The organism is Lentilactobacillus parafarraginis DSM 18390 = JCM 14109, from assembly GCF_001435895.1.
GTDB lineage: Bacteria > Bacillota > Bacilli > Lactobacillales > Lactobacillaceae > Lentilactobacillus > Lentilactobacillus parafarraginis.
In genome coordinates this window covers 1-57,671 of record NZ_AZFZ01000010.1, presented here as the reverse complement: position 1 = coordinate 57,671, position 57,671 = coordinate 1, and the positions used below count along the sequence as shown (strand labels likewise).

General features: G+C 45.4%; 49 protein-coding genes and 1 pseudogene (1 of these 50 running past the window's edge). 25 read left to right on the top strand and 25 right to left on the bottom strand.

Going from position 1 to position 57,671, the window contains the following annotated elements; all coding sequences use genetic code 11:
* From araA to FD47_RS04045, 4 genes are all read left to right on the top strand, one after another.
* Positions 1-360, top strand: partial view of an L-arabinose isomerase gene (araA, locus tag FD47_RS04060; RefSeq protein WP_008212737.1) — the 3' end only. Its footprint begins 1,065 nt before the window's first position; 360 of the gene's 1,425 nt are visible here — the last part of the coding sequence; its start codon lies off the left edge, out of view; it ends in the stop codon at positions 358-360.
* A gap of 125 nt (positions 361-485) precedes the next feature.
* Positions 486-1,046, top strand: a complete 561-nt coding sequence (locus FD47_RS04055; RefSeq protein WP_054733289.1) for a sugar O-acetyltransferase — start codon at positions 486-488, stop codon at positions 1,044-1,046.
* A gap of 16 nt (positions 1,047-1,062) precedes the next feature.
* The gene (locus tag FD47_RS04050) at positions 1,063-1,920 is read left to right on the top strand and encodes an aldo/keto reductase (protein WP_056980076.1); all 858 of its coding nucleotides are present in this window, start codon (positions 1,063-1,065) and stop codon (positions 1,918-1,920) included.
* A gap of 215 nt (positions 1,921-2,135) precedes the next feature.
* Entirely contained in the window at positions 2,136-4,379 is a 2,244-nt protein-coding gene (locus FD47_RS04045; protein ID WP_056980075.1) for a lectin-like domain-containing protein, read from the top strand.
* Between the two features lie 165 nt (positions 4,380-4,544).
* On the opposite strand, the gene FD47_RS04040 is transcribed toward FD47_RS04045, so the two are convergent.
* Complete coding sequence (locus tag FD47_RS04040; RefSeq protein WP_056980074.1) at positions 4,545-5,363, bottom strand: ZIP family metal transporter; 819 nt, start codon at positions 5,361-5,363, stop codon at positions 4,545-4,547.
* Between the two features lie 214 nt (positions 5,364-5,577).
* Between FD47_RS04040 and FD47_RS04035 the strand changes: the two genes are divergently transcribed.
* Together FD47_RS04035 and FD47_RS04030 are read left to right on the top strand one after the other, a co-directional pair.
* Positions 5,578-6,258 (top strand): histidine phosphatase family protein, encoded by a 681-nt coding sequence (locus FD47_RS04035; protein WP_082402587.1) that lies wholly within the window; start codon positions 5,578-5,580, stop codon positions 6,256-6,258.
* Between the two features lie 167 nt (positions 6,259-6,425).
* Positions 6,426-8,051, top strand: coding sequence for an ABC-F family ATP-binding cassette domain-containing protein (locus FD47_RS04030; protein WP_056980073.1), 1,626 nt, complete (start codon positions 6,426-6,428; stop codon positions 8,049-8,051).
* 139 nt (positions 8,052-8,190) lie between these two features.
* Here the strand turns inward: FD47_RS04030 and FD47_RS04025 are convergent, their stop codons facing one another.
* The 3 genes from FD47_RS04025 to FD47_RS04015 all read right to left on the bottom strand — a co-directional run bounded on the left by FD47_RS04025 (position 8,191) and on the right by FD47_RS04015 (position 12,523).
* A complete protein-coding gene (locus FD47_RS04025) occupies positions 8,191-9,594 on the bottom strand; it encodes an MFS transporter (protein WP_420806359.1) in 1,404 nt (467 codons plus the stop codon).
* A 95-nt stretch (positions 9,595-9,689) separates the two neighbouring features.
* On the bottom strand, positions 9,690-10,553 hold the full coding sequence (locus tag FD47_RS04020) for a DegV family protein (protein ID WP_056980071.1): 864 nt from the start codon (positions 10,551-10,553) through the stop codon (positions 9,690-9,692).
* A 224-nt stretch (positions 10,554-10,777) separates the two neighbouring features.
* Positions 10,778-12,523 carry a phospho-sugar mutase gene (locus FD47_RS04015; RefSeq protein WP_056980070.1) on the bottom strand — a complete coding sequence of 582 codons (1,746 nt, stop codon included), beginning with the start codon at positions 12,521-12,523 and terminating at the stop codon, positions 10,778-10,780.
* Between the two features lie 192 nt (positions 12,524-12,715).
* Between FD47_RS04015 and FD47_RS04010 the strand changes: the two genes are divergently transcribed.
* Both FD47_RS04010 and FD47_RS04005 read left to right on the top strand, forming a co-directional pair.
* A complete protein-coding gene (locus FD47_RS04010) occupies positions 12,716-13,711 on the top strand; it encodes a substrate-binding domain-containing protein (RefSeq protein WP_054733271.1) in 996 nt (331 codons plus the stop codon).
* A gap of 286 nt (positions 13,712-13,997) precedes the next feature.
* Positions 13,998-16,892: an MMPL family transporter gene (locus FD47_RS04005; RefSeq protein WP_225425026.1), complete on the top strand. Its 2,895-nt coding sequence runs from the start codon at positions 13,998-14,000 to the stop codon at positions 16,890-16,892.
* Positions 16,893-16,974: 82 nt separating this feature from the next.
* Here FD47_RS04005 and FD47_RS04000 read toward each other — a convergent pair whose 3' ends face one another.
* Positions 16,975-17,817: a DegV family protein gene (locus FD47_RS04000; RefSeq protein WP_054733269.1), complete on the bottom strand. Its 843-nt coding sequence runs from the start codon at positions 17,815-17,817 to the stop codon at positions 16,975-16,977.
* A 109-nt stretch (positions 17,818-17,926) separates the two neighbouring features.
* On the opposite strand from FD47_RS04000, the gene FD47_RS03995 reads away from it, so the two are divergent.
* Positions 17,927-18,250: a DUF7671 family protein gene (locus FD47_RS03995; RefSeq protein WP_054733267.1), complete on the top strand. Its 324-nt coding sequence runs from the start codon at positions 17,927-17,929 to the stop codon at positions 18,248-18,250.
* Positions 18,251-18,294: 44 nt separating this feature from the next.
* On the opposite strand, the gene FD47_RS03990 is transcribed toward FD47_RS03995, so the two are convergent.
* Both FD47_RS03990 and FD47_RS03985 read right to left on the bottom strand, forming a co-directional pair.
* Positions 18,295-18,528 carry a P8 family protein gene (locus FD47_RS03990; RefSeq protein WP_054733265.1) on the bottom strand — a complete coding sequence of 78 codons (234 nt, stop codon included), beginning with the start codon at positions 18,526-18,528 and terminating at the stop codon, positions 18,295-18,297.
* Between the two features lie 80 nt (positions 18,529-18,608).
* A complete protein-coding gene (locus tag FD47_RS03985) occupies positions 18,609-18,986 on the bottom strand; it encodes a glycine cleavage system H family protein (protein WP_054733264.1) in 378 nt (125 codons plus the stop codon).
* A 177-nt stretch (positions 18,987-19,163) separates the two neighbouring features.
* On the opposite strand from FD47_RS03985, the gene FD47_RS03980 reads away from it, so the two are divergent.
* Complete coding sequence (locus FD47_RS03980) at positions 19,164-20,183, top strand: lipoate--protein ligase (protein ID WP_056980069.1); 1,020 nt, start codon at positions 19,164-19,166, stop codon at positions 20,181-20,183.
* A gap of 134 nt (positions 20,184-20,317) precedes the next feature.
* On the opposite strand, the gene FD47_RS03975 is transcribed toward FD47_RS03980, so the two are convergent.
* From FD47_RS03975 to FD47_RS03960, 4 genes are all read right to left on the bottom strand, one after another.
* A complete protein-coding gene (locus FD47_RS03975; protein ID WP_171035001.1) occupies positions 20,318-21,301 on the bottom strand; it encodes a bile acid:sodium symporter family protein in 984 nt (327 codons plus the stop codon).
* A 46-nt stretch (positions 21,302-21,347) separates the two neighbouring features.
* The gene (gene ilvD, locus FD47_RS03970; RefSeq protein WP_056980068.1) at positions 21,348-23,090 is read right to left on the bottom strand and encodes a dihydroxy-acid dehydratase; all 1,743 of its coding nucleotides are present in this window, start codon (positions 23,088-23,090) and stop codon (positions 21,348-21,350) included.
* Between the two features lie 475 nt (positions 23,091-23,565).
* A complete protein-coding gene (ilvA, locus tag FD47_RS03965) occupies positions 23,566-24,834 on the bottom strand; it encodes a threonine ammonia-lyase IlvA (protein WP_054733262.1) in 1,269 nt (422 codons plus the stop codon).
* A 95-nt stretch (positions 24,835-24,929) separates the two neighbouring features.
* On the bottom strand, positions 24,930-25,649 hold the full coding sequence (locus FD47_RS03960) for a beta/alpha barrel domain-containing protein (RefSeq protein ID WP_225352754.1): 720 nt from the start codon (positions 25,647-25,649) through the stop codon (positions 24,930-24,932).
* 757 nt (positions 25,650-26,406) lie between these two features.
* On the opposite strand from FD47_RS03960, the gene ilvB reads away from it, so the two are divergent.
* From ilvB to FD47_RS03945, 3 genes are all read left to right on the top strand, one after another.
* A complete protein-coding gene (gene ilvB, locus FD47_RS03955) occupies positions 26,407-28,110 on the top strand; it encodes a biosynthetic-type acetolactate synthase large subunit (RefSeq protein ID WP_056980067.1) in 1,704 nt (567 codons plus the stop codon).
* Positions 28,111-28,230: 120 nt separating this feature from the next.
* Complete coding sequence (gene ilvC, locus FD47_RS03950; protein WP_054733253.1) at positions 28,231-29,259, top strand: ketol-acid reductoisomerase; 1,029 nt, start codon at positions 28,231-28,233, stop codon at positions 29,257-29,259.
* A 203-nt stretch (positions 29,260-29,462) separates the two neighbouring features.
* Positions 29,463-30,245, top strand: coding sequence for an ABC transporter ATP-binding protein (locus tag FD47_RS03945; protein WP_056980066.1), 783 nt, complete (start codon positions 29,463-29,465; stop codon positions 30,243-30,245).
* A gap of 94 nt (positions 30,246-30,339) precedes the next feature.
* Here FD47_RS03945 and FD47_RS03940 read toward each other — a convergent pair whose 3' ends face one another.
* Positions 30,340-33,774 carry a fibro-slime domain-containing protein gene (locus FD47_RS03940; protein WP_054733250.1) on the bottom strand — a complete coding sequence of 1,145 codons (3,435 nt, stop codon included), beginning with the start codon at positions 33,772-33,774 and terminating at the stop codon, positions 30,340-30,342.
* A gap of 687 nt (positions 33,775-34,461) precedes the next feature.
* On the opposite strand from FD47_RS03940, the gene FD47_RS03935 reads away from it, so the two are divergent.
* A complete protein-coding gene (locus FD47_RS03935) occupies positions 34,462-35,487 on the top strand; it encodes a ketopantoate reductase family protein (protein WP_054733248.1) in 1,026 nt (341 codons plus the stop codon).
* A 147-nt stretch (positions 35,488-35,634) separates the two neighbouring features.
* Entirely contained in the window at positions 35,635-36,486 is an 852-nt protein-coding gene (locus tag FD47_RS03930; protein ID WP_054733245.1) for a fructosamine kinase family protein, read from the top strand.
* A gap of 71 nt (positions 36,487-36,557) precedes the next feature.
* Here FD47_RS03930 and FD47_RS03925 read toward each other — a convergent pair whose 3' ends face one another.
* From FD47_RS03925 to FD47_RS03910, 4 genes are all read right to left on the bottom strand, one after another.
* The gene (locus tag FD47_RS03925; RefSeq protein WP_056980065.1) at positions 36,558-38,348 is read right to left on the bottom strand and encodes an alpha/beta hydrolase; all 1,791 of its coding nucleotides are present in this window, start codon (positions 38,346-38,348) and stop codon (positions 36,558-36,560) included.
* A 176-nt stretch (positions 38,349-38,524) separates the two neighbouring features.
* Entirely contained in the window at positions 38,525-38,728 is a 204-nt protein-coding gene (locus FD47_RS03920; RefSeq protein ID WP_008212794.1) for a cold-shock protein, read from the bottom strand.
* A gap of 202 nt (positions 38,729-38,930) precedes the next feature.
* Positions 38,931-40,961 (bottom strand): ATP-dependent Clp protease ATP-binding subunit, encoded by a 2,031-nt coding sequence (locus FD47_RS03915; protein WP_056980064.1) that lies wholly within the window; start codon positions 40,959-40,961, stop codon positions 38,931-38,933.
* A gap of 251 nt (positions 40,962-41,212) precedes the next feature.
* Entirely contained in the window at positions 41,213-41,632 is a 420-nt protein-coding gene (locus tag FD47_RS03910) for an OsmC family protein (RefSeq protein WP_054733241.1), read from the bottom strand.
* 88 nt (positions 41,633-41,720) lie between these two features.
* On the opposite strand from FD47_RS03910, the gene FD47_RS03905 reads away from it, so the two are divergent.
* Positions 41,721-42,416, top strand: a complete 696-nt coding sequence (locus tag FD47_RS03905) for an NAD(P)H-dependent oxidoreductase (protein WP_054733239.1) — start codon at positions 41,721-41,723, stop codon at positions 42,414-42,416.
* 2 nt (positions 42,417-42,418) lie between these two features.
* The gene (locus FD47_RS03900; protein ID WP_056980063.1) at positions 42,419-42,598 is read left to right on the top strand and encodes a hypothetical protein; all 180 of its coding nucleotides are present in this window, start codon (positions 42,419-42,421) and stop codon (positions 42,596-42,598) included.
* A 112-nt stretch (positions 42,599-42,710) separates the two neighbouring features.
* On the opposite strand, the gene FD47_RS15000 is transcribed toward FD47_RS03900, so the two are convergent.
* Both FD47_RS15000 and thiD read right to left on the bottom strand, forming a co-directional pair.
* Positions 42,711-45,017: a DUF5776 domain-containing protein gene (locus FD47_RS15000; protein ID WP_162230582.1), complete on the bottom strand. Its 2,307-nt coding sequence runs from the start codon at positions 45,015-45,017 to the stop codon at positions 42,711-42,713.
* Positions 45,018-45,385: 368 nt separating this feature from the next.
* Positions 45,386-46,198: a bifunctional hydroxymethylpyrimidine kinase/phosphomethylpyrimidine kinase gene (thiD, locus tag FD47_RS03890; protein ID WP_173585504.1), complete on the bottom strand. Its 813-nt coding sequence runs from the start codon at positions 46,196-46,198 to the stop codon at positions 45,386-45,388.
* 165 nt (positions 46,199-46,363) lie between these two features.
* Here thiD and FD47_RS16065 point away from each other — a divergent pair, with 165 nt between their 5' ends.
* The 5 genes from FD47_RS16065 (at position 46,364) to FD47_RS03875 (ending at position 49,851) form a co-directional block, all read left to right on the top strand.
* Entirely contained in the window at positions 46,364-46,486 is a 123-nt protein-coding gene (locus FD47_RS16065; RefSeq protein ID WP_008212801.1) for a hypothetical protein, read from the top strand.
* Between the two features lie 212 nt (positions 46,487-46,698).
* On the top strand, positions 46,699-47,169 hold the full coding sequence (locus FD47_RS03885; protein WP_054733225.1) for a MarR family winged helix-turn-helix transcriptional regulator: 471 nt from the start codon (positions 46,699-46,701) through the stop codon (positions 47,167-47,169).
* 62 nt (positions 47,170-47,231) lie between these two features.
* On the top strand, positions 47,232-47,972 hold the full coding sequence (locus FD47_RS14995; protein ID WP_082402585.1) for an MFS transporter: 741 nt from the start codon (positions 47,232-47,234) through the stop codon (positions 47,970-47,972).
* Positions 47,973-48,142: 170 nt separating this feature from the next.
* Positions 48,143-49,015 carry an MFS transporter gene (locus FD47_RS14990; protein WP_369440970.1) on the top strand — a complete coding sequence of 291 codons (873 nt, stop codon included), beginning with the start codon at positions 48,143-48,145 and terminating at the stop codon, positions 49,013-49,015.
* A 182-nt stretch (positions 49,016-49,197) separates the two neighbouring features.
* Positions 49,198-49,851: a YoaK family protein gene (locus FD47_RS03875; protein WP_054733222.1), complete on the top strand. Its 654-nt coding sequence runs from the start codon at positions 49,198-49,200 to the stop codon at positions 49,849-49,851.
* A gap of 78 nt (positions 49,852-49,929) precedes the next feature.
* Here the strand turns inward: FD47_RS03875 and FD47_RS03870 are convergent, their stop codons facing one another.
* Positions 49,930-51,126 carry a CynX/NimT family MFS transporter gene (locus tag FD47_RS03870; protein WP_225425025.1) on the bottom strand — a complete coding sequence of 399 codons (1,197 nt, stop codon included), beginning with the start codon at positions 51,124-51,126 and terminating at the stop codon, positions 49,930-49,932.
* A 27-nt stretch (positions 51,127-51,153) separates the two neighbouring features.
* Positions 51,154-51,552, bottom strand: coding sequence for a MarR family winged helix-turn-helix transcriptional regulator (locus tag FD47_RS03865; protein WP_054733309.1), 399 nt, complete (start codon positions 51,550-51,552; stop codon positions 51,154-51,156).
* A gap of 471 nt (positions 51,553-52,023) precedes the next feature.
* On the opposite strand from FD47_RS03865, the gene FD47_RS03860 reads away from it, so the two are divergent.
* Both FD47_RS03860 and FD47_RS15335 read left to right on the top strand, forming a co-directional pair.
* Positions 52,024-52,653, top strand: coding sequence for a type IV toxin-antitoxin system AbiEi family antitoxin domain-containing protein (locus tag FD47_RS03860; protein ID WP_054733219.1), 630 nt, complete (start codon positions 52,024-52,026; stop codon positions 52,651-52,653).
* The gene (locus tag FD47_RS15335) at positions 52,650-52,805 is read left to right on the top strand and encodes a hypothetical protein (RefSeq protein WP_156319441.1); all 156 of its coding nucleotides are present in this window, start codon (positions 52,650-52,652) and stop codon (positions 52,803-52,805) included. Before FD47_RS03860 ends, FD47_RS15335 begins: the two co-directional genes overlap by 4 nt.
* Before the next feature lie 14 nt (positions 52,806-52,819).
* On the opposite strand, the pseudogene FD47_RS16160 reads toward FD47_RS15335, so the two are convergent.
* The 3 genes and pseudogenes from FD47_RS16160 to FD47_RS03845 form a co-directional block, all read right to left on the bottom strand.
* Positions 52,820-53,231: pseudogene (locus FD47_RS16160) on the bottom strand (IS982 family transposase); the annotation flags it as partial.
* A 530-nt stretch (positions 53,232-53,761) separates the two neighbouring features.
* Complete coding sequence (locus FD47_RS03850; RefSeq protein WP_054733213.1) at positions 53,762-54,121, bottom strand: type II toxin-antitoxin system YafQ family toxin; 360 nt, start codon at positions 54,119-54,121, stop codon at positions 53,762-53,764.
* Positions 54,118-54,399, bottom strand: a complete 282-nt coding sequence (locus FD47_RS03845; RefSeq protein WP_054733210.1) for a type II toxin-antitoxin system Phd/YefM family antitoxin — start codon at positions 54,397-54,399, stop codon at positions 54,118-54,120. The genes FD47_RS03850 and FD47_RS03845 overlap by 4 nt, the downstream gene beginning before the upstream one ends.
* Positions 54,400-54,953: 554 nt before the next feature.
* On the opposite strand from FD47_RS03845, the gene FD47_RS03840 reads away from it, so the two are divergent.
* Positions 54,954-55,802 carry a D-alanyl-D-alanine carboxypeptidase gene (locus FD47_RS03840; protein WP_225352751.1) on the top strand — a complete coding sequence of 283 codons (849 nt, stop codon included), beginning with the start codon at positions 54,954-54,956 and terminating at the stop codon, positions 55,800-55,802.
* A 162-nt stretch (positions 55,803-55,964) separates the two neighbouring features.
* Here the strand turns inward: FD47_RS03840 and FD47_RS03835 are convergent, their stop codons facing one another.
* Positions 55,965-56,915 (bottom strand): zinc-binding dehydrogenase, encoded by a 951-nt coding sequence (locus tag FD47_RS03835; protein ID WP_054733299.1) that lies wholly within the window; start codon positions 56,913-56,915, stop codon positions 55,965-55,967.
* A gap of 110 nt (positions 56,916-57,025) precedes the next feature.
* On the bottom strand, positions 57,026-57,520 hold the full coding sequence (locus FD47_RS03830) for a cysteine hydrolase family protein (protein WP_054733196.1): 495 nt from the start codon (positions 57,518-57,520) through the stop codon (positions 57,026-57,028).
* Positions 57,521-57,671 lie beyond the last annotated feature (151 nt).

Sequence of the window (57,671 nt, the reverse complement as noted above, 5' to 3'; positions counted from 1 at the left end):
ATCGCTTCAGACAAGCCACGGGTTGAAGTTCACCCATTGGATATTGGTGGCAAAGCTGATCCTGCCCGTTTGGTATTTACCGGCCGTGAAGGTGACGCATTCGATGTTACCATGTCAGACTTTGGTAACGAATACCGTCTGATCGGTTACGCCGTTGAAGGCCACAAGGCTCCAAAGCCAACACCACATTTGCCAGTTGCAAAACAGATGTGGACACCAAAGGTTGGCTTGAAGGCTGGCGCTACTCAATGGATTCACGATGGTGGCGGTCACCATACCGTTCTGACATTCACTGCCAGCGAACAACAAATTGCTGATCTTGCAACTATGTTTGATCTCCCATTTGATGATATTAAATAGAAATTTCAACTTAAATTGAACCATCGAAGAACGAGGATGCCGTTGAATGGGCAACCCCGTTTTTTTGTATCGGTGGTCGTTGAATGAAGTAATGACACCGTCAATGAGAGAGGAATTTTGAACATATGGTAATGACTGAAAAGCAAAAAATGTTAGCTGGAATGAAATATTACAACACCGATGAGGAACTATCAGCCGACCGGTGGCGGACTCGCAAACAAATTAACCGCTTTAATGACTTATTTAAGGAAGACCCTAAGGCTGCCAATACGTTATTGAGCAGCGTATTCAAGCAAACCGGGAAAAAGTTTGACGTGATGGCGCCGTTTCAGTGTGACTACGGTTACAGCGTGACGGTTGGCGACAATTTCTTCGCCAATTATGGCTGCACGTTCATCGATGTTGCCCCGATTACCTTTGGCGATAACTGCCTGTTGGGCCCGAACTGCCAAATCTATACGGTGGATCACGCCTTTGATGTTGAAGAGCGGAATAACGGCGTTGAAATCCCGGGCCCCGTCACGATTGGTGACAATTTGTGGGCTGGCGGCAGTGCGGTGATTACCCCAAACGTGACCCTTGGCAATAATGTTATAATTGCTGCAGGCGCTGTTGTGACAAAATCATTTGGTGACAACGTGTTAATTGGCGGCAATCCCGCTCGGATCCTTAAAAAATTAGAGTAATTAATGGAGGAATTTGATGTCCAAGCAAACAATTGGTTCCAGAATTGAGTTGGCCGACGGCAATAAGATGCCGATTGAAGGCCTCGGTGTTTATAAGATGACAAAGCCCGATGAACTGATCAAGTCAGTGAAGTCCGCTTACGAAGACGGTTATCGGCTCTTTGATACTGCCCAAATGTATGGTAACGAAGCGGCAGTGGGTGAAGCGATTAAGGATTTAAACGTTGACCGTGAGAGCTTGTTTATTACCACAAAGATCGCCGAAGAAAATCAGGGCTACGACCAGGTGATGGCCTCGTTTGAGGAATCATTAAAGAAACTTCAGATGGATTACGTCGACCTGTTATTGGTGCACTGGCCGATTCACACCCACTTCTTTGAAACCTGGCGGGCGTTTGAAGACTTGAAAAAGCAGGGGCTTGTCAAGTCAATTGGAACAAGCAATTACGGCATGCTGCACCTGCAGTATTTGGCTACTAAGGCCAATGAGATGCCGGTTGTCAACCAGTTGGAAGTTCATCCGTACCTGTCACAGCAGGCAATGGTCGACTTTGATCGTGAAAACCACATCGTGACCCAGGCATGGGCGCCACTTGGCCGCGGGCGGATTTTTGATGATCCAGTGATTGTTAAGATCGCAAAGGCTCATGATAAATCCGCTGCTCAGGTGATTCTCCGGTGGCACCTCCAACGCGGCGACGCCTTTATTCCAAAGTCGGTTCATCCGCAAAGAATCAGCCAAAACGCTGATATCTACGATTTTGAATTGAGCGTTGACGAAATGAAGCTGGTTGATAGCATCAACCACAACACCCGAATTAGCCAGGAACCAGAAATGGTTTACGAAATTGGGCATCAATATCCGCATCATTAATTTCACAGATTTTTCAAAAACCGTCACTCATCCCAATTGAGCGCCGGTTTTTTGTGTCTTCCTCTGATTTTATATTAAATTTTCATTGCCAACCTTACATGGCCTTGACAATTAACCTGACCGCGTATTTTCGCGCATTAATCTGATAAACTAGATTTCGAATTAATGTCCATGGGATGTTACTTTTGACTTAAATCAGTTTAGGGGTGGATTAATTGAATAAAGCAGTCGCAATATTTGGGCTTGGTGTTGGGTTATTAAGTTTTTCAGTTTGGGGTGACAATGGGCATTCACAAGATTTTGAACTGGGAGTCGTTTCCGCTCAAGCAGATGCTGCAAATAGCGGGACGACCATTGCGATTAACAAGGATAATTTTTCGACTTACTTTCAGGAGTCGGGGGATGCCAGTTACGACCAACAAAATGGCGTTGTTAACCTAATTCCGGATAAGTCGCCAAATGGTGTTCCAGTTGCCGGAATGACCTATCTAAGCGGCAATATGGACATGAACAAGAGCTTCCATCTTGCTGGGGAAATCGAAATTCAACCCGGCTTTTCGGGCTCGACCTATAGTGATGGGATTGTGTTTGCCTTTCGGCCGGGGGATCCAACCCAAGTGGGTAATCCGGGAGCCGGAATCGGGGTTGGCGGCATTAAGGGGGCGTTTGGGGTTGTGATCGATACGTATTATAACGGTGTGGGCGAAATTGGCAGGAGCCAGTCAGATCCGATAGTCAGCCCGTATATTTCATTTTTTAAGAATCTGAGCAGTCCAGGTCTAAGTTCCGTTAGCTCGAATATCATCCATTCTTCGTATGCAAAGGCGATGATTGATGATCGTGAAAGTCATCCTCAGGGGCTTAGGTACGGTGATTTTAAAAAGGGGAACTTACTGCCGTTCACAATTTCCTATGATGGCGCCACGAAACAAATGTCCTATTCACTGACAACTGTTGATGGCCGCCACTACCAAGGAACTCACGATTTTTCGCAGGAGGTGAGTGGCAATACTGGCATGAATTTGGCGATTTCTTCAGGTGGCGAAGCATCGCAGGCAAGGGTTAACCTGTTAGTCAATTCGATTCAATTTTCAGCGATGGGGGTTGTTAACGTTGACTACATCGATGAGCAGACCGGAACCAAGCTCCCTGAGTCATCGACGCTGAAGGGGGGATTGAACGAAATGGCCTACATAAAGAGTGCTTCGGTTATCGATACGTTACGAAAACAGGGCTACCGGCTGGATCAGGTCGCGGCTCCCAAAAGTTACGATTACGATAACGCAACATTGCCGTTCGGTGGCACGGAGGACTTATCCAAGCTGCCATATAAAGATGTCCTCCAAGAGGTTAAATTCTACTTTAAGAAAGACATCGCGGATAAGATTGCCGTTAAGATTAATTACGTCGACGCCGATACTCACCAATCAATTGCGCCAAGTCAACAGGTTTCGGGAACCTTTGGGACTTCAATTCCTAATCTGAATCAGGCAATTACCGGCTATACCGCAGATCCGGCCAATCCAACTCATCTTAAATTTGGGGCGCTGGATGAGAGTGGCAAGACTTTGACAGAGGTGACACTCAAGTATCATCAAAATCACTCAACTAGTTCGGGGACACCGAAAATGCCAGGCTCACCGGCTGCTTTCCAACCCATTGCGCCGTCTCAGCCAACGGCAATTCCGTCTCCAGATCCGACCAGTGATTCAAGGGCGTCTTCAAGCAGTCAGCCGGATGAGTCACGGCCATCGCTGATTGCTAAAAGGGGAGCGGCTGTCTACACGGTTAAGCCAATTTACCTATACCGGCACGCAGACTTTAACAAATCTGAGAGAAAGGCCTTTTACGCGAAAAAGCCGCGGGTTAACCGGCCCATGTTTGTTGTCACCGACTATGCCCGTTCCAAGGATGGCCAATTGCGTTATCAGGTTAGAGACGTTAACCACAAAAGCCGGACGGCTGGCAAGACCGGCTACATCACAGCTGATAGTCGATTCACGTTACCAGTTTATTATCAAGGAGCTCACCCAATCGTGACCGTTATTAATCCTGAAGGGGTTAATCGTTATGCCAAGAAGAATTTGCGCCACCGGACCGGTCACTACCGGCAGGGACAAGTTATTCCGGTTCAAGGAATTACCCGGCATAATCTGACGACCCGCTTTATTTTGGCGGACGGCCAATACATGACCGCGAATCGAAAGCTCGTCATTTCGGGCAAGCACCCCTTTTCGAAGGCCGTGCGGGTTAAAAAGGCGCTTAACTTGTATGCAGATCCGGAATTTACCCATGTGCAAAAGCAGATTGGAAGTGGGCAAACGTTAGCCGTTAACAAAACTGGCTATTCTCAAGCGGCCACGATGCAGGCGCGGGGGCACAAGCGATACGCCGTGAAGGGCGGTTACATCACGGCAAATCCTGATGATGTTCAGATTGAAAAGATGACGCGTTCGTAGCAGTTGCGTTTGTTTAAAATCGTTGATCGGGATAACCATAACCCGCTTAATAATGCGTGGGGACAACCATCGACAGCGTGTTTTTCATAGAGAAAGCCGGCCAATCGTGATTGTGAATGGCCGGCGTTCTCTGTAACAAGAAGCAGTGTGGCAGAATGTTACTTCTTACCCCAACGCCACATCCAGTACCATCATCAGCATAAAGCCGCTCATGATACCAAATATCGCCCAGTGGGACTCTGCCCTGGTCCTGGCGTGGGCTTCGGGAATTAATTCTTTACAAGCGACGTAGATCATGGCGCCGGCGGCAAATGAGAGGGCATAGGGTAAAATAGTGTTCACCGAGGAGACTAAGAGGGCGCCCAGAACACCCGCAAATGGTTCGACGATTCCGCTTGCCTGACCATACATGAAGGCTCGCAAGCGACTCATCCCATTTTGCCGAAGCGGAATTGAGACGGCCGCGCCTTCCGGAAAGTTTTGGAGGCCAATTCCAATTGCGACCGTCATCGCTGCCAGGACCATTGCGGCATGTTCCGTATTTCCAGCGGCCCCGATCGCACCAAAGGCGACCCCAACGGCTAATCCTTCGGGAATGTTATGCAAAGTGATTGAAAAGACCAGCAGAATTGCTTGTTTGACTTGGCGGGGCGGCTGCTGGTCCTGGCTGCGATTGAGAACAAGTACGGCAATGAGCTTGTCGGCAGCGTAGAGGAAGAGACCGCCTAATCCAAACCCAATCGCAACCACTAACCAGGGGGTCTTATCGAGCTTGGCGGCTAAACTGATGGCCGGATCCAGCAGGGACCAGAAGGATGCGGCGATCATGACACCAGCGGCAAATCCGTACATCATGGCCAAAGCGTGACTGCGGATGGTTTTGAAACCGAATACCAGCGCCGACCCGAGGGCCGTGACGCCCCAGGTGAAAAGTGTGGCAAGGAGGGCCTGCTGCCATGAGGGCAGGCTCAGAAGAAAGGTCATGGCGGGCCACCAACTTTCTGTTTGTAGTTTGAAAGAGCAATGACACTTTATGGTATAATTATAACAAATTCAGTTAATTAATTGGCTGATTTTAGTTGTATGTATTAATGGTTTGGCCCTTAAAGCGGCTAACTCGAGTGAAAATTAGTGGCTTTAAGTGAATGTTAGTCACTAATTCGCTATACTAAGGGTAGAAATTGTTCAATAAACATGAATGGAGCTGGTTTTTGTGAAAAAAGTCACTGCATATCTTGTCCGTCACGGACAAACCTACATGAACTTATATAATAAGGTTCAGGGATGGATTGATTCACCACTTACTGAAAAGGGCATTTCGGATGCCAAAAACGCTGGTGAGCGGTTGAAAAACATTAACTTTAACGCTGCTTTTTCAAGCGATTCCGGGCGGGCAATTGATACCGCGCGAATTATTTTACGAGCCAACCCCCATAATATGAACATTGTCAGTTATCAATATCCGGAATGGCGTGAACAGTTCCACGGGTATTTCGAAGGTAATGATCTTAACCAAATGTGGCAATTTGTTGGGGCCCAGGTGCAGAAGACGTCTGAAAAGGAAGTTTTAAAAGACTTCGGCCTTGAACGTGCCAGAGACTTGATTCACCGCGCCGATCTTTATAACAACGCAGAAAACAACGCGATGTTCTGGGAACGTTTGAACATTGGGTTTGACAAGGTTCGCCAAAATACGCAGGATGGTCAGGTTGTGCTGATTGTTTCTCATGGTATGACGATTCGGTCGATTGTTGACCGGTTCGCCCCTGATTTAGATACCGGCGTGCCGATTGCCAACGGGGCGATTACAAAATTAACGATCACCGATGATGATGTGACGGTTGATTGGGCAAATGATTTGGATCGCGTGATTGAGTAATGAATCAGTCTTGAATTACCGTGGTTGTTTTTAATAGGGGCGTTATTTCGGCAGCACTATTGCTAATCACCTCGAATTATGATAAATTAAATCGAATAGACATGTTGGTCAGGACACAGTTTGCCCTGGCCATTTTTAGAGTAAAGAAACGCGAGGGACATTATTTAATGATTACAATTTCAGACATGGGATTACAAATCTCAGGGAAAAAACTTTATGACAACGTCAATCTTAAGTTCACACCGGGGAACTGTTATGGTGTGATCGGCGCAAACGGTGCCGGAAAATCAACCTTCTTAAAATTATTAGAGGGGAAGCTGACGCCGACAACTGGGGAGGTTCACGTTGATAAGAACGAACGGATTTCCAGCTTGAGCCAGGACCATTACGGCTTTGAGGATCAAACAGTGATGGAAACCGTCATTCAGGGCTACCAACACCTGTACGATGTCATGAAGGAAAAGGATGCCCTATACGCCAAAGCGGATTTTTCGGATGAAGATGGCATAAAGGCTGCAAATTTGGAAGCTGAATTCGCCGAAATGGACGGTTGGAATGCGGAAGCTGATGCCTCCCAGCTGCTTCAGTCATTGGAAATTCCAGAAGATCTTCACGAGCAGCTGATGAGTGAATTGACTGAGGGCCAGAAGGTCAAGGTACTGCTGGCTCGCGCGTTATTTGGCGATCCGGACATTCTGTTGTTGGATGAGCCCACCAACGGGCTTGACGTTTACACGATCGAATGGCTGGAAAACTTCTTAGCGGACTATTCGAAAATCACAATTATCGTTTCCCATGACCGGCATTTCCTGAACCAAACGTGTACCCAAATGTGTGACGTTGATTTTGGTGAGATTCGCATGTATGTTGGGAACTATGACTTTTGGCTGCAATCCAGTCAGTTAGCGGCCAAGATGCGCGCTGATTCTAACGCCAAGAAGGCCGACAAGATCAAGGAACTTCAAGAATTCGTTGCCCGGTTTAGCGCTAACGCGTCGAAGTCTAAACAGGCAACTTCGCGAAAGAAACAGTTGGATAAAATTTCGCTGGAAGACATCAAGCCGTCATCGCGAAAGTACCCGTTCATTAAGTTTGAAGAACAACGGTCATTAGGCAATGATTTGTTACGGGTTGATAAAGTATCCAAGGCAATTGACGGGGTTCAAATTTTGGATAACGTGACCTTTACGCTGCGCCCAGGTGATAAAACGGCCTTTGTCAGCCGCAATGACTTGGTCACAACCACGCTGATGCAGATTTTAGCGGGAGCGGTTAAACCGGATGCCGGCGAAGTGACTTGGGGACAAACCGTTGAATTATCGTCGATTCCGAAAGATTTCGCGGCCGAATTCAATAACAACGACCTGCGGATTATTGACTGGCTGCGGCAATACGCGCCAAAGGGTAGCGATGACGATGCTTTTCTTCGTCAATTTCTCGGGAGAATGTTATTCTCCGGGGATGACGTTGATAAGAAGGTTAAGGTGTTATCCGGAGGCGAGAAGGTTCGCTGCATGCTGTCCAAAATGATGCTGGAAAAGGGGAATACGTTGCTGCTGGATGATCCGACCAATCACTTGGATTTGGAGTCGATTACGTCTCTAAATGAGGGCCTGGTTGGTTTTCCCGGATCGATTTTGTTCACCTCCCACGACCATGAATTTATCCAAACAATTGCTAACCACGTGATTGAAGTTTCCAGTAACGGAATCATCGATAAGGCCGACACGACTTATGATGAGTTCATTAATCATCCGGATGTTCAGAAAAAATTGGCTGACTTATATGATTAATCTGGCTTACCGGTTATCAGAATAGCGGTGGTCGGCTGGTCAACAAGAAAAGACGCTTCATTCATGATTCCCAACTAATTGGGTTCATCGATGAGGCGTCTTTTCCTATGCAGATTGATACGTAACTGAAGATGAGGGGTTAGCGGTTCAGTGGGGTCTGGTGCTTTTGAATTCGAAAATTAATGATTGCGGCAACCAGTGCCAAAACCGCCAAGATTGTGACAAACAGATAATCATAGCGGCCGCCAGTATACGAACGGGTTACAAACGTCCCACCGGAGCGATTTTGGCTGGATGCCATAATCGCGGCCATGATGCCAACGCCGATGGATCCGGCAAACTGCTGAAGCGTGTTAAAAAATGAGTTGGCGTCGGCAGTGTTTTCGCGGGCAACGTTCAGGGTTGCATTTGAAATTGAATTTGAAAAGCCCATGTTAAAGCCAAACCGCAGGACACAGAACCCGATCGTGATGATCAAAGCGGACAACCAAGGCTGCGCCAGAACAAAGATTAGCCCACCAAGGGTGAGAGATACCAACCCAATTTTGATTGGCATCCCGTAGCCCTTGGCATCGGCGATACTCCCGGCAAATGGCGATACTAAAGCACCGAGGAGTGAACCGGGGAGCAGGGTCAATCCGGCAACCATTGCCGAGGTGTGGAGCACGTATTGGCAGTAAACCGGAATGACAAACGAGATTCCGATGTTGATAAACTGCAGGCTGAAATAGGTAAATGCTGAAAGTGAGGTGGTTGCCTGTTCCAAAATGCTGAGATCAAGCAATCCGTTGGTCCCGTGGCTGTTGGTAATGATGAAGAGGATCAACAGGACAACGCCAAGAATTAAGGGAATCAAAAATTGTGGGCTCGTCAGTTTGAATGAGGCGGCTTTACTGACGGTGTAAACGAACGCTGTCAAAGTGCCGGCCAGATATAGCAGGCTGATAAAATCAAACGATTCCTTAATTCCAAGCGGGGCAATATTGATATAGCGGGCTCCCAAAAACAACGCAATCAGAACGATCGGCAGGACTAACCAAAAGATTAGCCGCCAAGAAGCGATCGATGAAATCACGCCGCCGTAAGTCGGCCCCAGTGCCGGTGCCAAAGAAATAACCATCCCGGCGAGCCCGGTCATCGAACCAATTCGCCCTTTCGGAATTTGCGTGAAGATAATGTGAAACATGAGTGGCGTTGACAGCCCGGTCGACATCGCCTGAATAATTCGGCCGCCTAATAGTAATGAGAAGTTGGGGGCCGTGGCACAGAGCAAGTCCCCGAGCATGAATGCGGATGCCGCAAAAATAAAAAGATTACGCGATGGAAATTTTTTTAGTAAGAAGGCCGTGGTCGCCATGACAATCGTGACCATTAGCAGGTAACCGGTTGTCAGCCACTGAACGGTATCCAGCGTCACCCCAAACAGGCGCGTGAGTTCCGGAAAGGTTACGTTCATTGAAGTTTCGGTTAGAATACCGGTAAATGATAGTAGGGCCGCTGCAAGTAAGGAAAGCAGGGTGCGGCGGCTGATTTTTTCAGTCAAGTTAATCACTCCATTGGACTTATTTTATGGCAACAGTTAGGCCGGTGACAATTTGTGCTTTGTCCCGGCCTAAAAATCTTGATTTATTGGAATTGTTAAAGGGCTTCCCAGTCCTTGTCCCACACAACGCCCATTGCCTTTTCACCGGTATGGACCGTAATTGCGGGGCTGATTTCGTAAGTGCTGACGGCGACATTGGGGAACCGGGCTTTAATCGCCGCGACCCATTCGTGACTAACTTTAGGATTATCGGCGTTGACGATTGAAACCCGCATTTGCGAATCGGAATCGGTCACTGTCTGGTCGATGCGATCCAGAATCTTGGCGAGCGCCTGCTTCATAGTCCGCGCCTTTTCCAGCGGGACAATCTTGCCGGCATCATCGAAAGTCAACATTGGCTTAATTTTCAAGAGATTGCCGACAAATGCCGAGGTGCTTGAGATGCGGCCGGTTCGTAATAGGTGATCTAAACTGTCAACGACGAGACAAACGTTGATGGAATCTCTGAGTTCTACCAGGCGGGGCATAATGGTCTTGGCATTTTCACCTTCCAACGCCATGGATCCCGCCAGCAAAGCCAAGTCGGCTTCCCCAGCACTGGCGATTTTAGAATCAAACGGGTACACCTTGATGTTGGTCACCGTGCGACTATAGGCCACCAAATTTTCATAGAAGCTGGTGATTCCTGATGACAGGTTGACGCAAATGACTTCATCATAGCCGGCAGCACTGAGCTCGTCAAAGGCGGTCTGCATCTGCTGCATGGTCACTTGAGCGGTTGTTGGCAGTTGATCGGCAGCTGCCAGTTTTTCTAAAAATTCACGGGACGTGATGTCAACACCGTCGCGATACTGGGTGGTCCCAAATATAATGGTAATGGGTAATACCTTAATCTTGTATTGAGCGGCTACCTTTGGATCCAAGTAGCTGGCACTATCGGTGATGACTGCGGTTTTCATTTTAAGCCCCCATTGTGTTATTCTGTGTTGTTCGATTGATTAGGTTTCCCTACCAGTCTACCCTGAAAATAAATGGATGTCATGGATTTAATGTGATAATTACTGGAATTCATGATTCAAGGATGTTCACTGAGAAAGTCAATTTGGGGACTAAAAAAGCGTGCCCAAACACGACGATCGTGTTGAACACACCTCAATTTGATTAATGACGTTCCTGTTTAAAACTAATTGTTGATTAATTTGGTAATCACTTGGTCTAACTGATCAACGTACTGCTTGAGTTTGGCATCGACTGAAGCCTGGTCCTTGTCGACCACTTCCAAATAGAACTTTACTTTAGGCTCGGTTCCTGAAGGGCGAACGGCGACCCAGGTTTCGTCATCCAGCCAGTACTTCAACACGTTGGATTTTGGCAAATCAATTGGTTCGGTCTTGCCGTCCTTGTCAGTTAGAACGGATGTGCTGTAATCCGCGTGGCTCAAAACTTTGTGCCCATTAAGTTCGGTTAGTGGGTTGTCACGCAGTTCGCTCATGATATGGGCCATCTTGTCCTTGCCGTTAAGGCCGTCAAATTCTTTGGCAATGGTCTTCTCGGCGTAGTAGCCGTACTTCTTGAACATCTCTTGAACGCCATCGTACAGCGTCTTACCCTGACTCTTATAGTAAGCAGCCACTTCAGCCAGCAACAGAACGGTTTGAATCGCATCCTTATCCCGAACAAACGGCTTGATCAGGTAGCCGAAACTTTCCTCAAAGCCAAATAGGAAGGTGTGGTCGTGCTTGGTTTCGTAATGGTGAATGGCTTCAGCGATGAACTTGAAGCCGGTGAGCACGTTATTGGTAGCGACCCCGTAATCGGCAGCAATTTTAACGGCCAAGTCAGTCGAAACGATTGATTTGACAATTGTGCCATTATCTGGGAGGGAACCCGCCTTTTTCTTGGCAGATAGGATATAATTGAGTAATACGCTTGCGATTTGGTTACCGCTTAGGAGCTGATAATTGCCATCAGGTTGGCGAACGGCGGCCCCTAATCGATCGGCGTCCGGATCACTGGCAATCAGAACGTCAGCGGAAATCTTTTTGCCTAATTTGGTTGCCAAATCAAAGGCTTGTGGGAATTCCGGGTTTGGAAACGGCGTCGTTGGAAATTCGGGATCGGCAATGGTTTGTTCCGGCACAACAACGTAGTTATTAAAACCGGCTTCTTCCAGGGCCCGGCGCGCGATTACTTTCCCAGTCCCGTGAAGTGGCGAGTAGACAAATTTCATATCCTTGCCGACCGTATTAATTAAATCATGATCAACGTTAACCGTTTTGACGTTGGCGAGGTAATCGATATCGACGTCTTCACCAATTAATGACATCAATTTTGCTTCACGAAGTTCCTGCTCAGGAGTTACTTTAATGGCAAACAGATCACTATGCTTTCTAATATAGGAAGTAATAAGATCCGATTCCTTCGGCGGCATTTGACCCCCATCTTCACCATAAATCTTAAAGCCGTTGTACTGCTTAGGATTGTGGCTGGCGGTAATCATAATCCCGGCATAGGTGTGAAGGTGCCGAACGGCAAATGATAATTCTGGCGTTGGCCGAATGTCGTCAAAGACGAAGGTTGGAATGTGATGATATCCCAATACTTTGGCGGATTCATGGGCGAATTCCTTTGAATGATAACGGGAATCAAAACTAATGGCGACGCCTCGCTGGCGGGTCTTCTCATCCAGGGTATCCATAAATGAGGCCAGGCCCTCAGCGGCTTGGCGAACCGTATAAATGTTCATGCGGTTGGTTCCCGCACCCATAACGCCGCGCATGCCGGCAGTTCCGAATGATAAATTGGTGCCAAACGCATCGGTTTTCTGATCATCATCTTGATTCAACTTTTCAAGGTCAAGCACAATGTTTTCTGGTAGGTTGGGCTGCTTTGCCCATTCTTGGTAAGCGTGTTCAATATTGTCGTTCACGAGATGAACCTCCTTTTATTTGTCCAGCTTCATTATAGAAATTTACGTGCATTTCGTCAACGTTTTTACTACCGATAAACGTTTATATTTCGCACGGTCCTTGACTTATTAGGTAAAACAAAATATATTTATTTTAGTAAATTATATTGAACGATTCAAAACTTAATTTCAAAGAAACGAGGGGTGAATGTCTTGGCAACGATTAAAGACATTGCTAAAAAAGCGGGCGTTTCAATTACGACCGTTTCACGAGTACTTAATTACGATAAAACACTTTCGGTCAGTGACACAACCCGTAAGAAAATTTTTCGGGTTGCTGAAGATATGGCCTACACGAAGAAGAAAAAGGCCGGCAACGCCAAGGATACCATTGCGATTGTGCAATGGTATACCGAGAAGCAGGAACTCGATGACCTTTATTACCTATCCATTCGAATGGGGGCCGAAAAACGGGCTGAACGGCTGCACTATAAGGTGCACCGGTTCTTTGCCAACGATTCGCTGGCAAAAATTAAGGATGTCCGGGCGATCATTGCCATCGGTAAATTCAGTGACGCTCAGATTAAGAGCATGCTCAAGGTGACTCCAAACGTCGTGTTCGTAGATTTTGACACGCTGGCCAAGGGCTATGACTGTGTTGTGACCGACTTTGATAACGCAACTGAAACGGTGTTACAGTACTTCATTGACCAAGGCTTAACGCGGATCGGCATGCTTTCCGGGGTCGAATACTCCAGTGACCACCAATTAGAAATTAGTGATCCTCGGTTTGACATTTTTAAGGACTACCTCGAAAGCCATTCGTTGTACGATCCGTCGAACGTCTACGTTGGTGATTTCACCATGCAGTCGGCATTTGATTTGATCAATAACGCGCTAAATGCCGATCGTAAGGACTTTCCGAATGCCCTGTACGTCGCCAATGATGCCATGGCCGTTGGCGCTTTGAAGGCCCTTAATCAAAATCACGTCAGGGTGCCTGAAGACGTCAGCTTGGTCAGCTTTAACGACACCGCGGTGGCGAAATATGTGATTCCGGCGCTCAGTTCAATCAAGGTGAATACCGGGAAGATGGGCGAGGTTGCCGTTTCGATGATTGACGCCGGTGATGATGACGATGCTGATTATCACACCCCTGAAAAGGTAATTGTGGGTAATCGATTTATCAAACGCGAATCCAGCAAGTAACCGTTACGCGAATTTCGTTGATAGAACGGCGATTAAGCCACATGTTGTGTTGACTTATCAGTGATTACAATTATAATTTATGTATATGCTGTAATACGGTTAGCTGTAAAATGGCCTGCGTAAAGTGCGCGGTTTGCGAAGCTTTACGTGATGGTTCATACATATCCAGTGTTTTAAAATGAGGCATTCACCATTAACGATCCATTTCTTAAATCATACCGACAATGCCGTGGGGGAACGTTTCGGTAATCGGGGAATACTAATCATGGAAGATAGGGAGAACAACATGAATAAATTCTTCAAAAAATACATCGGGGTCGTCATTGCATGGATCGTCGTTGCGATTGCTGCAATTTTTCTGATCCCGAATTCTTTTGACTTAGTGGCAAGCCATGGCCAAACTAAACTGCCAAAGACGGCCGTCAGTCAGGTTGCCAAAACAATTAAAAATCACTGGGGCCCGCAGGAAAATAACACCCGCCAGGTCCTGGTTGTTTTTAGCAACGGGAAAACCAAATTAAATGACATTCAACGCAATCAAATCAATAACACGTTGGTGACGCTGGATGGTAAGCGGGATCAGTACGATATTAAAAATATGATTAAGCCGGCGGTTAACAGTTCAACCCCGGCGGCCAATACCCCGCAAGCATCGGCGGCCGGTCAGTCATCGGCTCAAACAACCGCTGCCAATCAATCGTCAGTTCCCGCCACTGGCCAGAGTTCTGCCGTTGGTGCCAGTTCGGGTCAGGATACGTCAATTGAAGGTAATGACCCGAATACCTCGGCCCAACTGAACTCTAAGGATGGAACGACGATGATTGCCCAGTTGAATGTGGGTAATCGTGACAGTGTCCGTTCAATGGATCAGAAATTAAAGGCTGCCGTTCGAACTGCCAGTGTTAAGACGTACATAACCAGTCCGGAAAGCCTCAACGCTGATGCGCAGTCTGCCACCAAATCGGCGGTTTTAAAAACTGCCATCATCGCAATCATTGTCATCTTCTTAGTGCTGATTGTTCTGTTCCGCTCACTGCTCATTCCAATCGTTTCCCTCCTATCTTCGGGAATTGCGTACTTGATTTCTCTAGCCATCGTGTTGAACCTGGTTGCCCGGTATGACTTTCCGTTTTCCAGTTTTACCCAGATTCTGATGCTGGTTTTGACCCTTGCTTTAGGGACCGACTTCAGTATTTTGATGATCAATGAATTTAAGCAGCAGCTTCGGCAAGATAAGGACCAGCTTGAGGCCACGCTGGCAGCTCGTAAGAATGCCGGCAAGACAATTTTAGTGGCCGGCTTAACGTTAATTGTGCTGTTTAGCTTGCTGGGATTTGCTAATTTCTCAGTTTATGAATCTCTAATTGGCGTGGCAATTAGCATGCTGGTTCTAATGCTTGTCCTGTTCACATTTATGCCGTTCTTCCTATTCTTTATGGGTGAGCAGCTGTTCTGGCCGTCATCCAATTTGGAAGCCCATAATTATAGTCGTTCATGGGGATTTCTGTCCAAACAGTCGGCTGGCCATCCATTAATTGCCCTGTTAATTGCAATTGTTGTGGCAACGCCGTTTGTTCTGTTAAATCAGAATCACGTTAACTTTAACGGGGCTGACGAGATTTACCAGAAGTACGATTCGAAGGTCGGCTACAACACGATTAATAAACACTATGCCAACGGCCAGAATGCCCCAATTTCAATTTACATTAAGGCTAAGGATGGGTTGCGTAATCAGGCCGATCTCCAGCAGCTTGAGATGGTCACCCGCCAGCTGCGGGAAGAAAAGGGCATTCACAGTGTTAACTCAGCAACCGAGCCCCATGGAGAACCTTTAAAGCAGCTTTATGTGAACCAGCAGCTGGATACGTTGACCGCTGATAATGACGCGGTTTCCAATGGTTTAAAGGATACTTCCAAGCGTCTAAAGAGCACCACGATTGATACATCGCCATTGGATACCATCACTGGGAATTCACAGTCAATTTCTGGCATGCTATCAACGATTCAAACAAACTTTAATAACAGCGGGGTCTTCGCAACTCCCGCTCAGATGGTCAATGAATTACAGGCTCAATTACGCAGTGAACATCGCCGGCGGTTGACCGCTATTCAGAGAACGGTTGTCACCGAGGCCCTTAGTCGGGCATTAAACGATCAACAGCAGCAAACCCAAATGAACAGTGCGCTGTCTGGTTTGGGGATGCAAACCGATTCGATTAAGTCGACCGTTGATTCCTATAAGAGTGAACTGCAATCGGTTCAAAATCAGGTTCGGGGTTACGCGTCATCAGTTGACAGCTTAAATAACTCGCTCAATTCCTCCAATGATTTCTTGAAGGCGTTGGCCAAGTCGTCAGTCGGTGATACGATTTATGTTCCGGATAATATCATTAACGCGCCGTACTTCAAGACGATGATTGATGCTTATATGTCGACTAATGAAAAATCAACGAGAATTGATGTCGTCTTAGATGCTACGCCGGGCTCCAAAAAGTCGCTCGCCATGGTTCAAAGTCTCCAAAATCAGGTCAGTTACGATTTGAAAGGGACCGTCCTAGATTCGGCAACGGTTGCCGTCGGTGGCTATAATGCCGAACAAGCCGATACCCAGCAGGTCGCCCGCGCCAGCTTTAAGAAGGTTGCGATTCTGTTAGGCGTTGTCGCTGCGGTAATTCTTATGATTGTTTCCGAATCGATTTTACAGCCAATCTATTTGATGGGGATGTTGGGCGTTACTTACCTGATGTCACTTGGCTTTACGAAGTGGTTCAGCGGCCAGTTCATGGGTGAAAAGTGGTTGACGTGGCAAACGCCATTCCTGACGTTTATGATGTTGCTGGCGTTAGGCGTCGATTACAGTATTTATCTGCTCATGAAGTACAAACAGACGACTGGCAAAACCAAGTCGGCAGAGCGGATGATTAACGCGTCAATTTTGATTGGGACGGTCATCATCTTCGCGGTTGTCGTGATTGGTATTTCGTTTGCCTCACTTATTCCATCGGGGGTTCTGACGTTAATTCAAGTCGCAATTGCTGTTATCTTTGGCCTGATCATTTTTGGAATTGTGGTGCCAGCGTTGATGCCGGGACTCATGCGGCTAACCTATGAAGGTTTCCACTTTAAAGAGTTAAGGTTTAAGCACCGTCAAAATGCTTCTCAAGAGAATCAACAGAAATAGTGAATGATAAAACAGGGATCTGAAATAACCAAATTGGTTGATTTCAGACCCCTGTTGCTTTCAATCGATATTCTTAGTGGCGTTAACCTAACAGGTACGTGACGCCGGTTGCATCCGACCCGATAAAGCAGGCCATTTCTGGGTTAGTAGCGACCTTTTCGATAGGGACAAAGGGAAATTCCGTGCGGAGCATCTCATAGAGATAATCTGCCCGTTCCGGATCACCCGTGTGCAGGATGGACAATTGAACGATGCTCTGGTCGTGCATGGTTGCGAGTTGCCGGTCCCAAAACGTCGTCGCTAAATCCTCTTTGCGACTGCGGGTAATGAAGGAAAAGTCGTTATTAATGAACTGAATGATGTACGAAATGTTAAGCCGCTTTTCAATTTGGCCTCTAAAGCGGCCGATAATTCGTTGATTGACGAGCTGAGCATTATTTGGCGTTGAAAAATAAATCTGGGTCCGATCGCGAATTTGTGCTAACGTTGGAATAAGCGTTTCAATCGTGACGTTTCCCCGGTTAATTTGTTTGGCAGCCGTGAGTACTTGGTACGTCAATCCCGCGGCGGTGACCTGGCTATTGATAACGGTCATGTCACTGGTGGAGCGTTTAGCCGCTTGCCGAGCGTTTTGATAAGTATGGGTAATCTTATTGCTGAGGTGCACGGACAGAATTTTACTACCATCAGCGCCTAATTGATTATAAGTATCGACAAGCGCAGCCACGCTAATTTCGCCAATCCTGGGCCGACCGCTCGGGTGATCGAAGAGTTGGTGGAATTTTTGCTCGCTGATCTGATTAATATAGCCAAACACCTTATCGTTAACTAAGATTGGAGAATTCATGACCGTAATATTGTAGCGGGCAACGTCTCCTGGTGATAGGTGCGCCGCTGAATCGGTCACAATTTTAATAGATTGCATTCAATCACCCCTTTTTGTGACTAACATAATGCCTATAATGTACATTACCATTATTATAACCATTTGATAAATAATATGACTGGAATCATTAAGACAGGAGGAATTAACTATGAAAGGAAAATACGCTGTGTCCCAGTATATCGGCGTTCCGCTGGAAACCGACGATTCAGGAAATTATCAAATCAAGCGTGATGAAAACGGCGCGTTTAAGCTCCACAGTTGGCGGACTGGCAAGCACACCAAGGGGAAGTTTAAGCGCCTGGGACAGGTATTTATCACTGAAAATAATCTGATGGTCGCAATTGTCCAGGATTATCCGGTGGTCTTCAAGGATCGCCATGATTACACGCCGCTTCAGCGGTTCACTAACGAGTTTGTGGCGGATGATGTTCTTGAGGCGGCAACCAAAGAGCTTAAAAATCAGGCCAAATAAAAAAAGAATCCAACCACGGTTGAATTCCTTTTTTATGAGAAAAATTACTTCTTGAGTAACTTTTCAACATCTGCTTTAAGATCATCGGTGGACATGTCCATGTACTTTTCCATGTCTTTACCAGTTTTCATGGTATCGTGATCGTTGTTTTCCATGTAATAATCCCATAGAGCGTCTCGAACCGGAAGCTTACTATCGCTCCAGTCGAAAGCCTCATTCATATGCTTGTTAAGTAATGGGGATTCTGCACCTGGTTTTTCTTCTAAATCTTCTGCCATAGATAACTACCTCCTTTTTGTATCTAATTCTATTATAGTTCAAATTTCAGATTTGACACAAAAATTGTTTCATTAATCAGCTATTGGGCCGGCTTAACTTTAACGATCCAGTTAACTTGGGGATTTGGTTCGTTGAGCGTCTCAATATCTTTCCCAATGGCGTCGTTTTTAGCAATGACCGTTCCGGCAATGGGAGATTTTAAGGTTTCAACGGATTTGTCGCCTTCAATATCAAGTAAATCATCCTCAACCTGCAAGTTATTTAACTGGGTCGGAAAATCAGCAAAGGTAATTTTGCCCATCAGCTGGTAAACGGATTCGTCAATTCCCAATAAATAGTTGCCGTCGGGCTGCTTAGCGTACCAGATGCCGTCTTTGACCTTTGCGTCCGTTAGGGTTGGCTGCTTCTTGCCCGTGAAGAAGTTTTTAATTCGTGTCCATAATGAAACTTTTGCCATGTCTACACCGCCTCAATATTATTTACTTCAATTATAACGTATAATGAAAGGGAACGTCGGTAATGCGATGGCGGAGAAAGTTGAAACGCCTTTAAAATGAAACCGCTTCATATAATAATCGAACACAAATGGGTCAGCTCACCAAGACACGTGCTGGCCCAACAGGGAGGAATTTGAATGTACCTAATTGATATTTCCAGAAATGGGCAGCCCAGTTATGATGCCCGGGTGAACCAATCGCTGGATAATTACTTTGTCAATGATTTGAAATTACCGGGGCACGGGCTGATGTTTTATGTGAACCAGCCGTCCGTGATTATTGGTCGAAATCAAAATGTTTGGGCCGAGGTCGACATTGACTACCTGCATGAACACAATATCCAACTCGTTCGCCGAACGTCCGGTGGCGGCGCGGTTTATCATGATATGGGAAACTTTATTTTTGAAAATATTCTGACTGACGATGCCTCCGACTTTGGCGATTACGGGCACTTTGCTGAACCGGTTTTAAAGGCCCTGCAGAAGCTCGGGATCAACGTCGCGATGAAGGAAAATAGCAGCGACCTCATCTTAGATGGTAAGAAGTGGTCGGGGATGACCATGTTCAAAAGCGGCAAGGGAATCGCGGCTGGTGGCACGATCATGTACGATTTAAACATTGAAAATGCCAAGAAAGTTTTAACCGAAAACCAGGATGAAAAACGCAAGCGGTTGGGGGTTTTGTCGAAGCGCAGTCCAATCGTGAACTTGAAAGATTACTTGCCGGATGGCATGACAATGGCCGATTTCCGGGAATATTTATTGAAGGAACTCTTCAAAGTTTCGTCACTGGATGATATCGAAACCTATCATATGACTGACGATGATTGGAAAGTGGCTGATCAACGGCTGGCTGAAACCTATGGGACCGATGAATGGAACTTTGGTCACAACCCCGGTTATTATCACTATACGGACCATCAGTTTGAAGCCGGCAAGCTGGGAATTAATTGGACAGTGACCGATGGGAAGGTTGCCCACATTAAATTCAACCCGTTCTTCAAGGCCACTGGTGATTTAACCGCTGTTGAACAGCAGCTGGTCGATCGCAAGCCAAGTTCCAGAGTTATCAAAAAGGCGGTTAAGAAGGGGAATTTAGCAAACATTGACGCTGATCAGTTGACAGAATTTCTTGAATCTCAATTAACTAGCGAATGAGACGGTTAAACTGAAACCAATCGGCCCCCTGAACTGCGAGTTAAAGGCATTTTATAATGACTAACCCAAAAGAGACTGACCATTTTCTGGTCAGTCTCTACTATTATATAGGGTCAATAATAACGTTTAAAAAACTAGTTGTTCGTGGCGTGAGTCGATGCGGTTGCCCGAATCGAATCGCGGACGCTTTCGGTTGTGTGTTGACGCCACCAAGACGAAAGCACTGAACCGGAAATGTTGTGCCAGATCGAGAAGATCGTTGATGGAATGGCAGCGGCTGGCACGAAGTACTTCATGGCCAAGGTTGCCCCAAGGCTTGAGTCCTGCATCCCAACTTCGAAGGTGATCGCCTTTCGCTGCGGTTGACGCAAGCGGATCAGGTGACCAAACAAGTAACCAAGCGCATATCCGCTCAGGTTATGCAGCATAACAACCGGGATAACCAGAGCAGTCTGGGCAGTGAACAGATCATCATGGTTAGCTGCAAAGACAGCACCGATGATTGCAAGAATAGCGAGCTGGGAAATTAATGGCAATACCAAGTTAACTTTGGCAGCCTGCTTTGAGAATAACGTGTGAACAACAACCCCAAGGATGATGGGGATAACAACAATTTTCAGGGTACTCATGAATAGCTGGGTCGTTGGAATGGCAACGTACCGGCCAGCGTAAAACTGGAGCATAACTGGCAGCATAATCGGTGCTAATAATGTCGAAAGGGCTTCGATTGAGACATCGAGGGCAACATCCCCCTTTGCCAAGTAGGCCATCACGCTTGAAGAAGTTCCGCTTGGGCATGATCCCACGAGAATAACCCCAACGGCAGTGGCGCCAGTTAAATGGAAGATCTGGCAAAGCGCAAAGGCGATGAACGGCATGATAACGTAGTGGGCAACCGTTCCTAAAATAACCGGGACCGGACGCTTTAAGATTCGGGCAAAATCATCTTTACTTAATGTCAACCCCATTCCAAACAAGATAATTCCCAATAGATAGGAAGTGTTTGGTGCGATCCATAAACTTGCTTGTGGTAAGAAGTAGTTAACGGCAGCCCATAAGATAACGAGGAGCGTAAACCACTTACTCATCCAATTACCAACTTTTGAGACAGTTTTCATATGCATTTCCTCCAAATAATTCAATTCTCTTTTAACTGCTAAGTATTTAGAATAATTCGTCGTAACCTTTCATAACACCACCCGTGTTGGCTGAAGTAACCAGTGCTTGATAACGGGCAAGGTAACCTGAACGAACTTTTGGTTCAAATCTAGGTAAGTGCTTGCGCCGTTCCGCAAGTTCTTCATCGGACACATCAACGGAAATGTCATGGTTCTTCAAATCAATCGTGATTTGATCGCCGTTCTTAACCAGGGCGATGGTGCCGCCTTCAGCAGCTTCTGGTGAAATATGGCCAACGGCAATTCCCCGGGTGGCACCTGAGAAACGCCCATCGGTAATCAAACCAACGTCACGACCTAAGCCCCGACCAACGATACTTGAGGTTGGGTTCAGCATTTCTGGCATGCCGGGACCACCTTTAGGACCTTCATAGCGAATGACGACAACGTGGCCTGGTTTAACTTCGCCGGAATCGATGCCGTGAACGGCTTCATCATGGGAATCGTAGCAGATTGCGGTTCCAGTAAACTTACCTTGCTTGCGAATGTCTGGGTCAACGCCACCGACTTTGATAACCGCACCGTCTTTGGCAAGGTTACCGTGAAGGACTGACAAGCCGCCAACCGTTGAGTAGGCGTTGTCAACGGTGTGAATGACTTCTGGATTCTTGGTGTGGGCGCCAGCAACGTTCTCGCGAAGGGTCTTGCCGGTAACCGTCATTCGATCAGGATGAAGAATGTCACCCTTTTCGATTAATTCATTTAAGATTGCGGGAATGCCACCGGCAGCGTGAACATCTTGCATCGTCCAGTGAGATGATGGGGCAATCTTAGCTAAGTAAGGTACCTTGCGGCTGATCTTGTTGATATCATCCAAGTTGTACTTGATGCCGGCTTCGTGGGCAATTGCCAATCCATGAAGAATGGTGTTGGTTGAACCACCCATTGCCATATCAAGCGCATAGGCATCATCGAAGGCTTCCTTGGTCATCAGGTCACGGGGCTTAATGTTGTTCTTAACCATGTACATCACTTGTTTGGCGGCTCGGCGGACTAAATCTTTTCGTTCATCCGAATCAGCTAATGCCGTCCCGTTGTATGGAAGGGCAACTCCTAAAGCTTCCATCAGTGAGTTCATTGAGTTAGCGGTAAACATCCCGGCACATGAACCACATCCTGGACAGGCGTTCTTTTCATATTCCAAGAGGTGTTCCTTGGATAACTTGCCGCTCTTAAAGGCCCCAACGGCTTCAAACATGGTTGATAAAGTAGTGGCGCGACCCTTAGGATCAACCCCGGCTCTCATTGGACCACCAGATACGAAGACTGATGGGACGTTGGTTCGCGCGGCGGCCATTAACATGCCTGGGGTGATCTTGTCACAGTTTGGCATGAACAAAACGCCGTCAAACCAGTGCGCGTTAATTACGGTTTCGGCTGAGTCGGCGATGATTTCCCGACTTGGTAACGAGTACCGCATGCCGACATGGCCCATGGCGATTCCGTCATCAACCCCAATTGTGTTAAATTCGAACGGAATTCCGCCGGCCTCACGAATCGCGCGTTTGGCGATATCTGCTAACTTCCGTAAATGAATGTGGCCGGGAACAATTTCAATATACGAATTACAGATCGCAATAAACGGCTTCTTCATGTCGTGTTCGTTCTTTACTCGACCGGTTGCATAAAGCAAACTCTTGGAAGGGGCTTCATCAACGCCGACTTTAATCTTGTCGGACCGTTTATGGATTCCTTCCCCCTCTGCGTTAAAATCAAGTGTATTTGCCATTAACTACCATCCTCTCTGATATGTAGTGGTGTGTTCGGCACCGAAGATTCATTCCCAAGTATGTTGGTAAAAGAAAAAGGCCAAGAGCTGTGTTGAACAGCTCTTGGCCTTGAATCCACCAACGCTGCCCGCCTGATTTCGACGGGCCATTACAAAATCGCCCGTCTAGCTAATAATAATCACGACGAGGACTAAGACTAAAATTTGTAATGATGTGGCGTTAGTGTTTTTCATAGTCGGTATTTCCTTTCACTTGTATGAGAATTGCATTAAGCTTATTATAATTATCCTCACTTGTAAATAGTAACTTTCGAAATTAAGGGAAAACCCCTATAATTTGGAGCAATTAATTTTCAAAAGTCAAGAATATTGCTTGCTGGAAGCTTGATACAATACAGCCCCGGCCGCTTAACCGATTGGGGTTAGTGACCGGGACAATTGTGATAAAAAGATTAGAGGTTCTCATTTTTTGCGATTAAACTAACATCCGGTAGAGCATTTGGTTTTCCTGCAGGTTAATGTACTTCGGGTCGAAGCGCTTCACGCGGGCCAATAACGCGTCCAGGTTATCAACGTTTCCAAGCCGAACCCCGATGAGGACGGGGCCCATGGTACTGTTGACCTTTTTGGTGTACTCAAACTTCGTGATATCATCGTCGGGATTGAGGACTTCATTGACAAATTCACGGAGGGCACCGGCCCGTTGCGCGAAGTTGACGATGAAGTAGTGTTGCTGGCCGTTGTAGATGAGCGACCGTTCTTCGATTTCCTGCATCCGGTTGATGTCGTTATTCCCACCAGAGATGACACAAACCACCGTTTTGCCGGCAATCTTATCCTTGTTGGCTTCCAGGGCGGCAACACTCAGGGCACCGGCCGGTTCGGCAACGATCGCCGTTTTGCTATACAGGTCCAAAATTGTATTGCAGACCTGTCCGTCCGGCACCTGGCATAATCGATCCACGTTTGCCCGACAAGTTGCGTAGGTCAGTTCGCCGACCTTTTGAACCGCCGCGCCGTCGACAAATTTATCCAGTTGCTCGAGATCGACGGGGTGCCCAGCATCAAATGCGGCCTTCATCGAAGCGGCACCACTGGGTTCAACGCCGACAATTTCAGTTTTGGGACTCACGGACTTGGTGTATGTACTAATCCCACTTAGCAGACCACCGCCGCCGATTGCAACGAACAGGTCGTCGATTTGGAGGTTCTGTTTTTTTGCGTCGTTAAAGATTTCAACGGCGATGGTCCCCTGACCCGCCATCGTGTTGAGGTTGTCGAACGGAGCAATGAAGGTTTGGCCGTTTTCCTGACAGAAGTCCAAAGCCGCGTCCGCGGATTGGTCAAATGTGTCGCCGGTTAACTTGATGGTCACGTAGTCGCCGCCAAAGTATTTCACCTGACCGACCTTTTGGGCAGGGGTGGTGGTTGGCATGAAGATGGTGGCCGGAATTTTCATCCGTTTACAGGTCCAGGCAACCCCCTGGGCGTGATTTCCGGCACTTGCACAGACAACCCCGGCTTTTCGGGTGCCTTCCGGTGTTTGGGAAATGGCGTAGTAGGCCCCGCGAAGTTTGAAGGAGCGAACCAGCTGTTGATCCTCACGTTTCAGATACACGTTGGCGTGGTACCGATCGGATAAGTAGCGGCTGTACTGTAGATCCGTATGGGTGACAATCGGCTTTAAAACCTCGTAGGCGTTGGTCACATCAGTTGCGTTAAGTTTACTTGTTCTTGTTTGCATATAAATCTCACTTTCCTTTCTTGAACTAAAAATCCGGGACCACTGCGAAATTGACAGTGGTCCCGGATTTTGATTTAAGATACGCGATTTCTCAATTAATTGCCCATGTAAAGGCGCAGAACGACTGAAGGACCAGCTTTCTGAACCCACTGTTGGGTGGCTTTCTTGGGATGATAAGTATCCAAAACAAATGCAGGGTTAACCTGTTGCGCACTGCCAAATGTCATCTTTGGGTTATCGATCGCCAAACCAATTTCTTGGTTTGGCTTCATAATGGCCCCGATGATTGAAAGGTCCTTTGCGGCAACGTTGCTGATTGAGATCTTGGCGATGTTTTCGGAACGGGCAATCTGGATGCGCTTTTTCAAGCCGTCAATACCGTACGTTGAAAAACCACCCAAGTTAACCATTGCATCGGTGTTTGTATCGGTCAATTCAGCCTTCATCGTTCGAATCTTAGCCTCAAAGTCCTCATCAAGCAGGAGGTTGGGCTGGTGGTTAGAGGTCTTGCTTTGGTAATCGCTGATTAGGATTGTGTTGGCGCCACAACGAACCAACTGGTCGGCAGTGTCGGCCCAGTTAGCGGCATCATCGCCGCCGAATGACGTATCGGCAAGCAGGTGAGCACTGGTAGCATTTCTCATGCACTGCAGATAATGCGCATAGTCAGACAGGGCTAACACTCGGTTAGTATCTCCACCCAATAATTGGTTTTCCACCGAGTCCTTGTCGATATAAAGTTCGTTGAATCCTTGTGATTCGAAGTATTTCAGCATTGGCGCATTTGCGGCTGCTGGGATTATGCTAGTCGTCATGGTCATCATTCCTTTCTGAATTTAAGATCTAAAACTTATCAAAGCAAAAAAGTGAAAAATAAAAACGCCCTCGAAAAAAGTTTTTCAAAGGGCGTTATTAACGCGGTACCACCTTTGTTCACGGTTATGTTACTAACTGTCTCAATCGTGTGAAGTACATACACTGCTGGATATCGGGCAGCACCTGTTCGATTACAAACCGGACCTACTTTCACTTAACGATTGCTATCCTGTTCCAGCATCCCAGGACTCTCTTGCTAACAGTCAGTCAAGTTACTTCTTCCTGAATCGATTTCTCATTTTTTAACTTGACGCTAACTATAACACGAGCTGTGAAAAATGCAACAAGTTTCGATAAAAGTTTTTCCGTGAAAATCATTTAAAAGTTTTTCTTCATATAACGGGCGAAAAACCGTCACACCAGTGTGTAACAAACCTCAAAAAAGGGGTTGACTTGTTTCAAAAAGCTAGTATTGTCATTAGGCAAGAATTAAATTTCGCTAAGTTATCACATGTCAATTGCCGGAATTTAGATTCGAAAAAAAGTTTTTTCGGGCTTCAAGCACCACCGTGTCAGCGTTTTCACGCCTAAACATGAGAATCAAATTAAAAAATATCTAATTTGGGTGTTGACAAACTCGAAATAACCGTGTTAAATTTCAACCATCACCAAAACGTTATTCAGCAATTAATATTTCTGAGCAACTTAACGTGACGATGTCAGAATGATCTTGATTTGAAAGGATGTGAATCAGATATGCTAGCAGAAGAATCAAAACCAGCAACCGATACTGAGACAGGTGCCGAAATCTTAGTCGACGCCTTGAATGAGCAGAATGTTGAATTCTTATTTGGCTATCCCGGTGGTGCCGTTCTCCCCTTATATGACGCGCTTTACACGAAATCATTTAGCAATGTGTTAACCCGTCATGAACAGGGCGCGGTCCACGCAGCTGAAGGATACGCCAAAACAACCGGGAAAACCGGGGTTGTATGTGTTACAAGCGGACCGGGTGCTGGAAATGTTGTGACTGGAATTGCCGATGCGCAGATGGACTCAGTTCCATTGGTTGTATTTACAGGCCAGGTAACGCGATCAGCAATCGGAACCAATGCATTCCAAGAGTTGGATATTGTGAGTGTGACCAAACCGATCACCAAAGCGAATTTCCAGGTTCAGAATGTTGAAGACTTACATAGTGTTGTTACTAAAGCATTCAAGCTTGCTCAAAGTGGTCGTAAGGGCCCTGTATTAGTCGATTTGCCTAAGGATGTGACTGCCGACAGCGCCATTTTTGAAGAAGCTGCCAAGCGCACCAAGGCAATGAGCAAGCCGCGATTGGGAAAAACGCAAAAGGAGACGATTACCAAGGCGTTAAACGCCTTGAGTAACGCCGCTAAACCAATCGTTGTGGTTGGGGCTGGGGTTGCCGCTTCTGGCGCAACTAAAGAATTTAATCAGTTCGTTCAGAACTGGGAATTACCAGTTGTCACCACGCTGTTAGGTTTAGGAACTTTTCCAAGTGATGACCCGCTATTCCTTGGAATGGGCGGGATGCATGGCTCATACGCCGCCAACATGGCACTGGATGAAAGCGACTTTATCTTAAATATCGGCTCACGATTTGATGATCGGATGGTTCCACGGGCAGCGGATTTTGCTGACCAGAAGACCATTGTGCATATCGATATTGATACCCACGAATTAAATAAGATTCTTCACGCCGATTATGCGGTTGAAGCCGACGCGAAGGCTGCTCTCCAAGAAATGAACAGCCGGCCGGTTGATAAGCCCCAGATTCTTGCATGGCATCAGTTAACAACTGACTGGCAGGACCAACATCCCGACAGTGTTAAGCCGGGAAAGGGGGAGTTTGATCCCCATGAAGTGGTTCGGGCAGTTGGAAAGGCCACAAATGGTGACGCAATTGTCGTTACCGATGTTGGCCAACACCAAATGTGGGCGGCTCAGGCCTATCCATTTAAGCATTCGCGGCAATTGGTCACTTCTGGTGGTCTGGGAACCATGGGATATGGGCTGCCAGCCGCGATCGGTGCCAAATTTGGCAATCAAGATCGCGACGTTGTCCTCTTCGTTGGGGATGGCGGCTTTCAGATGACCAGTGAGGAGCTGGAAGTGTTAGCGGCTGAAAACTTAAACGTCAAAATCTTCTTAATGAATAATCATGCATTAGGAATGATTAGACAATGGCAGGATGCCTTCTATTCGAATCACCGTTCGAAGTCACTATTTGATCATCAACCGGATTTCAAGAAATTAGCCGCCGCCTACGACATTAATTATCAGCGGCTTGATCCTGAAATTCCATTAGAACAGCAGTTAAATGATGTCTTCGATGATCCGAAGTCAACGCTGGTTGAAGTCCAGGTTCCCGTAACCGAGCAGGTTTATCCAATGGTTGCCCCGGGACATGCCAACCGCGACATGATCGGATTCTAAAGCTTTTCACAGGTAAGGAGGTGGTGCCATAAGTGGAAAATTTGTTTAATGTTGCATAGTTACACGCCTACGACAAAATGTTTCAGAAAATACTTAACGTAAAAAATGGAGGAATCAAATATGAGTGTAGAAATGTTGTATGACAAGGACGTTACCACTAATTATCTTCAAGGAAAGAAAATTGCTTTCATCGGTTATGGTTCACAAGGACATGCCCAAGCAAATAACTTACGTGATTCGGGCTACGACGTTATCGTCGGTGTTCGCCCAGGCCAATCATTTGAAAACGCCAAAATTGACGGTTTCGATGTATACACCCCAGCTGAAGCTGCTCGTAAAGCTGACTGGATCCAAATGTTAACCACTGATGAAGTAATGGGTGACGTTTATAAAGAATCAATCGCTCCTAACCTTGAAGAAGGTAACGTATTAGGTTTCTCACATGGCTTCAACATCCATTATAAGGAAATCGTGCCACCAAAGAACGTTGATGTTGTTATGATGGCACCTAAAGGCCCAGGTAATCTTTGCCGACGTACATACGTTGAAGGTTCAGGTGTTCCAGCATTATACGGTTACTACCAAGACTTCTCTGGCCATGCCGAAGACTTATCAAAGGAATTCGCCAAGGGGAACGGTGCCGGCCGTGCCGGATTATTGAAGACCACCTTCAAAGAAGAAACTGAAGAAGATTTGTTCGGTGAACAAAACGTTCTGATGGGCGGGGTAACTTCACTGATCGAAACTGGTTATGAAGTATTAACTGAGGCTGGTTACTCACCACAGTTGGCTTACTTCGAAGTTGATCACGAAATGAAATTGATCTGTGACCTGATCTACGAAGGCGGCTTCAACAAGATGTATGCTGACTGCTCGAACACTTCTGAATACGGTTCATACGTAGTTGGTCCTAAGGTTGTTGGTAAGCCTTCAAAGGACGCTATGAAGGAAGCTTTGAAGCGGATCCAAGACGGTTCATTTGCCAAGGAATTCATGGACGATTACCGTGCCGGATTCCCAGAACTCAAGAAGTTGCGTGAGCGTTCAGCTAACTCACTTCTTTCACGAGTTGGTGAAGATCTTCGTGCCCACATGTCATTTGTTGGCGAAGCTGACAAGTACAGTACTCCCGAAGAAGCTACTAAGTAATCCAATCTTTGCTGAACCATAGAATCACTTTCTAAACAAACATGTCGATAATAAAATGATAAATTGATTCCGTAAATGCACTTGCGGATTGCGAGTGGTCATTTGACCACAAATGACCAAGCAAATTTGTCGAAAGGACTGAATAAAAACCACTCCGGTTTATTCAGTCCTTTTGAATACATATTCATTTTTGGAGGTAGATTATGGAACGAATTTTACGCTTCGATGACGTCTCAGTCACGCGGGGAAAAAAGAAAATTTTGCATCACATCGATTGGCAAGTGAATCAAAATGAAAACTGGGCGATTCTCGGATTAAATGGGGCTGGGAAAACCACCATGTTAAAAATGATCCACGGTGATTTGTGGCCAACAACCGGGCGCCTGGAAGTGCTGGGCGGTGTCTTCGGGCATACCAATATTCCGGAATTAAAGACTAAAATTGGTTGGGTCAGTAACGCGCTACAGGATATGCTGCATCAGGGCGACCTGGTTGATTTCATCGTGCTCTCCGGTAAATTTGCCAGTATCGGCATTTACCAACAGTTTTCCCAGGCAGATCTGGATGAAGCTCGGCAGATTTTAATTGACATGGGTGGCGAGAAATTGCTGGGGAAATCATACGAAGTTTTGTCCCAGGGAGAGCGGCAACTGGTTCTGATTGCCAGGGCGATGATGGCCCATCCGCAACTATTGATTCTGGACGAACCATGTAACGGGTTGGATTTATTTGCCCGTGAGGAATTATTGAAGCGGGTTGGCAAAATTGCCGAGATGCCGAACCGGCCGGCGTTGCTGCTGGTGTCCCACTATACCGAAGAATTGTTGCCGTGCTTTAACAACGTGCTGTTGTTGCGGCAGGGACATATTATCCAGAAAGGCAAGCGGGCCGACGTCTTGAACGAAGAAAGCCTGACCCACTTTTACCAGAAGCCAATCCAGACCGTGACGATTACTGGGAATCGGTTGGCGGTGTATCCGAAATGAGAATAATTTGATGAGTATGTAAAAACCAAGGACGGGGAGTGTATCCCGTCCTTGGTTTTGTTTTGGAACTGGTAATTAAACTGCTCGAATATACTTATTTAACTTTCCGACGAGCTAACTTAAGACCGCCAAGCACCGCAGAAATTGCAAGAACAACCATTCCGGCAATTGTCATTGAATGACTCGATTCATCACCGGTTTGCGGTAAGATTGATTGTTGGTCAATTTTATCTGGAGAGGTGGGTTGAGCTGGTGTTTCAGTCGGAGCAGCTGTTTGAGTTGATTGATTAGCAAGTGGTGTCGGGGATTCTGCTTTAGAACCACTTACGGATGGGGTTTGAGCGCCCAGGCCCATCGGTTGTGCAATTGCGGACTCACTGGCTGCTTTTCTGGATTGGCTACCTGTCTGGGTCCCAACTTGTTTGGTTTGTTTGCGGCCTGTTGTGGACTTACTAGGTAACCCAGGCAACCCCTCAGCATCCTCTAAATCAGCTCCCGTTTCGGCTTCTTCGTCCGGGTGTCCCGGTAATCCTTGTTCCACTTCGATTTCTGGAGTGGTTGGTTTTTCGGGAGTTGGTGTTTCCGGGCTTGGTTTTTCGGGAATCGGGTCAGGATCGGGATCTGGATTAGGATCTGGGTCAGGAGTAACTGGCGGGATGAGCTCATCAACTAATTCCACACCAAATCTATCACTGGTTGCGTATGAGTATACAGGGTTTTCTGTATACGAGAAATCTTGATTTTCCGCATAAATGTAAATCGGGTCAATAGGGACTACAACCCGATCATATTGAGTGTTTTCGGCATGGTAGTTTTCGGGGAGTTGAAGATTGAAGTCAACTTTAAGGTTCGAAAGGTTATTTCCCCGTTCTAGATAGAAGATTTTCATGGTATGCTGTTTGCCGGTTTCTTGCCAATCAGCGCCGAATATATCTTTTAGATTAGTTGGAATATTTTCCCCAGAATCGTTTGCATAGGTTGGTATCTCGATATCACCAGTTGCAAAATTGATGCTACCACTAAGCGTATCGTGGATTCCACCAATATCCAGTACTAGCTTTCCATCAATGAATAGCCAAAAATCGTCATCACCACTAAATGAGAATTTCATTGGTTTTTTTTCGCCATTGTGCTCAATTTGACCATTCGCCGGTTGAACGTAGTTTGTTTCCATTGAAACGCCAAAGTAATGATGCAGTTCTTTATTGCCGCTGGTTTCATAGCCTATTGGTGCATCGTCATCGAAAAAATTTTGTAATTCTGCTAAGGGGAAGAATTGGCCACTTTTGTCTTCTGAAGGCTTGTTTGCTTTGTTGTAGATTATGATATTCGTACCATCTTCATTTAAAATTGCATGATTTTTAGTACTGTCAAAGCTAAAGCCGCCCTCACCATCGCTAATAAACATGTCTGGATGACCGTTTTTCATTTTTGATTCTATGAATTCTGAATTAGTCGATGGATTGAAAAGATATTCAAGAGATTCTTCCTCGCCAACGGCAGTTACAGGATAGCCTTTGTCATTTAACTGGTTCTTTACAATTCCTCCCGTTGCCCCTTTAGACCAGTAATTGTTCCATGGTTCATCTAAGACATGTTCAATATTGCTTCCACCCCTTGAAAACTTAATTGTATGGCCTTTATTCGCACCAATTTCATCGGTGAATTTGTTCTCTTCATCAACGGTATAGTCAATCACTGATATAAGTCCGTTTTTGCTTGGATTGACTGTGTCAAGCGGAACTAATTTCTCGTTGGCTTCTTGACCATCTGTTTTGTCAATCTTGACTGGACTTGTAATTGTATAGGCAGCAGTGTTTTGATCAAGCTCCTGGCCTGGTGGTGTCAACACGATTTTATAAATTTGACCGTCAATTTGAACAAATGACTGGTTATCGTTAACGGCTTTTTGTAATTCTGACTCATAATCTTTAGGTAAGTAATTCGTTACGGCCTTGTTAACAGCATTCTTGTAATCAATGAGGGCTTCGTCTGAATCAGAAAGCATACTGAAGACACCGTTGTTAAAGATGTAATATTTACCATTATCTTTGTAAATTGTCTTTGTTTCAGCGCTTTCAATACCACTGTTAGGCGAGTGATAATCAATTCTTTCCCCTGTATAACGAGTAACACTTGGAATGCTGGGTTCCTCGTTCGTCGTTCGGATTAGGAACATACCGCTAAATTTCAGATTCGAGTCATAGTCTTTTTCCAACTGCTCTGTATTTGTTTGATAGCGGCTCTTCACTGGCGCATTTGGATCTTTTAGGGCGTTCGTGATCAGCACTTTTTGTTCGTCTGTGGCACTCTCGAATGTTTCGCTTTTTGGATCGTAAACGAGATATTCTTCACCATCAGGAATAAAAATCAAATCAGTGGCATTTTCAGGCCTAGATTCACTCTGCTTATCGTAAAATTCCTGAGCTTGCGTTTCGATATAATTTTTCCCAATTCCTTCGGGTAGTGTTTTGGAGTCACGGACCAAAATCCACCGATCCGCAAATTCTTTCTCTGGATCGTCAAGAGCTTCCTTTAGTTTGTCTTGATCTTCCCAGTAGTAGGTTTTAAGCTTTTTAGCGTCCTTTGCGGCCGCAATTTCTTTCATCACCTCGTTGTCTGCCAAAGTAAATTTGTTGTCTTTTTCTGAGTAGACATAATATTCCTGCCCATTGTCGGTTGTTTTACTTACAACGATACGGCGATATTGTTTGGGATTATCATCTTTAACATCATCGAAATCAATGTATTTTTTTGTTTGCGCCCGTGCTTTTTGATCGGTATTTTTTAATGAACTTTTTTCGGCAGTTTTTTCTATATTTGCAGTTTTGTTATGTGACTTTTCGGTGTTAGTACTTGTCTCATCCGCTTTCTGCTCAGAATTATCAACTTGTTTATTTTTGACTTTGTTAGAATAGTCGATTGTAACTTGGTTTGAAGAAGACTGATCAGTAGGGGCTTGAGAGGCGTTTACTGGGTAACTTGATGTCTGTTGATTTGCAGGTTGATTAGTTGTTGGTGTGGTGCCTCCACCTGTTGATGGTGCTGTTTCAGTAACTTGAGCTGTTGGGGATTGATTAGTTATTGATTGCTGAACCCCTTGATTATTTGAATTTGGAGTGGGATCTTGTACTGTTTGACTTTCTGTTGCCACTTGATCATTCGATTGGGATGGCGTTTCGTCCGTGGTTCTGGTAGTTGTATTCACTGGCATTGTGGACTCGTTAGAAGTTGCTGCGACTTCAGTATTTGTCGCTGTTGATGCTTGAGTGCTCTGAGGTGCTTGCTGTCCCTGGGATGTATCGACACCTTGTGAAGCTGTTGCCTGGGTTGTTGATGCTGAACCAGGGGACTGATCACCCGAGGACTGAGTAGTTGTCACCGGTTGTGAGTCATCTGCCAATACAGATGTGCCCGACAGCGTACCAGTTGCCAAGCTGATCATCGCAACTGACGCGAAAAGCCAAACTTTTCCGGCCTTGTACATCTTGAAATGGGTTCGTTTGGTTTCGACTTTGCATTGATTCATGGAGGTCACCTCAAATATTTATTTGCTAATGAATAGCATAAATAGATTCTAATCAATCTTATTGAAGAATTTGTGAACAAAATGAGGTGATTGTTGGAAATAACATGGGGTATACTATGAAGAAAGTATGCCTTTTCTATGATCAACCGTAAAAATAATAATTTGTGGCCTTATAGGTATGCGAAAATTAAAAGAATTTTCGAAAAAATTAGTTTCCGAAATTATAAAAGAGATGAATTATTCGAAAGCCTATTAAAGCCGGCTCTTAGAAGACCGCAAAATAACAATTTTTACAATACTTCACATCAATTTCTAAAACAATCCTTGACAACCTATCATTTATATCTCATAATGCGAAGTATCAATTTGAAAGAAGCGTTTACCTGATTCAATTCCAGGAAAGTCATTCGGCGACTGAGAGATGACATTGAATGAGTAGATTGTGACTTTCATGCTTTCGAATATAGATCGGTGAGCAGTGCATGTTAGCCGGTTTCGGACTTGTCCGTTAAAGCATGTTAACGAGTGAGCGGTGGCGTTTCGGCGTCAACTGCTTATGAAGGTGGTACCGCGGCCAATTGTCGTCCTTTTGTCTTAGTGACAGAGGGGCGACTTTTTTATTGGGCGACTCGTTTAGAAATTGATGCGTTGATACATAACACGGAGTTTTGAAAGGAAGTTATCGACATGAAATATACAGTTTTAGGTGCAGGTGCAATGGGATTACGTTACGGAGTGTTATTACAAGAGGCCGGGTTTGATGTTGATTTTGTGGATACTTGGGAAGATCAGGTTGAAGCCATTCGCCAACAGAAGGGCGTTTACGTTTCCCGCGATGGGCAAAATAAGCATTTAGTCCCAGTTAACGTTTACTACCCTGAAGAATATAAGGGCGATCCCGACGTGTTGATTGTGTTCACCAAACAATATCAACTAGCCGATTTTCTCAAGCGCAGTGCTCGCTTCTTCAACGATAAGCAGTATGTCGTCACGTGCATGAATGGCATGGGTCACATTGAAAAGCTGAATCAGTACTTCCCAAAGGAACGGGTTCTTGGCGGGACGGCCTTAATTGGGACGGTTTTGAATAAAGCCGGGGACGTTGACTTTATTGGGCCAAAGGGCGCTGGTTCCATGAATCTGGCAAATGAAACTGAGAAGCCGGATGACATGACTCATAAAATTGTCGCTGAATTTGAACAGGCGGGCTTGAATCCCAACCTAACCACGAACTTCCTGGGAACTCTGATGGCCAAAGTCATCTTTAACTCCGTGATCAACACGCTGTGCACGATGTTCAAGATTCGCATGGGCGAGTACATTCAATCGCCGGTTGCCAAGAAATTGGGCGTGCAGTTAATCAACGAAGCCTTTGACGTCTGCGAGCGAGCTGGCATTACGTTACTGAACACGCGTGAAGAGGAATGGGCGACCGTTTCATACGTCAGCCGGGTTTCCAATCCGCTTCATTTTCCATCCATGTATCAGGATATTTCCAAAAATCGTCAGACCGAAGTTGACTACATCAACGGTTACATCTACGATCTCGGGTTGAAATACCATTACGAAGCTAAGACCCATGATTTCCTGAGAAATTTGGTTCATTTGGCAGAATTTTCCGGCACTTTCGACGTTGACGGTTACATCCAATCCGTTCTGGACGGCGAGAAGCAAGCAGCCACCAAGAAGGATGCCGTTCAAGAAAGAGCTTAATGGTTTGCACACATAGGACCACCCATCGCTTTCACAAAAGCGCACATAGATCATCCATATTTTCACATAGAAGTTAATTTCTCCTTTGACAAGGACTTCAAGCTGGTTTTACGATTAGGTTGAAGTTCGAATAGGGAGGCACATAGTTTGGATCGACAACTTTTAGCACAATTACCTATTAAATCAGTGATCGATAGTCAACCAGTTGGCGGTGGCGACGTGAATCAGGCGTTCAAATTAACCACCACTGATCACCAGCAATATTTTCTATTAATGCATCCAAGTGATTCAAAGAATTTTTACCAACAAGAAATCGTTGGCCTGCAGCTTCTGGGGCAGACTGCCAAGGTGCCTCAGGTACTGGCAAACGGCATGTGGGGCGCGGATGCGTACCTGCTGCTGAGTTACATTGCCTCACAGCCCTTCGGTGATCAGTACGCCTTAGGACGGGTCGTCGGCAAGATTCACAAACGAACCAGTCAAAATGGGCAGTTTGGATTCAATGTCGATGATCCGGAAGGCCGGACAACTGATGGCGGTGTTTGGTATCCGGATTGGCAGTCGTTTTTCATCAATGAACGGCTTGAGGTCCGCAAACGCATTATTATGAATCGCCATCTTTGGACTGGGGCGATGGATGCCCGCTACCAAAAAGCGGTTGCCCATTTTAAAGCGCTCATGAAGACCCATCATTCAACGCCGTCACTGCTCCATGGTGATTTTTGGTCCGGTAACTTTATGTTTGATGAGAACGCCCAGCCGGTCATCATTGATCCGACGGTATTCTATGGTGATCGCGAATTCGACATTGGGGTTACCCAAGTTTTCGCCGGCTTTGACAACGAATTTTATCAGGGCTATCAGGACGAATATCCGCTTGATGACGGGTATCAGGAGCGGTTGCCATTCTATCAATTGTATTATTTGATGCTGCATCTCGGAAAATTCGGGATGGAATATCAGGGCAGCGTTAAGCGGCTCTTACGATCGTTAGCCTAAAAATGGCCTAAAAAAATAACGTCTCGGAATCAACTGAAATGATTTCGAGACGTTATTTTCTGTTGTGGCAGTTAAGCGGCAACCCGTTGGTCTGAATCAACCTTCAGATCAGATTGATTTGAATCAGGTGTTTTGCCCGATTCAACCGCGTTAAGAAAGGCTTCGATATTTTTCTTGTAGTCCAATACGGCGTTGTTAGCCGAAGCATGACCACCAACATTGCCTTGGAGAATCCAAAGTTGTTTAAATTGGGAATTGCTCAGGTGATACATTGTCTCGGTTTCCGTATCTGGGATGAATGTATCGTCAGCCGTCGCGATGAAGAGGGTTGGCAGCGTTGAATTTTGAACTGCAGAAATGCCAGAAACATCGTCCAAACTAAATCCTTGAAGAAGCTGGTTGATCCCGTTGAAGGCGTTCAAAAATTGGTCATATGGAACCAAGGGAATTGATCCGTTTAGTTGCCAGCCAATCTTTGAAGTCAGATTATTAAGCGAGGTCGCAACCCCGGAATAAAGTGACTTGAGCAATGATGGCACTGTGGAATATCCGCAGTCCGCGATCACGGCTTTCACCGACGATGGCAACGATTTTTGAGCCGCTGTTTCCAGCGCGTCATCAGCGCCCAGGGATTGGCCGTATAAAATGACCTCACTGTTTTTGCCGTTCAGGGCGTCAATTTTATTAATCCAATTGATCCAATCCTGCTTATCCTTGTAGCCAAACGTTAGAAATTCACCGTCACTGCTGTTTTGGCCCCGCGTATAGGGCATGAGCACGTTATAACCCATATCATAGAAGATTTTTGAAATGTAGCCCATCCATTCGGGTTCGGTCGTCCAGCCCTGACCATAGATGATGGTTTTAGTGGAGCCGGGCGCGGCGATATAGGTTGCTGACGCGGTCCCGGTCCCATCAGCGAACGGGACGGTTAACGTTTGTTTTTTGACTTCATTGTCATACCAGTTCTTGGCCTCGGTATAGTACTGTTTGGTATAACTTGGATCGTACTGATTGTCTAAATCCGACCACATTTGATCGACGTCGTAGCGGGAAGGCGACAGCAGCGTTCGAATTTGTGATAGCAGATGCGAGCCTTGGCGGGTTGCGACAAACGGATAAATCAGCGCGGCAGCCGAAGCACTCGTGATGCTGGTGAGAAAATGAATGATTGGGTTATCGCTGGATTGTTTAATCGTTGGGTCGGTTGAATTGTTGACGCCATCGATTGTCAGCTGATCGTCATTGGTGGCCGCGGTTGCCGGCGTTTCGGATTGATCGGCGGTTGCTGTGGGTGAAGTCGTCGCGGTCGTTGATTCTGTGGAGGCATCGCCGGCCGTGGTGCTTGACTGGCTGGTTGGACCGGGATTCATTGTCCCGTCAGCGGTGGTATTAGTTGAGCTGTTAACAGTGGCTGAGCCCACATTTGTGATGGTTGCGGTTTGGTCACTGGCGTCATCCGCTTGCGGCGACTCCTCGTTGGCAACTGACTCATCACTTTGATCCGTTTCGGCGGGGACGTCCTGGTCGTTGGATTCAGATTCCGCGGTCACTTGGCTGTCCGCTTGCTGAGCGTCGATCGATGATTCCTGGCTTGCTTCGGTCGCACTTGCCGATTCAGCTTGCGATTCAGATGAAACACTGGTTTCGCTTGATTCAGTTGCAGTAGTTCCATCATCGGTTGAGACCGTGACTTCAGGTGATTCTTGCGGGGAATCAGCCGGGGAACTTGGCACCGCTGCCGACGCTTGATTAGTGGCTGCATATGTATGGTTGGTGAGAACGCTGGGACAAGTAAAAATGGCGAGAAAGCCCAAAATCCCCAGTAAAAATATGAATCGATGATAAGGTTTATTTGTCATGATGATTACTCCTCAGTTAAAATCCAATAATAAGTATACGTCATTTTTGACTGATTGACTATCCTTAATTATTGGTGGGGTATATCATTGATGACCGACATTGGCGCTCTTCAAAAAAAGGCCACAAAAAAACCGGCGATCACTCGCCGGCTCGAAAATTAATTGTTAACTTTTAATTAGTCTTCAATTGGAGTAACGTTGGCAGCTTGTGGGCCACGGTCGCTATCTTCAACATCAAGGGTAACTTTTTGGCCTTCGTCTAATGACTTGAAGCCTTCCTTGTTGATAGCTGAGAAGTGAACGAATACGTCACCATCGTCAGTAGTAATGAAGCCGTAACCTTTGTCAGCGTTGAACCATTTAACAGTACCTTGTTTCATAATATATGAAACCTCCTTGCGTTATTCACGCGAAATAATTTTTTTAATGTATCTAGTTGAACGTAATTCCAAGGAAGTCATTTCATAAAACTATAAAACAAGTACCTTTGAAAATCGAAACCTAAAACACATTGACTATAATATACCAACATCCTCGCTAGATGTCAATGGATTGACCAGAGTAATTGGTAAACTCACCGGATTATGCGGCTGTTTTTGCTGCCTTAGCTGCCGGTACGACGGCGATTTGGTCGTCTTTAACCGTCACGGTAAACTTCTTTTCTTCTGGGTGCTGCAGATAACTGTTGGTCAGCTTATCGGTAATTTCCTTGGTGATAACTCTGTGCATTGGACGCGCACCAAGTTCCTTACTGTAACCCATGTCGACTAATTTGTTCTTGGCATCGTCAGTGACATCGAAGTGGATGCCCCGGGACTTGTTAACCAAATTGTCCAAATCGGTGAGCATCAGATCCAGAATTTGAAGCAGATCCGGCTTGGTTAATGAATTGAATTGGATGATATCATCAATCCGATTCAAGAATTCAAGCTTGAAGTAAGGCTTCAGACGATCGATCACGCTTTGCTTATCATCGACGTGGTTCTGGCCGGCATTACTGGTCATAATGATCACGGTGTTGCTGAAGTCAACCGTTCGACCTTGAGCATCAGACAGGCGACCGTCATCAAGAATTTGGAGCAACAGATTTAAGACATCTGGATGGGCCTTTTCAATTTCGTCCAGCAGAATCAAACTGTAAGGGTGGCGACGAACTTGTTCGGTTAACCGGCCGCCTTCTTCATAGCCAACGTAGCCGGGTGCTGAACCAATCAACTTGGAAGCACTGATCTTATCCATGTATTCGGACATATCGTATCTGAACATGGCCTTGGTCGTGCCAAACAACTCTTTGGCGAGAGCTTTAGCCATCTGGGTCTTACCAACCCCGGTCGGGCCGACGAACAGGAAGCTGCCGATTGGTCGATTGCCCTCGGTAAAGCCGACTCGACTGCGTTTGATAGCAGCTGAAATGGCGTCAATCGCCTTGTTCTGGCCGATAACTTCGTGCTTCAGGTCGCCGTCTAACTGATTTAACTGGCTGACCTGATCCTTGTTAACATCGGTGACTGGCACGCCGGTAATCCGTTCAACAACGTCTTTGATGACGTCCGGGGTGACCTTTGGCACTTCAACCTTAGTGCCGTTATCAATGGCCTTAATCTGGTCGTTGATTTTATCGAGCTTGTCACGAAGCTTGGCGGCCTTCTCATACTCTTCGTTCTTGGAAGCAACGTCCTTTTGCTTTTCGAGCTGGCTGGCTTCTTGTTGGAGACCGGAATTATCCTTGGTAATTGATGAGCCCATGGCAACTTTGGCACCGGCCTGATCCAGTAAATCAATGGCCTTATCAGGGTTCATCCGATCCTGGATATAACGGTTACTCATTGAAACGGCAGCCTTCAAGGCATCGTCCGTGTAAGAAACGTGATGGAACTTCTCGTACTTCGGCTTGAGGCCCTTAATAATTTTGAGGGTGTCGGCTTCACTTGGTTCCTTCACCATAATTGGCTGGAACCGACGAGCAAGCGCTTGATCCTTCTCGATATCCCGGTACTCATTGCTGGTTGTCGCACCGATCAATTGAAAATCACCCCGGGCCAACTTCGGCTTGAGAATGTTTCCGGCGTCCATCTTGTCACCTTCACCAGTTGAACCGGCACCGATGATTTGATGAATTTCGTCAATAAACAGAATGACGTCCTTGTTCTTGGAAACTTCGTCGATTAACTGCTTCATCCGCTCTTCGAATTGGCCCCGAATTCCGGTGCCTTGAACGAGTGAGACAACGTCGACGGAAATGATGCGCTTGTTCAGCAACTTCTCTGAAACGTCGCCGTTAACAATCTTTTGAGCAAGTCCTTCAACGACGGCCGTCTTACCAACCCCGGCTTCTCCGATCAAAACCGGATTATTCTTGGTTCGGCGACTCAGAACTTCTTCCATCTGTTCAATTTCTTTATCCCGACCGATCACCGGATCAAGCTTGCCGTCTTTGGCCATCTTGGTCAGATCGGTCCCGTATTTGTCTAATAAAGTTGATTTATTTTGAGGTTGACGTTCCTGCACTTGAACTGGCTGGCGCATTTCCTGACGACCGGCAGTTCCTGGAAACTGTTCCTTAAAGAACGGGTCGTTAAAAATGTCATTAAAAATATCGTTGTTCATATGCATTCCTCCATATTAACTGAGTTAAAAACCTTCGAAATGAAGATTTAATTGGTTACTAGGGGAATATCTGTTCCCCTCACCAACAACTATATAATATCACAAATAGGTTATTGATGCAAGACTTTCAACGAAAAATGTTATGTTGATAAATGCTTATATATCAGCAGATAGAGCGACTTAATATAAATAAAGACAATAAAAAATAGCACTCAATCAATAAGAGTGCTAACAACGTTTGTTATCGGAATGATCTCCTAGTTAATTTCAAACGAAAATTCAACCGCATCCTTTAATGTATTGTGAACCGTGCACAGATGGATGGTTTCCTCAATGAATTTTTGATTTTCCGCCGGGTTCAAATTAGTCTCGCAGGTTAACTTAACGTGAATTTTGGCGACCCGGGATGATTTGTCGGCGAAGCGTTCGGTTTCCCCGGTTACTTCAACTTCAAACTTTTTAATTTTGACGGTGGATTTTGGCCGGTGAACGATCGAGGCCGCGCTGGCGCCCAGACAAGCGCCGACAGCTCCCAATAAATAAGATACGGGATTCGGGCCGGCATCGGTGCCCAGAAAGATGGTGGGCTCGTCGGCGATAAACTGATGATCCCCAACTCGATTCATGGTTTGCGAACCGATGTTGCGATAGGTGGTGTGAACTGTATAGACTGCCATATGAAGGATCTCCTTTGTGATTTGCTACCTATAGTCTACAATAATAGCAGGTGTCAACAAGAAATATGCACGGAATGGGGGACAAAAGTTGAAAACAATCATATTGGTTGCCCATCCAGATGAGAAGGGATCCGCAACCCAGGCATTTCTCAAGACCAGCAGTGCCGCACTTGAAGGCGTTACTTGGCGCAATATCGATGATCAGTATGCTGCTCACCGGATTGACGTGGCCGCTGAACAAGCGCTTTTGCGATCATTTGACCGGGTAATATTACAGTTTCCGATGTACTGGTATTCCTCACCCGCTAGTCTGAAACAATACATGGACGACGTGTTTACCCGTAACTATGTGGTGGCTAATCACGCTCTGAAAAATAAGGATTTAGGGATCGTTTTGACCATTGGTGATTCACTGGCTGAATTTAGCGCTGGTGGGGCCGAACACTTTACGATCTCCGAGCTCATGCGGCCGTTTGAGGCGTTTGCCAATAAGGCGGGGATGACTTACTTAAAACCGTTTGTTATCGCGCAATTCGGCTATCTGGACGAAAATCAGAAGCAACGGTTGTTAGTTGATTATCTTCAGTATTTGAGCGCGAAGATGCCGCTTAGTTTCGCCAATCGGGAAAGCTGGCTGGTTGCCCAACTCGAAAAGATGGCTGCTGATCTGCCGGATGACCAGCAGCAGTCCTTGAATTTGGTGATTGAGACAATTAAGAACCAGCAGGACCAGTTGGAGGATCTGAAGCTGAATGTCAAAATGATTCGTGATCAGGAGGAATGACAATGGCAGAAACCAATAAGTGGGCGGCCCAGCAGCTGCAAAAAATTGCCGACGACCAGCAGTCGTTCATTAACAAATCGCTATTAGCGGCGGCACAGGATCTCGTTAGCGAGCAGGAGAAGCGTCGCCAGCAAGCCCAGGATGAGATTGATGGGCGGACGTGGAGCCCGGAGAAGTGGTAACCATACAATTAGTAAAGAAAGTCCCGGGTTAAGGGATTCCTAAAGTAACAACATTAGGGATTCCTCAAACCGGAACTTTTTGTTAAATCAACGTTTTAAGCTAAGCCATCATTTATTTAAACGCACGGACATACTTGGAATTTGCTGTAATGTAACCACCTGCGACCCGGTAGCGGAGAAGGCCCCGTTGGCGAAAATTATTTTCCGAAGTGTAATCATAACCGCGCACTCTCAGCCGTTTCCCCTGTGCAATATGACGATTTTTATGAGTGAGGTTAACGGTTCGGTACCGATTGATGGCGCGTTTGGTTGTGACGGCCCGTACCTGCTTCTGACGGCCCATATTGACAAGCTTCCGGTTGCTAGTGATGTAGCGGCCGTTTGTTAAGACGAAGCGAGTTGTGAGATTATGCGTAATAATTCGTTTAACCCGAAGGACGGACCCCTGTTTATATAATTTGGATTTTCCAGTTAAACGGGCGTTACGATATTCCCTGACACCTCGGGGGTTAATCACTGTAACGATCGAATGCTTCTTCGCATAGTAGACGGGACGAACATACTGCCAGTTGGCGGTAATGTAGCCGCGCTTTCCAGCCGTTTTACTTAAGTGGTTGACGTCGCGAACTTCATATCGTAATTTACCAGTCGAGGAGCGGGCGTATCCGGTGACGACGAACATTGGTCGGTAAACGCGGGGCTTCTTGACGTATCCGGCAAGCCGCTGAGTTTTTTTAAAATCAGCATGCTTGTACAAGTAGACTGGATTTATGGCATAGACGGCGGCGTTTTTCTTTGCGGCGTAGTTGGGTAGTGGTAATTTGGCGGGTGGATTGCTTTGTACGCTGCTAGACCCCGAGCCAATAGATGAAGATGAACTTGAACCTGGTTGTGCTGGGATACTGGGGGTCGTATCGCTGGATGAACTGCTTGGTTGATTTTTATGATATGTTAAATTTAATTGAGTAACCGTTTTACCATCAGGTCCGAGAGTGCCCAACTTGAACGTCCTCGGATTCGATGTATCAAAGGTGTATCCGCTAATTGATCTGATTGGCAGATTCTGTTCAGATCCAAAAGCACCACGAATTGTTTGGGAATCAGCGATCTTTTTTCCGTTTTCATCAACATAATTGACGAGTAGCGATAATTCAGACTTCTTCCGATAATATAATTGGACATTTTGAGTGACGTCTGAAAATGGTAGTTGCGCTGCGTTACCGCTGAATGGAAGATTGTAGTAGTCCTTTAATTCATCCGTTGGGAATCCCGAAACCTTCCACAAATAATAATCCGCGAGTGCTTGTTTTTCATCGGCAGTGGCATCGGGTGACACAACGTCGGTTAGTTTAGAGCTAATAGTTGCTGTTTCACCAAGTGAACCAGTGGTTTGGTGCTCGGGGACGCCAGGGATTTCGATTACCGAATCATTGTCGGTATCCTGTGATAAGTACTTGGCATTCACAATCCCATAAGCAGCATACTGAATTTTATCAATCTTAATTCGGTATTCGGCTTGGGCGGCATTTCCTGATCCTGCAATGGCAAAATTAGCAAGATTGGGATGATCTGGGAATACTTTTGTACCAGTGTATTGGTTGCCGGATGCGTCTGTAAACTGATAACTAAGTTCATTAGTTTTTGCGTGCCAAGTTAAGGTGAAGGGCATGGTCCCGTCGCTGTTATTGGTAAGATCCTTGAAGTTTAAAGAATGAATATTGTGACTGTCGAACGTGGTCATCCAATCAAGATCATTGCCAGTGATGTTAACGCCATCCCCAATCGTGTAGCGAACCGCGTTGTAAATTCCGGGGATATCCTGGGTAGATGCAAAACCAATGTTGGGAGCTGGCTGATCCGCGAGCCACAGCTTATTATCCTTTTCAATTTTATTATAGTAGAGGTCAATCCCAACACCGAATGCATGTGGAATTCCCGTCATGCCAAGGCCCATACCGGCGACCCCAACTGGTGCGGAGTTTGCTGGTCGAAAAGCGAATGAAAAGCCATCACCATACTGGTAGCTATTTTTACCTTCATCGGTGATATTTGTGCCATTTGCAGCGGCTTGGCGTCTTGTGTCAGGTTTGATCATGATGCTACCACTTAGCGAAAAGTCGTTAGCCATATCAATTAGATTCTTATTGAGGTAGACTGAGCCTGCCAAAGCAGGATTGTCAGGTCCGTCATTCACGCCGCCTTTATATTCAAATTCACCACTGTCATTAATATACCGATTATTAATTGGATAAAGCAGTACGGTTCCGTTTTGAGAATCATAGCTTGCTTTTGCTGATCGTTGAAAATAGGTTTCAAAATTTGCTGGCCCAATCGTGATTTGGTTATTCAGGTCTCCTTGGGTTTGCTGAACCGTTTGAGTCGTCACATTCAGTGATGCTTTAGCTTGGACACTCGTCAAACTAGCAGCGCTTCCAAAAAGTAAAGAGCTAAATATCGCTACACCGTATAATGCATTTATCGATAATCTTGATAACTGCTTGTCTGATTGACTCATTATCCCAGCCTCGTTTCAAATAAAATCGTTCATTACTTTGCTCTCATTGTAACATGCCAGTTTCTAATTATGAGAAGCTGGACATAAAAAACGATCCCCCAAAAAGAGGGATCGTCCGGCGCTCTTTAAGCAGGTAACGCCAAACTGCAAAGCCCATTATACGGCATCAAGTGCCAAAGCGGGCTTGCGGACTCGAGGTCCATTTTGGGGCTTTCGCCCAACTCAAGTATAAGTGTTTTGGGATGCCAAATCTAGTTAATTTGGTTCTGCAGTTATAGTTCGTCAGCCGGTGCCCAGTGGTTGATGGGGCCAAACTTGTGGCCGACGGCAATGTCATTTTCAATCGCAATATCGACAAATCTTTTGGGGATTTTTGCGGCGTCTTTAACGCTGTTGCCCTTGGCAAGTTCGGCCGCAATGCAGGCGGAGAGGCTGTCGCCGGTACCGTTCTTCCGATCTGTTGGGAAGAACTTACCGGTCATCCAGAAGGCCTCGCCCGATTCAAGAAGGACGTAATCGGAAACGGTTTTCTGATTGGGATCATGGTGACTGCCCTTTAATACGATGCTTTTGGCGCCCAATTGGCGAAGCTTTTGAGCCGCGGTTGCCATATCCTCTCGGGTGTTAATCGGCATTTCGGCGAGCTTTTGGGCCTCAAAGAAATTCGGCGTGATCACCGTTGCCAGTGGAATCAGTTCATCGCGCAAAGTTTTATAAGCATTCTGTTCCAGCAGCATATTGCCATGCTTGGTGGTAATAACCGGATCAACCACCAGTGGCCCGAAGTCGTACGCCTGATAATTCTTAATGACCGTGCGAATGAGTTCGCTATCCGCTAGCATTCCCGTCTTACTGGCGCGAACATGGTAGTCATCTGCCAGGTCCTTGAATTCTTGATCAATAAATGTGGTTGGTAAAGTCACCGAATCGTGAATCCCATAACTGTTGCCAGCCACGGCGGCCGTCATAACGGCGGTCCCATAGACTTTTCGCCTAAAGAACGTATGTAAATCTGCCTGCATCCCGGCACTGCCGTCGCTGTCTGAGCCCGCAATCGTGCAGGCCTGTGGAAATTCGTTTGCCAAAAAGATCACCTCAAAGTTGTGTTATTAATCTAAAGGATAGCACACCCATTAAAATTTGGGGAGAAATTTCGAAATGGGTTTGCGTTCAAATGGTCATTTGTATTATAATAATTTAGTCTATTGGAATTTCATATAATCGAAATCAAAAATAAGGAGCGTTTTATTATGCGTATTTGTCATCCAAACGGCGTTCAAGGCCGTCGACCAATCAGCCGCAAGAAAGATATCAAGCGGAATAAAGAATTAGCTCAACTTCAACATTTCTTGAAGCAAAAGCCAGCTAAGTAATTTGAGAACCGGGGTAAACTAAGAGATTAGTATGCTTCCGGTTTTTATTTTGGTCGATTTCAGTAAAGATGTCATGAAATGCCGATGTGGTGCTGATCCAAAAGCTGATTCATTAAGTTGGATTGTTTAGTTAAAAAGGCCTTGACATTTTACGATACTAGTTTCATACTGAACCTGTTTCATAATGAAACTCATTTTAAGGAGGTACCTATTTGGATCAAGAAGACCTTGTGCAGCAGATTATTCGCCCCTTTAAACGAATTGCTAAATTATATAGTGAGTTAGATCAAACAACCAGCACGTATGGAACCGGGATTCCCTTATTCCCCCCAGAGATTCATGCCATCACAACAATTAATGCTCATCCTGGAAGTAGTTTAACGGAATTAAGTCAATACCTTGATGTAACGAAGGGGACAACCACCAAATTGATTCAGAAGTTAGTCAAGAAGGGGATGGTTGTAAAAACATTCGCGCCCAATTCAGAAACTCAGTTATCCCTCATGCTGACAAGCAAGGGCAAAATTGCCAATGAGTCTCATACTGAATATGTTGCTTATTTAGATCAACAGTTAATTGCGATTTATCAAAAGGTGCCATCTGAATTATTACCCTATTTCGCGACTGTTAGTAAAGAATCGGAAAAATTCTTTAAAAAATTGATTAAGGAACGCCAGGAATAATTTTTTGGGAAACTGTTTCATAATGAAACAGTTTCATATAGAAATCTAGAGGAGATGAATCCATGTATTCTAAATTGCAGAAGGCCGGCGGATTAACAGCGCTTTGTTTAATGATGTTCATCGTGACCTTGGACACGACAATCACCAACATTGCGCTTCCCAACATCACAAGTTACTTTTCAACAACGCTTGATACGAGTAATTGGATAAGTACGATTTATGTTTTGTTATTATCGGTTTTCATGATCCCCATGGCTAAGGTGGCTGATCAAATTGGTAGAAAGAAAGTGATACTTGTTGGGCTGATCCTATTTGGAGCCGGATCGCTGGCTTGTGGAATGGCTAATTCAATCGGTATGCTGATTGCAATGCGGGCAATTCAAGGCCTGAGTGGTGCCATTATCACGCCAATCATTGTGCCATTATCAGTTAATTTGTTTGGAAGGGAAAGGGCAAACCAGATTGTGGGAATTATTGGGGCCTTCGCAGCGATTGCGGCCGCTGCGGGTCCTCCAATCGGCGGGTTACTCATTCACCTGTGGTCATGGCATGAGATCTTCTTTATCAACGTTCCGGTCGTTATTGTTACGTTGATTTTAACGATTTTCTGTTTTCACGAATCATATGATATGACAATTTCCAAATCAATTGATTATGCTGGTATCATTTTGCTAAGTATCGGACTCTTCTTAATTACCTTTGTTTTACTGAAAGGATATGATTTTGGGTGGCTTTCTTTGCGGATCCTATTAATGAGTGTGGGGGCGTTCTGGCATTATGGCTATTTGTCTATTTGGATTTGAGGCGAAAAGAACCACTGGTCGAATTTAAACTTTTTAGAGATCGGACATTTCTTTCATCCACGCTCCTGTACTTTACTTGTGGGTTCACAGTTGTGATGTCGAGTGTTGTGTTTAATTTCTTTCTTGAAAACGTTCGGGGGTTCAGTCCTCTGCATGCTGGTAATATCATTATGATTAGTTCAATAATGGTTATTATTGCTTTACCGATGGGGAGTCAACTTGGCCAAAAATTGAATTATCGGTGGGTTAACGTGATCGGCACAATTTTAATGGCAATGGGTGGTTTGGTACTGACTCAGATTACTTATGCAATGTCAAACTTTACGATGATTATTGACATGGCGATTATCGGTCTTGGATTTGGGTTAACAAGTCTTTCCTTGGTGTCGGCGGTACAGTACATTCCCATTGAAAAAGCTGGGATTGCTTCGGGAATGATCAACGCTGCCCGGCAGCTCGGCACCTGCTTAGGAATTGCGTTGTTAGTCGGCATTCTTAATAACAATGTAGACAATGCTAAGTCAGCGATTAAAGCCGAAGCATATCAGCATATCAGAGTGACCCAGGTTTCTTCATCTGTTCGCCACGCACTGGACAAGAATGTGGAAAATCATACGCGCCAAAATTCGGCCGCAATCCGTGCGGCGGCAAAAGATCGTTATCGGATCCCCGTTCCCGCGGACTCGTCTAATCTAAAGCAGGTATATGAAGGGGAACAGAAGCTGGTTCTTGGAAATGTGAAGATTGCCAACAGCGTCAATCAACTATACGCGGGAACCAAAAGAATTCGACTCGTTAATAAAAGCGCCCGCCAATTGATGATTGGTACCAGAGATCTCGCTGCAAAGCAAAAGCTGATGGGTGAAGCAGTTGCTTTGGAAGCCCAAAAACATGAGCTTCAAACACTCCAAAATCAAATTAACCGAAGTAAGCATACCGAATTGACGTTAGCTTTCACAAAAACGTTTTGGATTGCTTTCTTGTTCCTAACATTAATGTGTCCAGTTGCGTTTTGGACTGATAAATGGCACAAAAGTGAATAAAAATAACCGTGATAATGTATTTTCCTTAATTTGATTTGGAAATTCAGCTAATATTGAAGAATCGGTAACTGACTAAGTGATTAGTTGGTTGCTGGTTTTTTGCAATCAAATCACTTGTATTTGCATCGCCAACTTCTTATGATTGAGCATATTGTTTTGATCAATTGTAAGGGGGAACAGCAATGCAGGAACGTGAATTTGGCGCATATGAACGCTTGCTAAGCGGCGCGCTGTTAACAATGGCTGCCGGGGCACTAGATGCCTACACCTACTTGGAGGACGGCGGGGTCTTCGCCGGCCTGCAAACCGGGAACCTGATTTTGACGGGCTTGCGAGTTGGCCGCGGTGAGTTCGGCGCGATTATTCAAGCGCTGGTCTCCCTGGGAATGTTCGCAGTGGGGGTAGCCATCATTCGGGTTGCCCAATACCACTACCCCAGTGAACGGGCGCTGCGCCGCAAGGTTGTGACGTTATCGTACGAAATCATCATCTTTGTGTTGGTGAGCTTTTTGGCAGGCCGGGTTTCAATTCTGTGGACTACTGGTTTGCTGGCAATGGCGGCCGCAGCCCAACTGCAGGAGTTTCGAACGTTGAAAAACGGGCCGTTTACATCATTAATGATGACCGGTAACGTTCGAATCCTATCCGAAAGTGTGCTGGATTTTGTGACTCAGGGCGACACCAAAGCGCTGCGGAAGGCCGGTGACATCATTACGTTGATCATCACCTTCTTTGTTGGCGCCGCCGCGAGCGGGTATTTGGTGCAGTATTTCCACGGGCAGACGATTCTGTTGTCAGCGGCGATTGTGCTGTTGGCGATGATATTTGGGAAATAATCGATTTAAAAAAGTGTGCTTCTGACAACGAGGCGGTTTGCCTATCTGTCAGAAGCACACTTTTGAGTTATCGCAACCTTAGAAAACACTCTTGCGCCGATCCACAGCCAACCCGAAGCCGGTCATGATCACGACGATCACGATCAGCACGGCCAGAGCGACGGTCCATGAATTAAATTGACTGTGCAGGAAGCCGGCCATCATGGGGCCAACCGAAGCCGCTAAATAGCCAATCGACTGGGCCATGCCGGAGACGGCGGACGTTTCGTAAGGATTACTGGTTTTCAGTGAGAACAGGATCATTGCCATGCTGAATGCGGCGTTGGTCGCAAAGCCTAATAGGACACAGGCAACGATGGCGATGATCAGTGACGTGGATTGAATCATTAGGCAGCCCAGTCCCAATACAAATAATCCGAAGATCATCCACATCAGCGGCGCCTGTTTTTCTCGGCGTCCAGCCAAATTTGGAATCAAATACGCCATCGGCAGAGAGGACAGTTGGAGTAAGCCCAACAAGAGGCTCGCCGTATTTTGGCTCATTCCGTGGGCAACAAAAATTGACGGTACCCACGTTAGGATTGTGTAGAATAGCAGTGACTGCAGTCCCATGAAAATCGTCATTGCCCAGGCTAAAGGCTGCCGCCAAACTGATTTCGTATGGTGAGTGGGGCTACTGGATCTTTTGAGATGCTTTGGCGGATTATGTCGCTGAACCTGTCGATTAATGAACATGACAATCAAAGTTAAAATCGGAAAAATTGTCAGCCATTGTAAAGTGGGCTGCCATTTAATGACGGAAGAAACTGGCGCGCTCATGCCCGCTGCCAGGGCGCTGAAAATGGTCATCGACAGCGTGTAGGCGCTGGTCATTAAGCCGATTTTTCTGGGGAAATACTTGGCCACAACGGCGGGGGACAGGACGTTTAAAATTGCAATTGAGCAGCCGATGAGCAGGGTCCCCAAGAGCAGGGCCGTAAATGAATAGATTCGAAGAAACGAGCCGATCCCAAGGACAACCAGAGCCGCCGCAATTAGTGGCAGCATCCCGAATCGATGGACCAGTCGGCTGACGAATGGGGAAACGATCGCGAAACACAATAGTGGGATGGTCGTCAGACTGCCAAGAAACCAGTCGGGCAGGTTAAAGGTTGTCGAAATATTGCTTAACAGTGGCGGTACGGCCGTCAGGGCAGTTCGCAAATTGGCCCCGATCAGAATGAGTAGGGTGACAATCAGGCCAGTTTGAAGTTTAGATAATTGATGGGTTTCCAAATAAACGCTTCCTCTCGTTAAATACAGTTAGTCAATTCTCTTATGAATGATCGTCAACACGTCTTTAATCCGGTTCAAATCCAGTTGGTCCAGTGAAAAGACCGTGTTGAGTTCGGTTAGATAGGCATCGTAAATCCCTTCAGCCAGTTGGCGACCCCTCGAAGTCACGTTAAGCCGAAACCGACTGTGATTGGCAGGATCAATCTCCTGGGACACCAAATGCTTATTGATAAGCTGTTTGGCAATCGTTGAGACCGTGCTTTTGTTGAGCTCCAAGATATCGGCAAGTCCCATGATCGAGTTGTTTGGAAAGTCGGCCAGTGTGTCGATGAGGAGCAGTTCGTTGGGTGCCAGGCCGTGTTGCCGGGCATATTTTCGTAGCAAGCGCCGTTCGGTCCGACGGATGCCACGGTTCAAAAAGATCATTTGTTTCAATAAATCCCGTTGCTTTTGATCGATGATGGACACCTCCAATCGTGTAAGTGTTCGAAAACGAACACTAATAGTATACGGCATTTGTGAAAAAAAGCAATGTCGTATTGAGTGACGGCTACCAATTTTTGATATTTAAGCGTAATGGTATTGTGAAGCATACTGAGATGCCATACTTGGCGCTACCGAAAAATCAGTAACAGTGATTAGTCCGACCAATGTTCAATGTATCGATAATCAGTTAAAAAGTCACCACGCGATAACGATTTGAGTCTGTTCACTGTCACTGGCTAACTTATATTTGAAATTGGTACATGGGTAAAGCCTCAACGACGATCAAGAATTTTGTTGATATATGAAATGACATAATAAAATGCAATTACATCTGGATTGAATGCAATTATCATTGTAAATATAATTACTTTTATCAATAATTTGCTATACTTGATAAGAGAGGTGATTTTGATGTCCACAATCGACCAATTTTATGCTGCTTACGACACCAAATTGCGAGCACTAATTAACAAAGTTAAACAAGATCAGCTGCTAGTAATGGCTGAACTGACACCGGAAGAAAAAGAAATCGCAATGATTATGACTAAAGCGGGTGTATTAGAGGATATTGCAAACCGAGTATTGGTTACTAAAAATGCGCCGCTCAACGACTTTCTTATCCGGCAGTTAGTTTTAGGACAAGGAATCTATACAGGCAATACAGCGCTATATTTATGGCAATTAAGCGATACATTTCCTTATACGATCCAATTGGCTGTTCGACTGGGTTATCAAAAGCCCGGTCACCGGTATGCTGAATGGACTCAAAATGTGCAATTTAAGCAAGTTCGAAAACCGCGGTTAACCGAAGATTTTGAAAAAATATCAATAACTGGAACGACCCGGAAAATCCGGGTATATTCTCGTGAACGAGTACTAACTGAACTAGTTAAGCCTGCTAATCGGGATCCAGAATTGTTAAAGGAAAGTTTTCAACGTTATTTAAGGTCGCCTCAGCGCAACTTAAATAAACTGATGGCAACTGCACAACGTTTACGAAGAGCTAACCAGGTTCAAGAATTGGTAGGAATTATGCTATGAAAGATGAAGCGCGAATTAACCGTTTAAGGGATCAATTAAAGAACTTGCGCGCACAAAATGGGATCGATATGACCATCTTATTAAGAAAATACTTTATTGACGGTTTCTTAAGTTTACTAGCAACTTCTAAATATCGCACCCATGATCAGTAAACCAAGATTGAAACAAGGAACCTAGCCTGTTGCGCCATTTCGTTGGCGGCATTGCATTGCTTAGGAATCCACAATATAATCCCGTTAGTCCTTAGATCGCACTGCTTCGTCTAGTTTAAATCGCCTAAAACTACCAAGTTGCGGCTTATTGATAACAAAAGATAATTGACAACTTGACTGTCATGAGCCGGCGCCGGCGTGAGCGTTCAATAAACGGTCGCTGGGCAAACCGCGTGCGGCACAACCAATGATAACCTTTTAGCTGTGATGAAAAATGAAAATGGTGGTCGTGATAATTTCGACGTCTGAAACGACTAAATGCTGGTAGTTGCGGCGATGCCGAATGGCTATCGGGACCAACTGCTGGTACAAAGAGCTGATAACCCGATAGACTTTTTGATATTTGCGTTGTAATTCATGACGATATAAGGTGCTTTCGCATGATTAATGCCTCCCGATTAAAGTTTGGATGATTCAATCGGGGCTCATTTTAATGCGAGAGCTCTTTTGATGCCAGGATTCGAGCTTCAACTAGCACAGGGGGTATATACTATGATATTGGTGAAGATTGAAGATAAAGAAGGCGAAAAGTTTGAAAAGAATGTTAAGTCAAATTGGAGATATTTTTGCATGGGTTTATAATTTGGCCGTGTATTTAACCAATAAATTTAACAAGCGTTTTGGCAGATTCTTAGGCTTCTTTGTTGATTTTATGCCGATTACTGAAATATTTCTCACCTTGTTTCTTGTAGGAATTTTCTTCACTATCTATCTGCTATTGAAGCTAATCGAGGATTTCGTATAATTTTTCTTCTGCGCTATACTTACTTCTCGGCATAATAAAACCTCCGGGTTGATAGATGAATTATATTATTTCATCTGTCAACCTGGAGGATACCATAGCACAATAGTGTGACTTGAGGGGCTGCTTTTGTGGTATTTAATTTAAAGTAACCCTACTTATCATCGCTTTTTCGGTACTTCGTCGCGCTGTTTTGATTCGGAAATAGCCGATCATGAGAACCAACTGGAATAGCAATTAAGATTAATTCATCTTCATCAATGGTATAAACAACGAAGATGTCATTTATATCATTGGGCTGATTTCCTGAGGGTGTGTCACGTAAATGAAATTCATGGTATCCGACTAATCGGCGGGTCAGTTCATGGTCATCAAATTCTGGCGGCAGCTGATGCGTTTCCAGCAGCAGATCAATGGCTGCCCGAACTTCATCAATAATGTTGTGATCCAAGCTGGCCAGCCGTTTCAGGTCAGCATTAAAGGTTGCTCGTGGTTTGAATCGGAGTTTTTTCATGCTTTAAACTGATCCCAATAATGGTCGTCGGATTCGACAATTTCATCGTCTGGCAAGACATGACGTTTAATCAGTTGATCGCGAGCAACGGCATATTCCAGCGACCCTTCTTTGGCCCGCAAAGCCCGTTCATACCAATCCATTTTTTCCTGGGAAATAACGGCGACTGAGCGGTTGTTCGAGCGGGCAATGTAGACGGTTTCGTCATCATCATTGACTTGGTCAAGATATTTTTTTAAATGTGAGCGAAAATCACTTTGAGTTAAAGCAACGGTCATTTGAATCACCCCTTCTGTACTTAATGTTGTACTTTATTAAGTACTTAATTACAAGCGATTACTCAATGTTTATTGCCGATAATGTCCTTGAAGTGACAGAATTTGTCCAGTTATGGGACATCTAACAATCAACTGACCTTGTTTTTTTAAATTGACCATCTAATCGCGTATACTGAAAGTACATCAAAAGCTGATTCCTGAGATAACTTTTAAGAGCGGGTATAATGAATAAATCGTCTCTCAAAAGGAAGGGAATTTTTACATGCCAACTCATTACGACAAAGAATTCAAGCAGAATATCATCAATCTATATAAATAGGGTAAATTAGCTGCCCAACTGGCCAGGGAATATGGCATTGGCTATTCAACAGTTCATAAGTGGATCCAGGGCCAAGCCAAAACTCAATCCGGTAAATCGCCAGACCAATCAAAGCGATGGAAAAGCGACTGGCTTCCCTGTCTGAGGAGAACGAAATCCACCCCCCTGGGTTTTGGAGTGTACCCCCCAAATACATAATCTTTTTGTTACAATATAAGCAATGGAGGTATCTAGTATGCTAAAAAGAAGTCTGTCATTTTTCTTACTGTTAGGGGTTATTTTTCTTGGCTTATTAAATGTTGGCTCGGTATCAGCGAAGACTGTTCCAAGCAACTATTCTTTCGATGGCTCCAAGTTTACGGGGCCAATTCCGTATTATTCAAGTACCAAAAGCCAAAAAGCTTATATTTGGAACAATTCCCAAACCAAACGAATTCATAACTTAAAGAACTATCCTAATACTGTCTGGTTGGTTTCCAAGGCATTTGTGAAGCCGGTTAAAGGTAAGAATCAAGTGTATTACAAGTTATATTCGGCATACAATAAAAAGGTTAAAGGGATTGCTTGGTACGGTTATTTCAAAAAAAGTATTATTAAGTTGCCAGTCCTATTTAATAGCCAACAAGCCTACCTTAACGACTTAAGCAGCAATAAAGCGTTAAAGTTAACCCGAATGGTTGCTAAGCTGTTTCCCAATTCCCAAGTTAACCTGAATCTGTCTAAAAGCTTGTACGTTTCCTTACCCCAAAAAACGGATTTATTGAACGGATTTACAAATACCAAAGCGATAGGTCTAAATTCATTTGATAGTGAAGGAAATTTCACTTATTATGAACGGATGGCCCCTTCTAAAGCCATTAAGCTGATCGATCAGCGACTTACAGAGCTAGGATACGATCAAGATAAGCGAAATAGTATGTCTAATTACGACATTGGTTTAATCATTGTCGGCTATGCGGAATCTTTTGATCAGCAAAGTCAATTAAACCTCGCTAACAAGTACCGATATCCAGTCAAGCTTTCAAACTTTCAGGATATGCAAGATTATGGCGCATGCTTAATCCAGTTGGGAATTCCCAAATGAAGTAAGTAATATGTACCCCTTCCTTATTCAGGAAGGGCTTTTTCAGTTAGAAAATAGATTTATTAGAAGGAACTAATAAGCCTAAAAATTAGTAGGGCTGAAATAAAAGTTAACGTGATACAATTTCCTCAACCTTCGTCCGATCCAACTCCAATCAATTTACTAAGGCACCAACAATATCTTCCCAGAACTTTTCCCCGATTCCAGAAGCTCATGAGCTTGTCTTCCTTCGGCCAACTTAAAAGTGGTTGGTGAGCTCAAGTGAATCTTTCCGTTTAGAAAGTAATCGAATAGGCGCTGGCTGCGCTTTTTTCGTTCATCAAAGCTTGTGAGATAGTCCCAGAGATCACCGGTAGCGATTGTCTGAGACTTTCCCATGACTTCTAACAAATCGATCTTCGGCGGATTCCCGCCAGCCATTCCAAAGAAGACGACTTTCCCCCGTCTGCTTGCTAACTTCAAGCTTAACGGCAGTGTCCGGCCGACGCCGTCAAATACGGTGGTAAATTTTGATGCTAACTTATCATCCCAGTGGGGGTGCCTGATGAAGACATCTTTAGCCCCTTCGTTTAACGCAATTCGTTGCTTATCTTGCGTGGACGTGGATCCATAGACTTGAACCCCATCCGCTGTCAATATTTGCGAAAGAATTTGACCAACCCCGCCACTGATTCCATGGATAAATGCTTTGTCACCAGGTTTGTTTTTAGCTAAATCATGGGCAAGAAAGTCAGCCGTGAGGCCTTGGAGGCCAATGGTTGCCGCCAGTTTCAGACTGATACCCTGGGGAAGTCGAATGGCATTTTCTTTCGGGATGGCGACATACTCGGCATTTGCCAGTGGGACATCCACAAATAGGATTGCTTCACCGATGTGCCAACTCGAATCCGTACCACCAACTTTTTCAATTGTTCCGGCAGCTTCATAGCCGTTTATGTATGGCGTGTGTTTCTCAAGATGATAGGTGCCACGACGGCGATAAATGTCCGCAAAATTCAAGCCAATGTCCGATGTTTTGACCAGAAGTTCATCTTTGGTGATGGTGGGAGTGGGGACGTCTCCGTATTTTAGGACAGAGCTATCGCCAAACTCGTTAAAGTATAAAGCTTTCAATTCGGCATTTCCTTTCTGTTGATCCCGTGCGTGATAATAAAGGTATTCGGTAGTCGATGCTTCCTTCATACTTTAAGTTTTTTGAAGGAGAGGAGGGATGATCAATAAGCCTAATCGGATATTGTATTCACTTTCGCAAACGACCCATCCCAAATGGCTTCATGGTGCTTGATAATTTGCTTAGCCGTCAAATCATCGGTATCGAATGTTGAATTAAGTCCCGAAGTTGTGATGACTTTGAACCCCCGATCATGGCCCACTCGGATGGCAGTGTCGATGCAATATTCGGTTTGGAGCCCGCAAACGTCGAGGGTCCCAATGTTTTGATGGTGTAAGTATGATTCTAATCCAGTTTCATAAAATGAGTCGCTGTGATATTTTAGAAAGACGCGGTCACTTTTTGAGCGGTGCAGGGCACTGACAATCTGCCAATCATCAGATCCATATGGAAGCTCTGAATCCGTGTGTTGCATGAAAATAACGGGCCGAGTTTCTTGATGATACGAGTCGATTCTTTGATTTACCTTATTTACGAGATCAGGGAAGTTAAAAACTTCATTTAATCCTTTTTGCATGTCGATAACGAGTAGGGCTGGTTTGTTCATTATACAAGCTCCTTTTGAATGTTAATGTGGTGTTTCTTATGCTAGGGTTGGAAGGCGGGGAAGTCAATAGTGATGGTGTTATTAATTCATTAGATATTGAAACGACGGTCACACCGAATCATGCGTACAATACCCCTTAGGGTTGACACTT

Coding starts and splice junctions, on each gene's coding strand:
- FD47_RS04055 (WP_054733289.1), top strand. CDS start 486: ATGGTAATGACTGAAAAGCAAAAAATGTTAGCTGGAATGAAATATTAC.
- FD47_RS04050 (WP_056980076.1), top strand. CDS start 1,063: ATGTCCAAGCAAACAATTGGTTCCAGAATTGAGTTGGCCGACGGCAAT.
- FD47_RS04040 (WP_056980074.1), bottom strand. CDS start 5,363: ATGACCTTTCTTCTGAGCCTGCCCTCATGGCAGCAGGCCCTCCTTGCC.
- FD47_RS04035 (WP_082402587.1), top strand. CDS start 5,578: ATGGAGCTGGTTTTTGTGAAAAAAGTCACTGCATATCTTGTCCGTCAC.
- FD47_RS04030 (WP_056980073.1), top strand. CDS start 6,426: ATGATTACAATTTCAGACATGGGATTACAAATCTCAGGGAAAAAACTT.
- FD47_RS04020 (WP_056980071.1), bottom strand. CDS start 10,553: ATGAAAACCGCAGTCATCACCGATAGTGCCAGCTACTTGGATCCAAAG.
- FD47_RS04005 (WP_225425026.1), top strand. CDS start 13,998: ATGAATAAATTCTTCAAAAAATACATCGGGGTCGTCATTGCATGGATC.
- FD47_RS04000 (WP_054733269.1), bottom strand. CDS start 17,817: ATGCAATCTATTAAAATTGTGACCGATTCAGCGGCGCACCTATCACCA.
- FD47_RS03995 (WP_054733267.1), top strand. CDS start 17,927: ATGAAAGGAAAATACGCTGTGTCCCAGTATATCGGCGTTCCGCTGGAA.
- FD47_RS03990 (WP_054733265.1), bottom strand. CDS start 18,528: ATGGCAGAAGATTTAGAAGAAAAACCAGGTGCAGAATCCCCATTACTT.
- FD47_RS03985 (WP_054733264.1), bottom strand. CDS start 18,986: ATGGCAAAAGTTTCATTATGGACACGAATTAAAAACTTCTTCACGGGC.
- FD47_RS03980 (WP_056980069.1), top strand. CDS start 19,164: ATGTACCTAATTGATATTTCCAGAAATGGGCAGCCCAGTTATGATGCC.
- FD47_RS03975 (WP_171035001.1), bottom strand. CDS start 21,301: ATGAAAACTGTCTCAAAAGTTGGTAATTGGATGAGTAAGTGGTTTACG.
- ilvD (WP_056980068.1), bottom strand. CDS start 23,090: ATGGCAAATACACTTGATTTTAACGCAGAGGGGGAAGGAATCCATAAA.
- ilvA (WP_054733262.1), bottom strand. CDS start 24,834: ATGCAAACAAGAACAAGTAAACTTAACGCAACTGATGTGACCAACGCC.
- FD47_RS03960 (WP_225352754.1), bottom strand. CDS start 25,649: ATGACGACTAGCATAATCCCAGCAGCCGCAAATGCGCCAATGCTGAAA.
- ilvB (WP_056980067.1), top strand. CDS start 26,407: ATGCTAGCAGAAGAATCAAAACCAGCAACCGATACTGAGACAGGTGCC.
- ilvC (WP_054733253.1), top strand. CDS start 28,231: ATGAGTGTAGAAATGTTGTATGACAAGGACGTTACCACTAATTATCTT.
- FD47_RS03945 (WP_056980066.1), top strand. CDS start 29,463: ATGGAACGAATTTTACGCTTCGATGACGTCTCAGTCACGCGGGGAAAA.
- FD47_RS03940 (WP_054733250.1), bottom strand. CDS start 33,774: ATGAATCAATGCAAAGTCGAAACCAAACGAACCCATTTCAAGATGTAC.
- FD47_RS03935 (WP_054733248.1), top strand. CDS start 34,462: ATGAAATATACAGTTTTAGGTGCAGGTGCAATGGGATTACGTTACGGA.
- FD47_RS03925 (WP_056980065.1), bottom strand. CDS start 38,348: ATGACAAATAAACCTTATCATCGATTCATATTTTTACTGGGGATTTTG.
- FD47_RS03920 (WP_008212794.1), bottom strand. CDS start 38,728: ATGAAACAAGGTACTGTTAAATGGTTCAACGCTGACAAAGGTTACGGC.
- FD47_RS03915 (WP_056980064.1), bottom strand. CDS start 40,961: ATGCATATGAACAACGATATTTTTAATGACATTTTTAACGACCCGTTC.
- FD47_RS03910 (WP_054733241.1), bottom strand. CDS start 41,632: ATGGCAGTCTATACAGTTCACACCACCTATCGCAACATCGGTTCGCAA.
- FD47_RS03900 (WP_056980063.1), top strand. CDS start 42,419: ATGGCAGAAACCAATAAGTGGGCGGCCCAGCAGCTGCAAAAAATTGCC.
- FD47_RS16065 (WP_008212801.1), top strand. CDS start 46,364: ATGCGTATTTGTCATCCAAACGGCGTTCAAGGCCGTCGACCAATCAGC.
- FD47_RS14995 (WP_082402585.1), top strand. CDS start 47,232: ATGTATTCTAAATTGCAGAAGGCCGGCGGATTAACAGCGCTTTGTTTA.
- FD47_RS14990 (WP_369440970.1), top strand. CDS start 48,143: ATGATTAGTTCAATAATGGTTATTATTGCTTTACCGATGGGGAGTCAA.
- FD47_RS03875 (WP_054733222.1), top strand. CDS start 49,198: ATGCAGGAACGTGAATTTGGCGCATATGAACGCTTGCTAAGCGGCGCG.
- FD47_RS03865 (WP_054733309.1), bottom strand. CDS start 51,552: ATGATCTTTTTGAACCGTGGCATCCGTCGGACCGAACGGCGCTTGCTA.
- FD47_RS03860 (WP_054733219.1), top strand. CDS start 52,024: ATGTCCACAATCGACCAATTTTATGCTGCTTACGACACCAAATTGCGA.
- FD47_RS15335 (WP_156319441.1), top strand. CDS start 52,650: ATGAAAGATGAAGCGCGAATTAACCGTTTAAGGGATCAATTAAAGAAC.
- FD47_RS03850 (WP_054733213.1), bottom strand. CDS start 54,121: ATGAAAAAACTCCGATTCAAACCACGAGCAACCTTTAATGCTGACCTG.
- FD47_RS03845 (WP_054733210.1), bottom strand. CDS start 54,399: ATGACCGTTGCTTTAACTCAAAGTGATTTTCGCTCACATTTAAAAAAA.
- FD47_RS03840 (WP_225352751.1), top strand. CDS start 54,954: ATGCTAAAAAGAAGTCTGTCATTTTTCTTACTGTTAGGGGTTATTTTT.
- FD47_RS03830 (WP_054733196.1), bottom strand. CDS start 57,520: ATGAACAAACCAGCCCTACTCGTTATCGACATGCAAAAAGGATTAAAT.